The 49,184-nt window shown below is 68.4% G+C and carries 46 protein-coding genes and 2 pseudogenes; 15 read left to right on the top strand and 33 right to left on the bottom strand.

Annotation, left to right across the window (positions count from 1 at the left end):
• Positions 1 to 407: 407 nt before the first annotated feature.
• Both JWP83_RS15405 and JWP83_RS15400 read left to right on the top strand, forming a co-directional pair.
• A pseudogene (locus JWP83_RS15405) lies at positions 408 to 641 on the top strand (steroid 3-ketoacyl-CoA thiolase); the annotation flags it as partial.
• Between the two features lie 10 nt (positions 642 to 651).
• Positions 652 to 1,137, top strand: a complete 486-nt coding sequence (locus JWP83_RS15400; protein ID WP_297731384.1) for a DUF302 domain-containing protein — start codon at positions 652 to 654, stop codon at positions 1,135 to 1,137.
• Between the two features lie 16 nt (positions 1,138 to 1,153).
• Here the strand turns inward: JWP83_RS15400 and JWP83_RS15395 are convergent, their stop codons facing one another.
• Both JWP83_RS15395 and JWP83_RS15390 read right to left on the bottom strand, forming a co-directional pair.
• Positions 1,154 to 1,690 (bottom strand): hypothetical protein, encoded by a 537-nt coding sequence (locus JWP83_RS15395; protein WP_297731382.1) that lies wholly within the window; start codon positions 1,688 to 1,690, stop codon positions 1,154 to 1,156.
• A 319-nt stretch (positions 1,691 to 2,009) separates the two neighbouring features.
• Positions 2,010 to 2,486 (bottom strand): hypothetical protein, encoded by a 477-nt coding sequence (locus JWP83_RS15390; protein ID WP_297731380.1) that lies wholly within the window; start codon positions 2,484 to 2,486, stop codon positions 2,010 to 2,012.
• Positions 2,487 to 2,621: 135 nt separating this feature from the next.
• Between JWP83_RS15390 and JWP83_RS15385 the strand changes: the two genes are divergently transcribed.
• Positions 2,622 to 3,425, top strand: a complete 804-nt coding sequence (locus JWP83_RS15385; RefSeq protein ID WP_297731377.1) for a helix-turn-helix transcriptional regulator — start codon at positions 2,622 to 2,624, stop codon at positions 3,423 to 3,425.
• Positions 3,426 to 3,571: 146 nt separating this feature from the next.
• Here the strand turns inward: JWP83_RS15385 and JWP83_RS15380 are convergent, their stop codons facing one another.
• The 6 genes from JWP83_RS15380 to JWP83_RS15355 all read right to left on the bottom strand — a co-directional run bounded on the left by JWP83_RS15380 (position 3,572) and on the right by JWP83_RS15355 (position 10,507).
• A complete protein-coding gene (locus tag JWP83_RS15380) occupies positions 3,572 to 4,582 on the bottom strand; it encodes a zinc-dependent alcohol dehydrogenase family protein (protein ID WP_297731375.1) in 1,011 nt (336 codons plus the stop codon).
• Positions 4,583 to 4,995: 413 nt separating this feature from the next.
• On the bottom strand, positions 4,996 to 6,285 hold the full coding sequence (locus JWP83_RS15375; protein WP_297731373.1) for a fatty acid desaturase: 1,290 nt from the start codon (positions 6,283 to 6,285) through the stop codon (positions 4,996 to 4,998).
• 87 nt (positions 6,286 to 6,372) lie between these two features.
• Positions 6,373 to 7,524, bottom strand: coding sequence for a ferredoxin reductase (locus JWP83_RS15370; protein WP_297731371.1), 1,152 nt, complete (start codon positions 7,522 to 7,524; stop codon positions 6,373 to 6,375).
• Positions 7,525 to 7,668: 144 nt separating this feature from the next.
• Positions 7,669 to 8,178 carry a hypothetical protein gene (locus tag JWP83_RS15365; protein ID WP_297731369.1) on the bottom strand — a complete coding sequence of 170 codons (510 nt, stop codon included), beginning with the start codon at positions 8,176 to 8,178 and terminating at the stop codon, positions 7,669 to 7,671.
• On the bottom strand, positions 8,178 to 9,044 hold the full coding sequence (gene ppk2 / locus JWP83_RS15360) for a polyphosphate kinase 2 (RefSeq protein ID WP_297731367.1): 867 nt from the start codon (positions 9,042 to 9,044) through the stop codon (positions 8,178 to 8,180). Before ppk2 ends, JWP83_RS15365 begins: the two co-directional genes overlap by 1 nt.
• A gap of 44 nt (positions 9,045 to 9,088) precedes the next feature.
• The gene (locus JWP83_RS15355) at positions 9,089 to 10,507 is read right to left on the bottom strand and encodes a wax ester/triacylglycerol synthase family O-acyltransferase (RefSeq protein ID WP_297731365.1); all 1,419 of its coding nucleotides are present in this window, start codon (positions 10,505 to 10,507) and stop codon (positions 9,089 to 9,091) included.
• Positions 10,508 to 10,716: 209 nt separating this feature from the next.
• Here JWP83_RS15355 and JWP83_RS15350 point away from each other — a divergent pair, with 209 nt between their 5' ends.
• A complete protein-coding gene (locus JWP83_RS15350; protein WP_367185644.1) occupies positions 10,717 to 11,226 on the top strand; it encodes an Rv3235 family protein in 510 nt (169 codons plus the stop codon).
• 3 nt (positions 11,227 to 11,229) lie between these two features.
• On the opposite strand, the gene JWP83_RS15345 is transcribed toward JWP83_RS15350, so the two are convergent.
• The 16 genes from JWP83_RS15345 to JWP83_RS15270 form a co-directional block, all read right to left on the bottom strand.
• Positions 11,230 to 12,366 carry a cation:proton antiporter gene (locus JWP83_RS15345; protein ID WP_297731361.1) on the bottom strand — a complete coding sequence of 379 codons (1,137 nt, stop codon included), beginning with the start codon at positions 12,364 to 12,366 and terminating at the stop codon, positions 11,230 to 11,232.
• Between the two features lie 4 nt (positions 12,367 to 12,370).
• Positions 12,371 to 12,853: a cation:proton antiporter regulatory subunit gene (locus JWP83_RS15340; RefSeq protein WP_297731359.1), complete on the bottom strand. Its 483-nt coding sequence runs from the start codon at positions 12,851 to 12,853 to the stop codon at positions 12,371 to 12,373.
• 124 nt (positions 12,854 to 12,977) lie between these two features.
• Positions 12,978 to 13,733: a methanethiol S-methyltransferase gene (mddA, locus tag JWP83_RS15335; RefSeq protein ID WP_297731357.1), complete on the bottom strand. Its 756-nt coding sequence runs from the start codon at positions 13,731 to 13,733 to the stop codon at positions 12,978 to 12,980.
• 100 nt (positions 13,734 to 13,833) lie between these two features.
• Positions 13,834 to 16,674: a preprotein translocase subunit SecA gene (gene secA, locus JWP83_RS15330; protein WP_297731353.1), complete on the bottom strand. Its 2,841-nt coding sequence runs from the start codon at positions 16,672 to 16,674 to the stop codon at positions 13,834 to 13,836.
• Positions 16,675 to 16,779: 105 nt separating this feature from the next.
• Positions 16,780 to 17,478, bottom strand: coding sequence for a ribosome-associated translation inhibitor RaiA (raiA, locus tag JWP83_RS15325; protein WP_297731351.1), 699 nt, complete (start codon positions 17,476 to 17,478; stop codon positions 16,780 to 16,782).
• 306 nt (positions 17,479 to 17,784) lie between these two features.
• Positions 17,785 to 18,426 (bottom strand): ComF family protein, encoded by a 642-nt coding sequence (locus JWP83_RS15320; protein WP_297731349.1) that lies wholly within the window; start codon positions 18,424 to 18,426, stop codon positions 17,785 to 17,787.
• Positions 18,427 to 18,465: 39 nt separating this feature from the next.
• Positions 18,466 to 20,232 (bottom strand): MtrAB system accessory lipoprotein LpqB, encoded by a 1,767-nt coding sequence (gene lpqB, locus JWP83_RS15315; RefSeq protein ID WP_297731347.1) that lies wholly within the window; start codon positions 20,230 to 20,232, stop codon positions 18,466 to 18,468.
• A complete protein-coding gene (gene mtrB, locus JWP83_RS15310) occupies positions 20,232 to 21,899 on the bottom strand; it encodes an MtrAB system histidine kinase MtrB (RefSeq protein ID WP_297731345.1) in 1,668 nt (555 codons plus the stop codon). Before mtrB ends, lpqB begins: the two co-directional genes overlap by 1 nt.
• 19 nt (positions 21,900 to 21,918) lie before the next feature.
• Positions 21,919 to 22,605 (bottom strand): two-component system response regulator MtrA, encoded by a 687-nt coding sequence (gene mtrA, locus JWP83_RS15305; RefSeq protein ID WP_297731342.1) that lies wholly within the window; start codon positions 22,603 to 22,605, stop codon positions 21,919 to 21,921.
• Between the two features lie 69 nt (positions 22,606 to 22,674).
• Positions 22,675 to 23,319: a dTMP kinase gene (locus tag JWP83_RS15300; RefSeq protein WP_297731340.1), complete on the bottom strand. Its 645-nt coding sequence runs from the start codon at positions 23,317 to 23,319 to the stop codon at positions 22,675 to 22,677.
• A 35-nt stretch (positions 23,320 to 23,354) separates the two neighbouring features.
• Positions 23,355 to 24,827: an adenosylhomocysteinase gene (gene ahcY / locus JWP83_RS15295; protein ID WP_297731338.1), complete on the bottom strand. Its 1,473-nt coding sequence runs from the start codon at positions 24,825 to 24,827 to the stop codon at positions 23,355 to 23,357.
• 121 nt (positions 24,828 to 24,948) lie between these two features.
• Entirely contained in the window at positions 24,949 to 25,545 is a 597-nt protein-coding gene (locus JWP83_RS15290) for a TetR family transcriptional regulator (protein WP_297731395.1), read from the bottom strand.
• Positions 25,546 to 25,571: 26 nt separating this feature from the next.
• A complete protein-coding gene (locus JWP83_RS15285) occupies positions 25,572 to 25,766 on the bottom strand; it encodes a rubredoxin (RefSeq protein WP_297731335.1) in 195 nt (64 codons plus the stop codon).
• Positions 25,763 to 25,945, bottom strand: a complete 183-nt coding sequence (locus JWP83_RS15280; RefSeq protein WP_297731333.1) for a rubredoxin — start codon at positions 25,943 to 25,945, stop codon at positions 25,763 to 25,765. The genes JWP83_RS15285 and JWP83_RS15280 overlap by 4 nt, the downstream gene beginning before the upstream one ends.
• Positions 25,942 to 27,192 (bottom strand): alkane 1-monooxygenase, encoded by a 1,251-nt coding sequence (locus JWP83_RS15275; RefSeq protein ID WP_297731331.1) that lies wholly within the window; start codon positions 27,190 to 27,192, stop codon positions 25,942 to 25,944. Before JWP83_RS15275 ends, JWP83_RS15280 begins: the two co-directional genes overlap by 4 nt.
• 101 nt (positions 27,193 to 27,293) lie before the next feature.
• Positions 27,294 to 28,802: an amino acid permease gene (locus JWP83_RS15270; protein WP_297731329.1), complete on the bottom strand. Its 1,509-nt coding sequence runs from the start codon at positions 28,800 to 28,802 to the stop codon at positions 27,294 to 27,296.
• A gap of 111 nt (positions 28,803 to 28,913) precedes the next feature.
• Here JWP83_RS15270 and JWP83_RS15265 point away from each other — a divergent pair, with 111 nt between their 5' ends.
• Positions 28,914 to 30,284, top strand: coding sequence for an oxidoreductase (locus JWP83_RS15265; protein WP_297731392.1), 1,371 nt, complete (start codon positions 28,914 to 28,916; stop codon positions 30,282 to 30,284).
• Here JWP83_RS15265 and manA read toward each other — a convergent pair.
• The 4 genes from manA to JWP83_RS15245 all read right to left on the bottom strand — a co-directional run bounded on the left by manA (position 30,262) and on the right by JWP83_RS15245 (position 34,547).
• A complete protein-coding gene (gene manA, locus JWP83_RS15260; protein WP_297731327.1) occupies positions 30,262 to 31,488 on the bottom strand; it encodes a mannose-6-phosphate isomerase, class I in 1,227 nt (408 codons plus the stop codon). The genes JWP83_RS15265 and manA overlap by 23 nt on opposite strands.
• Positions 31,489 to 31,496: 8 nt before the next feature.
• Positions 31,497 to 32,609: a TobH protein gene (locus JWP83_RS15255; RefSeq protein ID WP_297731326.1), complete on the bottom strand. Its 1,113-nt coding sequence runs from the start codon at positions 32,607 to 32,609 to the stop codon at positions 31,497 to 31,499.
• Complete coding sequence (locus JWP83_RS15250) at positions 32,606 to 34,012, bottom strand: phosphomannomutase/phosphoglucomutase (RefSeq protein ID WP_297731323.1); 1,407 nt, start codon at positions 34,010 to 34,012, stop codon at positions 32,606 to 32,608. The genes JWP83_RS15255 and JWP83_RS15250 overlap by 4 nt, the downstream gene beginning before the upstream one ends.
• A gap of 94 nt (positions 34,013 to 34,106) precedes the next feature.
• Complete coding sequence (locus tag JWP83_RS15245) at positions 34,107 to 34,547, bottom strand: DUF3499 domain-containing protein (RefSeq protein ID WP_297731321.1); 441 nt, start codon at positions 34,545 to 34,547, stop codon at positions 34,107 to 34,109.
• 173 nt (positions 34,548 to 34,720) lie between these two features.
• Here JWP83_RS15245 and JWP83_RS15240 point away from each other — a divergent pair, with 173 nt between their 5' ends.
• Positions 34,721 to 35,143, top strand: a complete 423-nt coding sequence (locus JWP83_RS15240) for a metallopeptidase family protein (protein ID WP_297731390.1) — start codon at positions 34,721 to 34,723, stop codon at positions 35,141 to 35,143.
• Between the two features lie 30 nt (positions 35,144 to 35,173).
• Here the strand turns inward: JWP83_RS15240 and JWP83_RS15235 are convergent, their stop codons facing one another.
• Positions 35,174 to 35,512 carry a WhiB family transcriptional regulator gene (locus JWP83_RS15235; protein ID WP_367185643.1) on the bottom strand — a complete coding sequence of 113 codons (339 nt, stop codon included), beginning with the start codon at positions 35,510 to 35,512 and terminating at the stop codon, positions 35,174 to 35,176.
• Positions 35,513 to 35,866: 354 nt separating this feature from the next.
• Here JWP83_RS15235 and cofD point away from each other — a divergent pair, with 354 nt between their 5' ends.
• The 4 genes from cofD to JWP83_RS15215 are packed head-to-tail and all read left to right on the top strand — an operon-like array spanning position 35,867 to position 40,329.
• Positions 35,867 to 36,859: a 2-phospho-L-lactate transferase gene (gene cofD / locus JWP83_RS15230; RefSeq protein ID WP_297731319.1), complete on the top strand. Its 993-nt coding sequence runs from the start codon at positions 35,867 to 35,869 to the stop codon at positions 36,857 to 36,859.
• Positions 36,856 to 38,196 carry a coenzyme F420-0:L-glutamate ligase gene (locus tag JWP83_RS15225; protein WP_297731317.1) on the top strand — a complete coding sequence of 447 codons (1,341 nt, stop codon included), beginning with the start codon at positions 36,856 to 36,858 and terminating at the stop codon, positions 38,194 to 38,196. Before cofD ends, JWP83_RS15225 begins: the two co-directional genes overlap by 4 nt.
• A 10-nt stretch (positions 38,197 to 38,206) precedes the next feature.
• Entirely contained in the window at positions 38,207 to 39,796 is a 1,590-nt protein-coding gene (locus tag JWP83_RS15220) for a class I SAM-dependent methyltransferase (RefSeq protein ID WP_297731314.1), read from the top strand.
• On the top strand, positions 39,793 to 40,329 hold the full coding sequence (locus JWP83_RS15215) for an NUDIX domain-containing protein (protein WP_297731312.1): 537 nt from the start codon (positions 39,793 to 39,795) through the stop codon (positions 40,327 to 40,329). The genes JWP83_RS15220 and JWP83_RS15215 overlap by 4 nt, the downstream gene beginning before the upstream one ends.
• A 46-nt stretch (positions 40,330 to 40,375) precedes the next feature.
• Here the strand turns inward: JWP83_RS15215 and JWP83_RS15210 are convergent, their stop codons facing one another.
• The 4 genes from JWP83_RS15210 to rfbD form a co-directional block, all read right to left on the bottom strand.
• Positions 40,376 to 41,278 carry a hypothetical protein gene (locus JWP83_RS15210; RefSeq protein WP_297731386.1) on the bottom strand — a complete coding sequence of 301 codons (903 nt, stop codon included), beginning with the start codon at positions 41,276 to 41,278 and terminating at the stop codon, positions 40,376 to 40,378.
• Positions 41,279 to 41,355: 77 nt separating this feature from the next.
• Positions 41,356 to 42,435, bottom strand: a complete 1,080-nt coding sequence (locus JWP83_RS15205; protein ID WP_297731309.1) for an NDP-sugar synthase — start codon at positions 42,433 to 42,435, stop codon at positions 41,356 to 41,358.
• The gene (locus tag JWP83_RS15200) at positions 42,436 to 43,323 is read right to left on the bottom strand and encodes a glycosyltransferase family 2 protein (RefSeq protein ID WP_297731305.1); all 888 of its coding nucleotides are present in this window, start codon (positions 43,321 to 43,323) and stop codon (positions 42,436 to 42,438) included.
• Complete coding sequence (rfbD, locus tag JWP83_RS15195; protein ID WP_297731303.1) at positions 43,316 to 44,233, bottom strand: dTDP-4-dehydrorhamnose reductase; 918 nt, start codon at positions 44,231 to 44,233, stop codon at positions 43,316 to 43,318. The genes JWP83_RS15200 and rfbD overlap by 8 nt, the downstream gene beginning before the upstream one ends.
• A 77-nt stretch (positions 44,234 to 44,310) precedes the next feature.
• Here rfbD and JWP83_RS15190 point away from each other — a divergent pair, with 77 nt between their 5' ends.
• The 5 genes and pseudogenes from JWP83_RS15190 to JWP83_RS15170 form a co-directional block, all read left to right on the top strand.
• Positions 44,311 to 45,786, top strand: coding sequence for an LCP family protein (locus JWP83_RS15190; RefSeq protein ID WP_297731300.1), 1,476 nt, complete (start codon positions 44,311 to 44,313; stop codon positions 45,784 to 45,786).
• On the top strand, positions 45,774 to 46,499 hold the full coding sequence (locus tag JWP83_RS15185; protein WP_297731298.1) for a TIGR03089 family protein: 726 nt from the start codon (positions 45,774 to 45,776) through the stop codon (positions 46,497 to 46,499). The genes JWP83_RS15190 and JWP83_RS15185 overlap by 13 nt, the downstream gene beginning before the upstream one ends.
• Before the next feature lie 292 nt (positions 46,500 to 46,791).
• Positions 46,792 to 48,441 carry a PPE family protein gene (locus tag JWP83_RS15180; RefSeq protein WP_297731296.1) on the top strand — a complete coding sequence of 550 codons (1,650 nt, stop codon included), beginning with the start codon at positions 46,792 to 46,794 and terminating at the stop codon, positions 48,439 to 48,441.
• 126 nt (positions 48,442 to 48,567) lie between these two features.
• The gene (locus JWP83_RS15175) at positions 48,568 to 48,849 is read left to right on the top strand and encodes a DUF1490 family protein (RefSeq protein ID WP_297731294.1); all 282 of its coding nucleotides are present in this window, start codon (positions 48,568 to 48,570) and stop codon (positions 48,847 to 48,849) included.
• A gap of 9 nt (positions 48,850 to 48,858) precedes the next feature.
• Positions 48,859 to 49,184: pseudogene (locus JWP83_RS15170) on the top strand (copper-transporting ATPase); the annotation flags it as partial.

The raw sequence follows: 49,184 nt of genomic DNA, 5'->3' as shown, positions 1-49,184 counted from the left end.
TGACAACCAGTAGGTCGTGTTTGTTCAACGGCGAGACCTCAACGCTCACCAGAACCTCATGCGGACCCGGTGGCGGCGGCTCCTCGATGTCGACGACGCGGATCACCTGTGCGGGGTCGCCGAACTGTTCAATCTGGATGGCGCGCATATCAATTCCTCTCCATCGAAGGTGAGGCCGCTGTGTGAGCCTGCCTAACGGATACGCTCTATTACCCCGCGAAGTGCGGCCCCGCTACTGCGGCTCCTTACCGAGTCTGCAGGTTGGCATCATTTGATGATTCATATTTGACAATTATTTTGGCGAAGACGCGGCCCGGCCCAGTGAACGCCTGATGTGCGTCAACAGGTAAACGAGGGCAGCGCGTCGGCGCGGCCCACGGGCCGCAAAGAGATAGCCGTCCACCCACGATCAGGTGTTCGCGTCAATTGTGCTGGCCTGGGCGCACGACACCGGGGCAGATCTGGCCAAGACCAACGCCAGCGGTGGCGCCATCGCGATTGGTCATCCGCTGGGCGCCGGCGGCGCGCGCATCATGACCACGTTGGTCAACGCTCTTGAACAGCGGGGTGGACGCTATGGCCTGCAGACCATGTGTGAATGCGGCGGCATGGCCAACGCCACCATCATCGAACGGCTTTAGGAGCCCGGCCATGCCGCGCGAGACCCAGTTCGACGGCGTGCGAGTGCGCTACGACAGCGCGAAGAGCTACGACGAGCTGCTGGCCGATATCGGCGACAAGCCGGTGCGCATCAACGAATTCGCGGTGGCCGCCGACAGCTGGCAGGCCTACCAGGAGAAGGTCGAGCCCCACGCCGGGCCAAGCGGTTTCATGTTGTTCGCCCTGCTCGACCACGGCGCGTGGATCGCCAAGGCCGGCATCGACGGCAAGGTGATGCGCGTGATCCTCGGCAACCCGCTCATCGCGATCACGATGCTGCGTCACGACGTGAGCGCGGGGTTGTTCGCCCCGGTCGAGCTGCTCCTGATGGACGAGCGCGAGAACCGCAGCAGCCTGAGCTACGTCAAGCCGTCGTCGCTGATGGTCGTCGAGCACAATCCAGAACTGCTCAGCGCCGCAGAGGAACGCGACGCCAAGCTGGCGGAGCTGGCAACCAAGGTGACGAGCGGCTCATGACCCGCGCTGGGCCGAATCAGAGCCAGCCGGTGCGGGCCGCGGCAACCGGCTGGGCCGGGGCCGGGGCCAATTCCCCGTCTCGCACCCCGTCGAGCATCCGTTTCACCGCGGCGACGATCTCCGGGGACGCCGCGGCGAGGCCCGCCTTGTCGGCTTCGCCGACCTCATCGGCATCGACTCCTGCCCGGGCCAGCACGGTGGCCGGGTCCGCCAGCTGATCGGCCAGCCACGACAGCGGGTCGGCTGAGAGCTCGGGGACGAAGTGTCGGCGTCCCGGTTCCCAACCGTCGAAACTGGGGTGGTGATGGGCCCGGTCCAGCGTCCCGGGTGGGCTCTCTGCGGATCCGAAAAGGTCTACCCGCCACACGGGGCGGGTGAAGGCGATCGGGATGCCCGCGTAGATCGATCCCTGGGGCTCGGCCCGGTCGATAAGGCGGAGTTCCAGTCTGATTCCCCGCTCCGGGGTCTCCTGACCGGTGAGCGGGCGCGGGTCGACGAAATACATGTCGCCGACGACCACACCCAGGGCTTCGAATCCGAACGCTACGAGCATCGCGTGCCTTTCCTCGTACCTCCTCGAGCGTAGACCTAGGCGCTGGGGGCCGCGTCGTCCGCGAAAATGCAATGCGCTCGGCGCGCTCTCCGGGACGGCAGGGTTGATCGGAGCACGGGTGGGACGCAGCCCAGCCAAGCCCTAAGAGCTGATTCTGCGGCGAATGATTTCTGGATTGTACTGATCCAGTTAAAACGCCTGTGCCACTGGCTATTCGGCGAAAGCGCTCGGTGCAAACCCCTAGGCCGCCAGGACATGCGGCCAGAGGCGCCTTCGGCGGCATTTCACCCGCTCAATCCCGTCTTCGCGATGGCCTTCGCTAGCGGACGCTTGCGTCAATTTGCGCTGGTCCGGCGTCGCTGCGCGTCTCGATGGCCTTGACGCTGTGGCTGAACGCCTTCCTCAATACGCCCTTGCCGATGGTTCCGAGTACGGCCGACAGGACGCGTCCCTTGAAGTTCTTGCCCTCGCGGACAATGACAACGTCCACATTCGTGGTGCCGTCGGGACGGGGGCTGAGGGTGTAGACATAGCCTGACGCACCTCCCCAGGTGTTCGAGTCGGTGGTCGTCAGCGTGATGTGGTTGGGATCGGACCAGTCGTAGTGCAGGCGTTCCCAGATGCCGCCTGAACCTTCGGTGACATCGGCGTCGCGCGCTCCCTTGTGGTGCACTTTGAGGTCGCCATCGGCGCTGTTCGGAAAGAGCTCGGAACGGCCCGGTCCGAAGTCAGTGAGCCCGGCGATGAATTGCTCGGGGGTTGAGGCTGTCGACCGGTGGAAGTGAATCGTGGACATCGTGTCCTCCTTGCTTGATGGATTTGATCTTTCGTCCATGGGAAGCGCATCGCCGCCATTGCGAATTCCTGCTTGGACCTCGGGGGGAAGCCTTGTTGATCCTGGTATTGCGAGGGACAGCCTTAAGATTGGGCAATGTCGCCATCGGCCAGCGCGCTGGGTGACTTCCTGCGCGCACGCCGCGAACAAATCCGCCCCGAGGATGTCGGGTTGGGTTCCGGACCTCGCAGGCGCGTCCCGGGATTGCGCCGCGAGGAATTGGCGATGCTCGCCGGGATTAGCGTCGACTACTACCTGCGACTCGAGCAAGGCCGTGACCAGCACCCGTCCGCACAGGTGCTCGATGCGCTCGCCGGGGCACTGCGACTGGATGTCAAAGCCACAGAACATCTTCACGGGCTTGCGGGCTTGCGCGCGGCGCATCGCCCTCGACCTGTTGCAGAGACGGCGGCTGACGGTCTGGATCAGCTGATCGAGCACATCTCGCTTCCGGCGATCGTCGCCAATCGATACCAGGATGTGTTGGCCGCCAATGCGATTGCCCGCGCATTGTCACCCGGGTTCGCCCCCGGCGAAAACTTCCTGCGGTGGCGTCTGTTGGCACCGGCTGCTCGCGATTTCTTCGTCGATTGGGACGAGGCAACTGAGGTCGCGGTGAGTGGGTTACGGGAATCCGCGGCCGGCGACTTGGGCGATCCCCGCTTACGCGCCTTGATCGACGAACTCTCGGCAGCCAGCAACCGGTTCGGCGAACTCTGGGCGCGCGCAGATGTCGGATACCGCACCGGCATCCTCCACGTGCGACATCCCGTAGCGGGTGATCTCTACCTTCGCCGCACGAGGCTCAGCGTCCCCGACTCCGACACTCAGGTGTTCATTTACCACCCCGAGCCGGGCAGTGATTCGGCAAAAGCGCTCGAGACACTCGCAGCTTCATAACCCGAAGTGGATGAGCGCGGCCCAACAGGGGCCACGACTCTGGACAGGAACTCGCTGCCGCGGCGTTCAGCATGGGCATTCGCAGGCAGGGCATCGGCCGTCTTCTCTTCGGCCGTCGGCTCGAATGTGTCGAACAGATCTACCTACTATGATTCGAACACCAGCAGCGGTTTGCCCCCGTGTGCGGGAGCTTCGGCCAAATAGACGGCTTCGCTGAACTTTTCGACCGGGATCGGCTGGCCCTCCGGCACGCGCAACGCGCCGCTGTCGGCGAGCCGAACGGTGCGTCCGATCGCTGCGGCCATCCGATCCTTCGGGGTATCGGTGAACCAGCGGAACAGCCAGAACCCCCGAACGGTCTTGGTTTCGTAGATCAGCGAGCGCGCGAAGATGGGGATGGTGAGTTTGTCGGAATCGGTTTGGCGGTGCGTGGACAGCGCACCGTAGACGACCAGCTCACCGTGCGGTGCCAGCGCACGCGACACGTCCGCACCCACCTGACCGCTGACGCAGTCGATCGCCTTGGACACGCCTTGGGGGCCTGCGATGTCGGCCACCCGTTCGCACAGGTCCTCATCCTCGGTGCAGGTCACCGCGGTGCCCCCCAGCGCGAGGATGTCCTCGACAGCGGATCGACGGCGGACCACGTTGAGGGTCTTGAAGCCGATGTGCGCCCCGAGTTGGATCACCGACTGGCCCACTGTTGAACCGGCCGCGGTCTGCAGCAGCCATTCGCCCGGTCGGACATCGAGTTCATCACCGGTCAAGATGACGGCGGTGAGCGGATTGGCGAGAACCTGAGCGGCCGTGGAATTGCTCATGCCGGCGGGAACAGGCAAGACCCGCCCGGCATCGGCAACCACATACTCCTGCCACGTGCCGGTGACTCCGATCGTGATGACACGTTGCCCGACGGTCAGACCCTCTGTGCCGCTGCCAAGTTCGTCGATCACACCGACGGATTCGATTCCGGGCACTGTCGGGAACTCCGGGATAAACCCGTATCTGCCGCGGATGGTATGCAGATCGCTGGCATGGACAGGTACAGCGCTTACCCGGATCCGGACCTGGCCGGGACCGGGTTCCGGTATCGGGCGGGTCTGCAGGTGCAGGACCTCGGACGGTTCGCCCAACGTATCGGCGACGACAGACCGCATCGTTCGCATTTCCCTGACGCCCCTTCGGTCGGATCCCGATCCCACATTGGTTCGGCCGCATAGCGTCGGCCCCGCCCCTGGCGGCGAAGATCCGGATCAGCGCGCCGATTACAGCCGTACCAGCTCTAATGCTGCCACCACGGCGGGGTTTTTAGGGTCTCAGAAATGGGACGACCTTCCGAACCGAATCGGATCGGTATGGTATGGCAGCCCCAAGGTGACGTCGTCGGCGAGGGTATCCAGCCACAGTGGGGTAGTACGGTTCGCCCATATCGGTCACGCCCGCGCCTCCCTCGGACCCCGGCACGGGGCCTCCCCCAGCCTGGTCCGCGAAAGAGACAAGCGCCGAACGTGCACCCACGGCGAAAAAGAAGCGGAAATCTCGCGCGGTGTACACGCTCGGCGAGCGACGGCTAGGCGGCCAGGCCGTCCCTGCGGCCCTGTGCCCGTTGGCTCTTGGCGCGCTTGGCGCGCCGCCAGCTACGCACGGTGGCAATGGCGGTATTGAGGCCACGCCGGCGGCCGGTCGCCGGATCGGTGCCCGCGAATCCGGACTCCAACTCCGCGAACATCCGCTCGCTGCGGGTCTCCGGCGCGTTGTCGGCGTCGTCGCGCAGGTACTTGTTCGGCAACGACAGTTTGGCAATCGTGCGCCAGGTCTTTCCGTATTGCACCAGGAAAGAGCCTGTGGTGTAAGGCAAGTCGTACTTGTCGCACAGCGCGCGCACCCGCACCGAGATCTCGTGCAGCCGGTTGCTCGGCAGATCGGGGTACAGGTGGTGCTCGATCTGGTGGCACAGGTTGCCGCTCATGAACCGCAGCAGCCATCCGCCTTCGAAGTTGGCGCTGCCGAGCATCTGGCGCAGGTACCACTGGCCCTTGGTTTCGCCGATCATGTCGGTCTTGGTGAACTTCTCTGCGCCGTCAGGGAAGTGGCCGCAGAAGATCACGGCGTTGGCCCAGACGTTGCGGATGACGTTGGCGATCGCGTTGGCCGTCAGCGTGGAGCGGTACGTCGCGCCGGGCGACAGCGAGGTCAGCGCCGGGAACGCAACATAGTCCTTGACGGCCTGGCGGCCCGCCTTGGCCACGAACTCCAGGGTCCGCTGCCGCAGCTCGTCCTGGTCCATCCGCTTCTTGACGATCTTGCCCAGCTCGACGTGCTGCAGTCCGACGCCCCACTCGAAGCCGAGCGCCAGAATGGTGTTGTACACCAAGTTCAAGAGATTGAATCGCTTCCAGCGCTGGTCGCGGGTGACGCGCAGCAAGCCGTAGCCGACGTCGTCGTCCATCCCGAGGATGTTCGTGTACTTGTGGTGCACGAAGTTGTGGGTGTAGCGCCAGTGCTTGGACGACCCGCTCATGTCCCACTCCCACGTCGAGGAGTGGATCTCCGGATCGTTCATCCAGTCCCACTGGCCGTGCATGACGTTGTGGCCGATCTCCATGTTCTCGATGATCTTGGCCACGCCCAGCGTGACGGTGCCCGCCCACCATGCCGAGCGCCGCGAACTGGCGGCCAGCACCAGCCGGCCGGCCACCTCCAGCGCACGCTGCGCGGCGATGGTGCGGCGGATGTAGCTGGCGTCGCGCGCCCCGCGAGAGTCTTCAATATCCTGGCGGATGGCGTCCAGCTCAACGGCCAGGCTTTCGATGTCAGCGTCCGTCAGATGGGCGAATACGTCGACGTCTGTGATCGCCACTCGTCGTCATCTCCCTACTGTCCTGTTGTCTGGTCAATGCCTACGCTATCGTAACCTACGAATCCGTAGGTTACCTGTGAGTAATCTTTAGATGTCGAGCACGCAATCACCGGAGGCGGCCGACACGCACGTCTGAATCCGCGTCCCGGGCTCGTGTTCGGTGCCGGTTCGCAGATCGCGAACGTGGCCGTCCACCAGGCTTACCACGCAGGACTGGCAGATGCCCATCCGGCAGCCGAAGGGCATCTGCACACCGGCGCCTTCGCCGGCATCCATCAACGACGTCGCGGCGTCGGCCGCGGCTTCGCGCCCGCTGCGTGCGAACGTGACCGTTCCGCCGGCCCCGGCGGGCGCGGCCCTGGACACGGCGAACCGCTCCAGGTGCAGCCGGTCGCCGATGCCCGCCGACGACCACACCTTCTGGGCCTGGGTGAGCATGCCCTCCGGCCCGCATGCCCACGTCTGACGCCCGCGCCAATCCGCAACCTCGCGGTCCAGCGAGGCCAGGTCGAGTCTGCCTTGCGTGCGCGTCTCCCGCACCTGCAGGCGGTAGCCCGGCTGATCGGCGGCCAGCGCGGCCAGCTCCCCGCGGAACATCACGTCGGACTCGGTGGGCGCCGAATGCAGGTGCGTAACGTCACCAATCTGGTTGCGGCGCACCAACGTCCGCAGCATCGACATCACCGGCGTTATCCCGGAACCGGCCGTGAGAAACAGGATCGACGGCGGCGCCGGGTCGGGCAGGACGAAGTTGCCCTGCGGCGCGGCCAGCCGCACGATGGTCCCGGGCTCGACACCGGCCACCAGGTGGGTGGACAGGAATCCCTCGGGCATCGCCTTGACGGTGATGGTCACCGTGCGCGGGGCACCCGACCCGGAGGTCATAGCCGGGCTCGAGGTCAGCGAATACGACCGCCACCGCCAGCGCCCGTCGACCAGCAGCCCGATCCCGATGTACTGGCCGGGCTGGTAGTCGAAGCTGAAGCCCCAGCCCGGTTTGATCACCAGGGTCGCGGAATCTTCGGTCTCCCGGCGGACATCGAGGATGCGTCCCCGCAATTCCCGCGCGGACCACAGCGGGTTGGCCAGGTGCAGGTAGTCGTCCGGCAACAGCGGCGTGGTGATGCGCGCGGCTAGCTTGCGCAGCGCGTGCCAGCCGGGATGTCTGTCGGCCCCGGCGACAACGGGGCGCTTGGTCTCGACCACGTTCGCGGTGATCGATTCGTATCGCTTACTCATTGGAAGCTCCTGCTCACGATGCGGCGCTTGGCTTCCGCTCACGGTGGAGGCGGTTCCAGGCCCGCCCCTGATAAAGGCTACGGTACCGTAACTTACGGTGTCGTATCCAGGCGCGCAGGTCGCGAATCCGTCACATTCGGCTCGTCAGAGCAAGTCAAGCAGGAAAGGCAATTCCTGGTTCGCGTACCAGGCCAGCTCGTGGTCCAGCGCGTCGCCGACGATCAGCTCGGCGTCCTCGTCGCCCAGGTCGGCGGCGTCGATGACCTCGATGGCCCCGGTGACGGCCGGCTCGGCGGCGGCGTTGTCGACGTAGGCGGCAACCACCTGGTCGATCGTGACGGACGCGCCCAGCCTGACCACGGCGTCGTCGAGATCGGGACGGTACTTGGCGTCGTCGACCTCAGCGGCCAGCACCGCGCGCCGGGGCGGCAGGGCGGCCTGGTCTCCCGGAACATCGGCCGCCAGCAGCCGCAGCGACGCCAGCGACGCCTCGCGCAGCGCCACGTCGGCGAGCTCGTCGTCGTCGCCCTCCGCGTAGGCCTCGCGCAACGTCGGCGTCACCGCGAACGCGGTGCCGTTGACCGGCCACAGGGAGCCGTCCGCGACGAGCCGCTGCAACATCGCCAGCGTGGCCGGGATGTAGACCTGGATCATCAGCCCCCGACTAACGTGGCCGCGTAGTCGTCGACGTAGTTCGACAGCTCACGCGGCGGGCGCTGGTAGTTCGCGCTCACCACCGGCTCCTTGGGCAGCTTGACCTTGGGCCGGCCCACGTCGTAGTACTCGATCGTTGACAGCAGATGGGCCATCATGTTCAGCCGGGCGTGCTTCTTGATGTCGGATTCGACTATGTACCAAGGGCTTACCGGGGTGTCGGTGTGCACCATCATCTCGTCTTTGGCGCGCGAATAATCCTGCCACCGATACAGCGAGTCCATATCCATGGGGCTGAGTTTCCATTGGCGGACAGGGTCATTCAGTCGTGCCCTGAACCGGCGCAGCTGCTCGGCCTCGGAGACGGAAAACCAATACTTGCGCAACACGATCCCGTCGTCGATCAGCATCTGCTCGAAGATGGGCGTCTGCCGCAAAAAGAGCACATACTCCTGTGGCGTGCAGAATCCCATGACCCTTTCCACTCCGGCGCGGTTGTACCACGATCGGTCGAAGAGCACGATTTCGCCTCTGGCGGGTAGGTTGGCGATGTAGCGCTGGTAGTACCACTGGCCCCGTTCGCGATCGGTCGGCGCGGGCAATGCCGTGATACGGGCGACGCGCGGGTTCAGGTATTCGGTGATCCGTTTGATCGTTCCGCCCTTGCCGGCCCCGTCGCGGCCCTCGAAGAGGATCACGACACGCGCACCAACATGCCGCACCCACTCCTGCAACTTCACGAATTCCGTTTGTAACCGGAATATTTCGGTTTGGTAGACATCGTCGGATGTCTTGCGCGCGGGCGGCGTGGCCGATTTCTTTCCGCTCGCCTTGGCCGACGCCCCGTCATTTGTCGCAGTGCTCACAAGAACGAATCATAGATCCAGGCACCGATTTTCACCCCGACTAATCAGCGGGAAGCTTCGAGAAGTTCCTCGAGGGATTGGGTCAACAGGCCCGGCAGCACGTCGACGTCGCTCATCGCCTCGCGATCGGCGTTGATTCCGAAATACAGCATGCCGTTATAAGAGGTCACGCTGATCGCCAGCGCCTGATTGTGCAGCAGCGGTGGGACGGCGTAGGTCTCCAGCAACTTGGTGCCGGCGATGTACATCTGCGACTGGGCGCCCGGGGCGTTGGTGATCAACAGGTTGAACGTCCGCTTGGAAAAGCTCGGGAAGCCGGTGGCGACGCGGATGCCCATAGCGTGCAGGGTCGGTGGCGCAAAACCCGACAAAGTGACGATGGTCCGGGCGTCGACCAGGCTGGCGGCGGTCGGGTTGGATTCGGTGGCGTGGGCGATCTGCGACAGCCGCACCACCGGGTTGGCCTCCCCCACCGGCAGATCAACGAGGAAGGGCATCACCTGACTGATCGTTTGGCCGGGGCGGGTCGAGTCGAGTCCGTCGTCGGCGTAGATCGAGAGCGGCGCCATCGCGCGGACCGTCGCGGTCGGTGACACCGCTACCCCGCGCGACAGCAGCCAGCTGCCCAGTGCGCCGGCCACCACGGCGAGTACCACGTCGTTGATGTCGCAGTCGTAGCGCGCGCGCACGGCGCGGTAGTCCTCGAGGTTGCCGCGAGCGACCGTGAACCTGCGGTGGCGCGAAACGGTCGCGTTGAGCGGGCTACTGGGCGCCGTGCCGCGCGCCACCGCGCGCGCGATGTCGACGGCGCGGCGGCCCGCTTCGACGAGCTCGCCGTAGTTGGTCACCAATCCGGCCACCGCGGACCCGACGGCCTGCAGCTGCGTGCCCGGCCCGGCCATCCAGTCGCCGATCGCACCCAGAGCCAACCGCGTGTTACCGGGGTCGCGTTCCGGTATCCAGATGTCTTCGGGGAACGGCGGCGGACGGCGCGTCCGGTCGGCGATGACATGGCCGATTTCCAGCGCCGTCATGCCGTTGATCAGCGCCTGGTGGGACTTCGTATACAGCGCGACCCGGTTCTTGGCCAGGCCTTCGACCAGGTACATCTCCCACAGCGGCCGCGACTTGTCCAGCGGCCGCGCGGCCAGCCGCGCGATCAGCTCGTGCAGCTGCTCGTCGCTGCCCGGCGACGGCAGCGCCGACCGCCGCACGTGATAGGTGATGTCGAAGTCGTTGTCGTCGAGCCACACCGGCCTGGCCGTGCCGATGCGCACTTCCCGAACCTTCTGCCGGTAACGCGGTATCTGGGGCAGTCGCTGTTCGATGGTGGCCAACAGCGACTCGTAACTCAATCCGGCGCGCGGGCGCCGCAGGATGGACAGCGACCCCACGTACATCGGGGTGGTCGAGTTCTCCAGCCGATAGAAGGACGCATCCGCCGGGGACAACCGGGTCACCATTACGGCGCGGTCCTCCTCGTCAATTCGTCCTCAGTCCTCGGGTGAACGGCTGTACCCGCCTACGGTAATCGTCGGGCCGGACCAAAGTTCGGGGCGGGTACGCGTGCGCTCGAGTTGTGCCATGATGACCACTTACCAACCACCGTCTGCCACTCTCCAGCAGGCTCCCGTTGATCGATGGAGAGTGCGCGTTGACCGTTTTTGCCGTGATTCCCGTCGTCGACTACGAGCCGCCGCGGCGCGACGTCCCCCAGTGCCGCCGGTCCTCCCAACCGACGCTGCGCCGCCGCGCGCGTGCGCCCCGCCGGCCCTACGCCGCGCAACCGAACGGGCAACAACAGGAACCGGCGGCGGAGACCACCGTCGGCACGTCCGCGCCGATGCGCCAAGCGGCGATCTTCGCCGACGCCGCGCTGCGCCGGGTGCTCGAAGTCATCGACCGCCGCCGTCCCGCCGCCCAGCTGCGACCCATGCTGGCGCCCGGATTGGTGGATTCCGTGCTCTCGATCGGCGGTTCGGTGGCGGTTCGCCCGCGCGGACATGACGGGGCCGCGGTGCTGCGCCGGATGCGGCTCCAACCTTCCGGGCGCCGCGACCCGGAAACCGCGGCCGAGGTTTTCGGGTCCTACAGCCGCGGGGACCGGATCCACGCCATCGCGTGCCGCGTGGAACGGGTGGCAACCGGCCGATGGCTGGTGGTGGCCCTGCACATCGGTTGACGGTCAGTTGGGTGCGCCACCCGCGTACCGAGCCAGCACCGGACCCGCGATCGCCATGACGAAGACATACGACGTCGCCAGCGCGGCAACCGCGGGGATGGAGGTGCCGACCAGGCCGATGATGATCAGCGAGAACTCGCCCCTGGCGATGAGCGCGGCGCCCGCGCGCAGCTGCCCGCGCCGCCCCACGCCATCGCGCCGCGCGGCGAGCATCCCGGTGGCTACCTTGGTCGCCGCGGTGACGGCGGCCAGGGCCAGCGCCACCGGCAGCATCGGAAGAAGCTCGTGCGGGTCAACCGAGAGGCCGATCGCCAGAAAGAAGAGGGCCGCGAACAGGTCACGCAGCGGGCCCAGCACCCTGCGGGCCCGGTCGGCCGTCGCCCCGGTCAGGGTCAGGCCCACCAGGAACGCGCCGACGGCGGCCGACGCGTGCAGGACCTCCGCCACCGCCGCCACCATCAGGGTGACGCCGAGGACCCTCAGCAACAGCTGCTCGGAGTCGGGGTGCTCGACCAGCCGGCCGACGTGGTGGCCCCAGCGGTAGGACGCCGCGAACGCGGCCAGCAGCGCGCCGACCGCGCCGGTCATGCCGGCGACCGCATGCACCCAGCCCCCGCCCGACGCCACCACCGCGAACAGCGGCAGGTAGGCGGCCATCGCGAAATCCTCGAGAACCAGCACCGAGAGCACCGCCGGCGTTTCCCGGTTGCCGAGCCGGCCCAGGTCGACCAGCACGCGCGCGATGACGCCCGACGACGAGATGTAGGTGACCCCGGCCAGGGCCAGGATGGCGACGCCGTCCAACCCCAGCAGCCAGCCGGCCACCGCACCGGGGGTGGCGTTGAGGACGATGTCGACGCCGGCGGACGGCAGGTGGTGCCGCAGGCTGCTGGCGAATTCGGTCGCCGAGAATTCCAGGCCCAGGGTCAGCAGCAACAGCACGATGCCGATGGGCGCGGCCGTCTCGATGAACTCGCCGGCCGCGGCCACCGGCAGCAGGCCGCCCTTGCCCAGCGAGAGGCCCGCCAACAGGTAGACCGGTATCGGGGACAACGCGAAACGCCGTGCGACCGCGCCCAATACGGCGAGCGTGGTCAGGAGGGCGCCGAGTTGGAACAGCAGCGCCCCCGAAACCTGCATCCGCTCAACCCTTATCGATGATCCGCTCGACACCGGCGATGCCGTCTTCGGTGCCGATCACGATCAGAACGTCTCGCGCTAGCAGCATTTCGGCCGGACCGGGCGAGGCGAGTACCTCTTCGTTGCGCACGATCGCGACGATCGACGCTCCGGTGCGGGTGCGGGCGCGGGTGTCACCCAGCGGGTGGCCCACGAACGGGCTGCCCGCCACGATGTGGACCTGCCCCGTCTCGAGGCCCGGCACCTCTCGGGAGAGTTCGGTGAACCGCTCAGCGATGCGCGGCGCGCCCAGGATCTGGGCCACGGCCTCGGCCTCGGCGTCGGTCAAATGCAGGACCGGTCGGGCCCGGTCGGGATCGTCGGTGCCGTACAGGACGACGTCGAAATCGCCGCCGCGGCGTGCGATGATCCCGATCCGGTCACCCTGGTGGCTAGTGAACTCGTACCGTAGACCGACGCCGGGCAGCAACACCTCCTTGACATCCATGCCGTCCATCCTCGCAGCTGGGCGGGACCGATGTAAGCGGCCGCGGGCGTAACGCCACGGCGAAATATCGCACGGAAATTCGCAGTGGCGTTACGCCCGCGGGCTTCGGCAAGCTTCTCAAGAGTTAGTGCTGGCCAACCGTTTCGGCCGGTTGCCGGGTCCGCCCGGGTAGCAGCATGGGCACCTCGCGGCGGTAATCGCGGTATTCGTCGCCCAGCTCCGCTACCAGATTGCGCTCTTCGAGCTGCACAGCGATCAGGATGTAACCCGTCATGGCGATCGAGAAGAGCAGGTGTCCGGCGGTCATGGTGGGCGCCGCCCAGAAGGCGATGAGGAAACCGAGCATGAGCGGGTGGCGCACCAACCGGTAGAGCAGCCGGGCGTTAAAACCTATGTGGGTATAGGGTTTTCCGCGCCACGCCAGATACACCTGCCGAAGGCCGAACAGGTCGAAGTGGCTGACCATGAAGGTCGAGGCCAGCGCGATCGCCCAGCCCAGCCAGAACAGCGCCCACACTGCCAGACGTCCCGCCGGCTGCCGCACATCCCAGATGACGGCCGGCATGTCTCGCCATTGCCAGTAGAGCAGCACCAGCACGGCGCTTGACAGCACCACATAGGTGCTGCGCTCCATTGACGGCGGCACGAACCGGGTCCACCACGCCTTGAACGCCGGCCGCGCCATGACGCTGTGCTGGACGCCGAACGCGCCCACCAGTAACGCGTTGACCACCACAGCCTGACCGATCGGCGCGGGGAGCCCGTGATCGACGGTTCGAGGCACCAGGATGTTGGCCACGAAACCAATGAGATACAAGAAGGCCGCGAGGAACAGCAGGTAAGCCGCCGCGCCGTAACCGATGATCAAGTAACGCTTCATGGCCTCAGTGTCCGGCGCGCAAACACTTTGGCATATAGCTCATTTGCCTCAACTTCGCGCGACGGGCCCTAGTCAATTCTGACTACGGCCGCCGGCGAGGTTAACGCCTCTTCACCGATTTCGGCGGTTTGGCGCCGCGACCCTGCCGCCGCGCGGCCTCACGACGCTCGCGGCGGCTGGCGCCGCCGGGCACACCGGCCGGCGTCTTCTGCGCGCCACCGCCGTTGCGTTGCACCTGCGCCGAACCGTCCTCGGACGGGCCGGAGTACGTGAGGGCGGGCACCTCGTCATCAATGCCCTTGGCGCGCAGCGTGCTTGGAGCCTCTTCGCGCTCCACGGCGGGCGCTTCGCCTTCGCCATCCGGCTGTCCGGCAGCGGTGGTCCCCAATTCCGCCAGCCCCTCGGGCATCTGCACCGGGGCGACCTGGGGAGCGGGCGCCGCCTCCACGGTGACATTGAACAAGAAGCCGACCGACTCCTCTTTCATGCCGTCGAGCATGGCCATGAACATGTCGTAGCCCTCGCGCTGGTACTCCACCAACGGGTCGCGCTGCGCCATCGCCCGCAGCCCGATGCCCTCCTTGAGGTAGTCCATCTCGTAGAGGTGCTCGCGCCACTTGCGGTCGATGACGTTGAGCAACACGTTGCGCTCCAACTGACGCATCGCACCCTCGCCGGCGATTTCCTCGAGCTCGGCTTCCCTTGTGGCGTAAGCGCGTTCGGCGTCCTTCAGCAGCGCGTCGAGCAGCTCCTCGCGGGTGAGGTCGTCGCGGTCGGAGTCCGCGTCCGGGTGCGTCAGGCTCTCGTGCGCGATCCCGAGCGGGTACAGCGTCTTCAGCGCCGACCACAGCGCGTCCAGGTCCCAATCCTCGGCGTAGCCTTCGACGGTCGCACCGTCGACGTAGGCGGTGACCACGTCGTGGACCATGTCCAGCGCCTGATCCTTGAGGTTCTCGCCCTCCAGGATGCGGCGGCGCTCGGCGTAGATCACCTTGCGCTGCTGGTTCAACACCTCGTCGTACTTGAGGACGTTCTTTCTGACCTCGAAGTTCTGCTGCTCGACCTGCGTCTGGGCGCTCTTGATCGCGCGGGTGACCATCTTGTTTTCGATCGGCACGTCGTCGGGCAGGTTCAGCCGGTTGAGCATCGCCTCCAGGGCGGCACCGTTGAAGCGGCGCATCAGCTCGTCGCTCAGCGACAAATAGAAGCGCGACTCCCCCGGGTCGCCCTGGCGGCCGGAACGGCCACGCAGCTGGTTGTCGATGCGTCGCGACTCGTGGCGTTCGGTGCCCAGCACGTACAGGCCGCCGGCCTCGATCACCTCGGCGGCCTCCGCGCCGGCCTCCTCCTTGACGATGGGCAGCTCCTCGTGCCAGGCCACCTCGTACTCGTCGGGCGTCTCCACCGGATCGAGGCCCCGAGCACGCAGCCGCTGGTCGGTGAGGAAGTCGACGTTGCCGCCGAGCACGATGTCGGTGCCGCGGCCGGCCATGTTGGTGGCGACGGTGATGCCACCGCGGCGGCCCGCCACCGCGATGATGGTCGCCTCCTGCTCGTGATACTTGGCGTTGAGCACGTTGTGGGGGATGCGGCGCTTCTGGAACTGCCGCGACAGGTACTCCGAACGCTCGACGCTGGTGGTGCCGATCAGGACCGGCTGCCCCTTGTCGTAGCGCTCCTCGACGTCGTCGACCACCGCGATGTACTTGGCTTCCTCGGTCTTGTAGATGAGGTCGGAGCAGTCGGTGCGGATCATCGCCTTGTTGGTGGGGATGGAGACCACGCCCAGCTTGTAGATCTCGTGCAGCTCGGCCGCCTCGGTCTGGGCGGTGCCGGTCATGCCGGCGAGCTTTTCGTAGAGGCGGAAGTAGTTCTGCAGCGTGATGGTGGCCAGCGTCTGGTTCTCGGCCTTGATCTCGACGTGCTCCTTGGCCTCGATGGCCTGGTGCATGCCCTCGTTGTAGCGGCGGCCGATGAGCACGCGCCCGGTGAACTCGTCGACGATGAGCACCTCGCCGTCGCGGACGATGTAGTCCTTGTCGCGGTTGAACAGCTCCTTGGCCTTCAACGCGTTGTTCAGGTAGCTGACCAGCGGCGAGTTGGCCGCCTCGTAGAGGTTGTCGATGCCGAGCTGGTCCTCGACGAACTCCACGCCCTTTTCGTGCACGCCGACGGTGCGTTTGCGCAGGTCGACCTCGTAGTGGATGTCCTTTTGCATCAGCGGCGCCAGCCGGGCGAACTCGCTGTACCAGTTGGAGGCGCCGTCGGCCGGACCGGAGATGATCAGCGGAGTGCGGGCCTCGTCGATCAGGATGGAGTCGACCTCGTCGACGATGCCGTAGCTGTGACCGCGCTGGACCAGGTCGTCGAGCGAGTGCGCCATGTTGTCGCGCAGGTAGTCGAAGCCGAACTCGTTGTTGGTGCCGTAGGTGATGTCGGCGTTGTAGGCGACGCGCCGTTCGTCGGGCGTCATCTGCGCCAGGATCACCCCGACCTGCAGGCCCAGGAAGCGGTGCACCCGGCCCATCCACTCGCTGTCGCGCTTGGCCAGGTAATCGTTGACCGTGACGATGTGCACGCCCTTGCCGGCCAGCGCGTTGAGGTAGGCGGGCAACACGCAGGTCAGGGTCTTGCCTTCACCGGTCTTCATCTCGGCGACGTTGCCCAGGTGCAGCGCGGCCGCGCCCATCACCTGCACGTCGAACGGGCGCTGGTCCAGGACCCGCCACGCGGCCTCGCGGGCCACGGCGAACGCCTCGGGCAGCAGGTCGTCGAGGGACTCGCCCTCGTCCACGCGCTTCCTGAACTCGTCGGTTTTGGCCCTCAGCTCGGCGTCCGTGAGCTTCTCGATGTCGTCGGACAACGTGTTGACATAGTCGGCCACCCGCTTGAGGCGCTTGACCATGCGACCTTCACCAAGGCGCAGCAACTTCGATAGCACAGCTATGTCCCCTGTTGGATGTCGATCGTCGGGATGAGGCGCCATCCATCGTAGGTGACACGCTCGTAAAGCCGGCGACGTCGGCGCTCGGCGGTCGGGCCCAGGTCAGGAAAGCCTGATCAACCCGTAGTCGTAGGCGTGCCGGCGGTAGACGACGGATGGCCGTTCGGTCTCCTTGTCGTAGAACAAGAAGAAGTTGTGCCCGACCAGCTCCATCTCGTAGAGCGCCTCGTTGACCGACATCGGCGTGCCCTGGTGCTCCTTGGTGCGCACCACCCGCCCCGGCTCGTGGTCGTCGTGCTCCACTCCGGCGCCGTCGTGTTGGTGCGGCTCCACCGGTTCGTCGTTGAAGGCCTTGCCCGGCGACGGCGCCACCGCGGTGGCGGCGGCCAGGGACACCGGCGTCTTGTCGCCGTAGTGAACCTTGCGGCGGTCCTTGACGCGGCGCAGCCGGTTCTCCAGCTTGTCGACCGCGGACTCGAAGGCGGCGTAGAAGCTGTCGGCGCAGGCCTCCGCGCGGGTGACCGGCCCGCGCCCGCGGGCGGTGATTTCGACGCGCTGACAGGACTTGCGCTGACGCCGGTTGGGCGCGTGTTTGAGCTCGACGTCGAAAAGGTAGATGGAGCGATCGAATCGTTCGAGGCGGGCGAGTTTTTGCGAGACGTAGATGCGGTAGTGATCGGGGATTTCGACGTTGCGACCCTTGAACACGACTTCGGCGTTGATGGTCAGTTCGGCCGGCTCGGTGTTTTCTGCCGGCGGTTGCTCGAGAATCTGACCGGAATCCGCGGTAAGCCTTGACATACGTGTCAACTCGTTTCCTTTTCCACGTCGCACGCGCTGCGTGCCGGCTGTTCAGAGGACGCGCCGACGGGGTTGGAACGGTTTCCAGAGGTCACCGCGCAGGCTGCCCGCCGATGCAAGGTGTCGAATACTCACCCCCTCCGCGAGTGGCGTATCGACCCGGGAAATCGCGACGAATGCGTTGTGACCCGGGCCCAGGATGTTCCTGAAGGTTGTCCTCGACGTTAGCTCGTGTTCGCCTTGGGATGCCACTGATTTCGCACAGCTGTTGCGAGTTCTTCACAACCTCTTGCCCGCCGCACAGTTTCACGCGGCCGCAATCGCCAGCACCGCGGCCACGCGAACCCCGGCGGCGCGCAGTGTCCGCACCGATTCGCGGGCCGTCGCCCCGGTGGTGACGACGTCGTCGACGACGAGGACCTCACAGACTTGCGCGCCCGGCCGCCGGCCGCGCAGCACCACCCGGCCGGCGATGTTGCGCTCGCGCGCGGACGTGCCGAGCCCCACCGAGTCGCGGGCCAGCGCCTTCATCCGCAACGCCGGCGCGACGTCGATGTCGGGATGCCCGGCCACCGCGGCCCGGGCCAGCCGGGTGACGGGGTCGCCGCCGCGCCGGCGCGCCGCCGAACGCCTCGTCGGTGCCGGCACGATCGTCAGCGGGGTCTCGATCATTCCCCACGTCAGCAACCGGTGGACCCCGACTGCCAGTGCCCGGGCCATCGGCGCCGCGAGGTCGCCGCGCCCCTTCTCCTTCATCGCGAGGATCGCCCGGCGGCGGGCGCCGGCGTAGCGGCCGAGCGCGAAGACCGGCACCTCCGGGTCGATGCGGGGGTTGACCACGTGCGGCTCGTCGGGCTTGACGTCGAGCTCTAGCGCGCATGCCTCGCACCAGCGGGTCGACGGCGCCCCGCAGCCGCCGCATTCCAGCGGCAGGATCAGGTCGAGCACATGGTCAGTGTGGCGGGCACGGCCGACATCGAGGCGCGGCTAGCCCGGCAGCACGGGCGCCGCCCCGGGCACCGACAACCCGGACACCTCCGACCAGCTCTGCTGGCTTTCGGGGGCCGAGGCCGAATACTGCAGCACGCCTTGCGGAGCCGCGACGTACACGGTCGACGGGTTGGCCGCGACCGTCGTCAGCGGTGTCCGCAGGCCGCGGGCCGGGGCGTCGGAGTTCACCCCGTCGAGGTTGACGTAGGACACCGGATGGCTGGTGTCGGTGCGGGTCACCACGATGTCATCGCCGGTCCGCCACGACAGCGAGACCACCGAATTGCCCAGGCCGAAACCCAGCCGCCGCGGGTAGGTCAGGGCGTACTGCCCGGCCTGGGTCTGCTCGACACCGGCGAGGATCACCTGGCCGTTGATCACCATCGCGGCGCGGGTGGCATCGCGGGACAGCTGCAGGTCGGTGATCGGCCCCGGGAAGCTGGCAGCCACCACCGCCGAGTCGACCGGGATCCGCGCGGGTTGCCCCGACGCCGGCTCCTGAATCGCCCGCAGCACGTTGTTGTTGTCGACCACCACCCACACGGCGTCGTCCAGCGACCAGCTGGGCCGCGTCAGGCTGTGCCCGTCGGCGGACTGCACCGCCTCGCCACCGAGGTCACCAATCCACAGCGACGCCGCCTGGTCCGGGGCGCCGCGTCGCAGCGTCACCACCGACGCCACCTGCCGCCCGCTGCGGGACAGCGCGGCGCCGGTCTGATCCCCCATCCGCCCGAACGCCCCTGGCACGGTGGTGGCGTGCTGCCCGTCCAACCCGACCAGCGACCCGTTGACCAGGGCATGCACCCCCGCCCCCGCGCCGTCGGCCACACCCGGGTCGGTGGCGGCGACGTCGGAGGTGGTCCACCCGTCGGCGAACCTGTCGTCCAGCGGTGCGCCGTCGGCGTTGATCACGTACGGGCCCCTGATGTCGGCCCGGGCCAGCGTCCAAATGATCTGTGCGGCAAGCAATTGCCTGCTGTGCGGATCGGTGGTGGACAGTTTCTCCAGATCGATGCGGGCGCCGCCGTAACCGCGCCCGATGCCATTCTTGCCACCGTCGGCCCGCATCACCGGCCCGCGCAGCCGCAGCGGCGGGGCGAGCAGGTTGCGCACCGTGTGGGCCATCTCGGGGCGCGGCCCGGCCAGCAGCTTGGACACGAGCTCGGTGGCCAGCTGGTCGTGATCGGACACCGCGACGTAGCGGGGATCGGGCACCACCGTCTTGCCGGTCGGGTCGGCGAAGTACAGCGTGTTGCGTTTGTAGGTCGCCTGGAACTGCTGCCAGTCCAGGAAGACCCCGTTGGGCAGGCGGTCGATTCGCCAGCCCCCCGACGTCTTGACCAACTCGATCGGGCCCGGGTCCGGCAGCACGCCCTCGGCTGTTTCGAACACACCCACATCGGACAGCGAGCCCAGGATGTCGGCCCGCATGGTCACCGAAACCCGTTCGGCGCCACGGGTTTCCACGAACACCACGTGGTCGATCAGCAGGGCGCTACCGGCGTCGTCCCACGCGTTGGACGCCGACTGGGTGAGAAATTGCCGCGCCGCCAGGTGCCGGTTCGCCGGATCGGCTGTGGCCTTGAGGAATTCGCGCAGCAACACGTCGGGATCCATGCCCGGGGTCGGCTTGGGCAGGTTCGACGGCGCCGGCCGTTCGACGGTGCCGATGGCTTGCGGGGCCGAGAAGCTGGGCACCCCCGCACAGCCGGCGAGCAACAGCGCCAGTGAAAGCAGCGGCAATATCGTCAGCAGCCGCCGCATCAGATGCCCCTCTCGGCGTGCTCGCGTGGGCGCTGGCGGTCCTGGCGTGGCGGCGCGGGCGGCTCCGAGATCGGCTTCAACGGCAGCGGGCTGGTGGTGACCTTGTGGCCGCGAACCAGCGGCAGCGTCAGCCTGAAGCACGCCCCCTGGCCGGGCTCGCCCCACGCCTCCAGCCGGCCCTGGTGCAGCCGCGCGTCCTCGATGCTGATCGCCAGGCCCAGCCCGGTGCCGCCGGACCGGCGCACCCGCGACGGGTCCGAGCGCCAGAACCGGCTGAACACCAGCTTTTCCTCGCCGGGCCGCAGCCCCACCCCGTGGTCGCGAACGGTGACGGCGACGGTGTCCTCGTCGGCGCCCATCACGATGCGCACCGGATTGTGCTCGGCGTGGTCGATGGCGTTGGCGATCAGGTTGCGCAGGATCCGCTCCACCCGGCGTGCGTCGACCTCGGCGATCACCTCCTCGCTGGGCATGTCGACGAGCAGCTCGATCCCGGCCTCCTCGGCCAGGTGGCCGACGCTGCCCAGCGCGCTTTGCACGGTGGTGCGCAGGTCCACCGCCTCGACGGACAGCTCGGCCACACCGGCGTCGTGCCGGGAGATCTCGAGCAGGTCGTTGAGCAGGGTTTCGAACCGGTCCAGCTCGCTGACCATCAGCTCGGTGGACCGGGCCAGCGTGGGGTCGAGGTCGGCGCTGTGGTCGTAGATCAGGTCGGCGGCCATGCGCACGGTGGTCAGCGGGGTCCGCAGTTCGTGGCTGACGTCGGAGGTGAAGCGGCGCTGCAGGTTGCCGAACTCCTCGAGCTGGGTGATCTGGCGGGACAGGCTCTCGGCCATGTCGTTGAACGACACGGCCAGCCGCGCCATGTCGTCTTCACCGCGCACCGGCATTCGTTCGGACAGATGCCCCTCGGCGAACCGCTCGGCGATCCGCGACGCCGACCGGACCGGCACCACCACCTGGCGGGAGACCAGCAGCGCGATCCCGGCGAGCAGCACCAGCAGCACCGCGCCGCCGGTGATCATCGTGCCGCGCACCAGCTGGATGGTGGCCTGCTCGTTCTTCAGCGGAAAGATCAGGTACAGCTCGAGGTTGGCCACCTGCGACGACGTCGGTGTGCCGATGACCAGCGCCGGTCCGGAGAAGCCGTCCGTGTGCACCGTGGCGTACTGATAGGCCGCCTGTCCGGCCTTGACGAAGCCGCGCAACGCGTTGGGCACCTGGTCGACAGGTCCGGCCGTGGTGGCGGCGCGCGGTCCGTCGCCCGGCACCATCAGGACCGCGTCGAACGCGCCGGCCAGCCCGGCGCCCGAGGCGGGGTCGGTCTTGGACGTCAGCGTGTTGCGGGCCAGCTGAAGGCTGCTGTCCAGGGAGCGCGTCTCCTCGCCGTTGACGATCCCGGCGACGGTCGTGCGCGCCCGCTCGATCTGCTCGATGGCGGCCCTGACCTTCACGTCCAGTACGCGGTTGGTGACCTGGCTGGTCAGCACGAAGCCGAGCGCGAGGATCACCGCCAGCGAGAGTCCGAGGGTCAGCGCCACGACTCTCAGTTGCAGCGATCGGCGCCAGGCAACGCCGACGGCTCGACTCAAGGCGCCCATACCGCGGGTCATGGGGCCAGAGCGCCCCCAGCGACTCCTAGTGCGTTGCCGCGAGCCCCACCACATCAATGGCGCCGCTCCCGGATCACGGAGGTCCGGCCTTGTATCCCACTCCTCGAACGGTCAACACCACGGTCGGGTTCTCAGGGTCTTTCTCGACCTTGGCCCGCAGACGCTGGACGTGCACGTTCACCAGGCGGGTGTCCGCCGGGTGCCGATATCCCCACACCTGTTCGAGCAGCACATCACGAGTAAACACCTGGCGCGGTTTGCGTGCCAGCGCGACCAACAGGTCGAACTCCAGCGGTGTGAGGGAGATCTGCTCGCCGTTGCGGGTGACCTTGTGCGCGGGTACGTCGATGTCGACGTCGGCGATGGAAAGCATCTCGGCGGGCTCGTCGTCGTTGCGCCGCAGCCGCGCGCGCACCCGGGCGACCAGCTCCTTGGGCTTGAACGGCTTCATGATGTAGTCGTCGGCGCCCGACTCCAGGCCGAGCACCACGTCCACGGTGTCGGTCTTGGCGGTCAGCATCACGATGGGGACGCCGGAGTCGCCGCGCAAGACCCGGCACACGTCGATGCCATTCATGCCCGGCAGCATCAGGTCCAGCAGCACCAAATCGGGGCGCAACTCGCGCACCGCGGTCAGGGCCTGAGTACCGTCACCGATGACCGCGGTGTCGAAGCCCTCCCCACGCAGCACGATGGTGAGCATCTCAGCCAGCGAAGCGTCGTCATCGACGACCAAAATCCTTTGCCTCATGGAGTCCATGGTGTCACCAGATCGGGATAAAACTCGGGCACCACACGGGCGTTTCTTGGGTGATGGGGTCAAATACCGTCAAAATCGCCCATCTGGAGCCGTCAGAGACGCCGCCAGCGCCCCCGGATCGACGTCCGCGTCGACGACCAGCCATCGCCCGCCCCAGCCGGCGGCGGCCAACTCGGCGTAGACGGCGCCGGTGCGCTGCTGCAGTCCGTCGTCACGTTCGTAGCTGTCGCGCGCGCGGCCCGGCTCGTCCTCGGCCCGATGCCGGGCCCGCTGCGCGGCGAGCTCGGCGGGCACCGCGAGCAGCACCTGCCAGTCGGGCGGGGGCAACCGCAACCGCGCGTATTCGAGCCGATGCACCCAGGCCGCCGCCTCCCCCGCCGCGTCCTGGTGCAGGCGCGCGGCGCTGTAGGCCGCGTTGGAGGCGACGTAGCGATCCAGGATCACCACGTCGTGCGCACGGCCCAGCGCCTCGATTTTGCCGACCGCTCCGGCGCGGTCGAGCGCGAAGAGCATCGCCATCGCGTACGCCGACGACGCGAGGTCGCCGTGCTCGCCGCGCAGCGCCTCGGCCGCGACGTCGGCGGTCACCGATTGCCCGTAGCGCGGGAAGGCCAGCGTCGCCACCGACAGCCCGGCGGCCTTGAAGGCTTGTTGCAGGCCCTCGGACAGGGTCCGCTTGCCGGCGCCGTCGACGCCTTCGATCGCGATCAGCACGGCGCGAGCCTATCGCCGCCGGCCGAGCGCCGGACTCAGTAGCGGTAGTGGTCGGCCTTGTAGGGGCCCTCGACGTCGACGCCGATGTACTCGGCCTGCTCCTTGGTCAGCCTGGTCAGCTTGCCGCTGAGGGCCTCGACGTGGATGCGGGCCACCTTCTCGTCGAGGTGCTTGGGCAGCCGGTACACCTCGTTGTCGTACTCGTCGTTCTTGGTCCACAGCTCGATTTGCGCGATCACCTGGTTGGAGAAGCTGTTGCTCATCACGAACGACGGGTGTCCGGTGGCGTTGCCGAGGTTCAGCAGCCGGCCCTCTGACAGCAGGATGATCGACTTGCCGCTGTCGGGGAAGGTCCACACGTCGACCTGCGGGCGGATGTTTACCTTGGTGGCGCCTGAGCGCTCCAGTGCGGAGACCTGGATCTCGTTGTCGAAGTGCCCGATGTTGCCCAGGACCGCGTGGTCTTTCATCGCCTTCATGTGCGCCAGCGTGATGATGTCCTTGTTACCGGTGGCGGTGATGACGATGTCCGCCTCGCCGATCGCGTCCTCGACCGTCTTGACGTCGAAGCCCTCCATCAGGGCCTGCAGCGCGTTGATCGGGTCGACCTCGGTGACGACGACCCGCGCCCCCTGGCCCTTGACCGACTCCGCGCAGCCCTTGCCCACGTCGCCGTAGCCGCAGATCAGCACCTTCTTGCCGCCGATCAACACGTCGGTGCCCCGGTTGATGCCGTCGATCAGCGAGTGGCGGCAGCCGTACTTGTTGTCGAACTTGGACTTGGTGACCGAGTCGTTGACGTTGATCGCCGGAAAGGCCAAATCGCCGGCCGCCGCGAACTGGTAGAGCCGCAGCACGCCGGTGGTGGTCTCCTCGGTGACGCCCTTGACCGACTCGGAGATCTTCGTCCACTTGTCCTTGTCGGTCTCGAACCGGCGGCGCAGCAGCTCCAGGAAGACCTTCCACTCGGTGGAGTCGTCGTCCTCGGCTTGCGGCACCACACCGGCCTTCTCGTACTGCGCGCCGCGCAGCACCAGCATGGTGGCGTCGCCGCCGTCGTCGAGGATCATGTTCGCGGGCTGGTCGGGCCAGGTCAGCATCTGCTCGGCGGCCCACCAGTACTCCTCCAGCGTCTCGCCCTTCCAGGCAAACACCGGTACGCCCTTCGGCTCCTCGGGCGTGCCGTGCGGGCCGACGACGACGGCCGCGGCGGCGTGGTCCTGGGTGGAGAAGATGTTGCACGACGCCCAGCGGACCTCGGCGCCGAGCGAGACGAGGGTCTCGATGAGCACGGCGGTCTGCACCGTCATGTGCAGCGAGCCCGAAACCCGCACCCCCTTGAGCGGTTGCACTTCGGCGTACTCGCGGCGCAACGACATCAGACCCGGCATCTCCTGCTCGGAGAGCTCGATGTCCCGGCGGCCGTAATCCGCCAACGACAGGTCGGCGACCTTGAAGTCGATGCCGTTGCGAACGTCGGGAGTTAACGCGTTTTCGGTCGTCGTCATAACGTGACTCTTCCTTCTTCAGCCTTCTTTGGTGGCCACTCGGATCCAAGCGGTACTTAGCTTAGGTATGTTCTTCCGCCACTGTAGTCGCGGGTGCCCGCGTCCCAAGGGTCAGGCAAGCTCAGGGAAGTTTGACGACACCGTGGCGCTCCGCGAACGGCGTCATCAGCCGGGCCAGGTCCGCCGCCACGTCGTGATTGGCCTCCGGGGGCATGGACACATAGCTCAGCGCCAGCCGCACGATGGCGCGCGCCAGCACCCCGGCGTCCTCGTCACTGGTCGCCACCCAGCTGTGGGTCAACGCCGAGGTCAGCCGCGCCGACGCCCGCGCGATGATGGGCCCGCTGTCGGTGGTGATGATCTGCAGCAGGTCGGGCTTGGCGACGCCGGTCAGCAGCGAGATCACCAGCGGGTCTGCCGCCGAGTCCGCGAAGAAGGAACGAAAGCCCTGCAGGAACGCCTCGTGGATGTCGCCGACATTGGCGTCGATGGCCGCATGGACCGCGTCGACCAGGCGATCGGCCAGGCGCAGGGCGTAACCCTGCGCCAGGCCCTGCCGCGAGCCGAACTCGTTGTAGATGGTCTGCCGGCTGATGCCCGCGGCGCGGGCCACGTCCGACAGCGTGATCGCCGACCAGTCCCGGGCCAGCAGCAGGTCCCGCATCGCGTCCAGCACCGAGTCGCGCAGCAGGACGCGCGACGCCTCGGCGTAGGGCATCCGCTTCACAGGCGCGAGACTAGCGCTCACGGTCGGGCCACCTCCACCATCTCGAAGTCGGATTTCGCGGCGCCGCAGTCCGGGCAGCTCCAGTCCTCGGGGATGTCGTCCCAGCGGGTGCCGGGCGCAATCCCATCCTCCGGCCAGCCCAGCGCCTCGTCGTACTCGAACCCGCACTGGATGCAGCGGAACAGTATGTAGTCGGTCTTGTCGTACGTCACTGGCTTACCCCTTCGCGAATCGCGCTGAAGTCCGGCTTCTCGCGCACCGAGCAGTCCGGACAGCACCAGTCGTCGGGAACGTCATCCCACCGGGTGCCCGGCGGGAAGCCTTCCCGCGCATCGCCGTTGGCCTCGTCGTAAACGTAGTCACAGACCGGGCACTGGTAGGCGGCCGTCATGCCGGGACCTCCTGGGCTGCGCCGTAACGCGCCAGCAGCTTTTCGCGCAACCGCGGCTGCAGGTTGACCCTGGTGATGTCGCCGTCGTAGTGGGACAGCACGCGATGGTCCATCACCCTGCGCCACAGCGGCGGGAAGTAGGTGAGCGAGATCATCGACGCGTACCCGCTCGGCAGGTTGGGCGAGCCATCGAGGCTGCGCAACGTCTGGTAGCGACGGGTCGGGTTGGCGTGGTGATCGCTGTGCCGCTGCAGGTGGTAGAGGAACAGGTTCGTCACGATGTGGTCGGAGTTCCAGCTGTGGACCACCGCGCACCGCTCGTAGCGGCCGCTGGCGTTGCGCTGCCGGAGCAGCCCATAGTGCTCGAGGTAGTTGACCGCCTCGAGCAGGCTGAACCCGAAGACCGCCTGGATGATCACGAACGGGATCAGCGCCGGGCCGAAGATCGCGATCAGCGCGCCCCACAACGCCACCGAGATCAGCCAGGCGTTGAGCACGTCGTTGGACAGGTAGGTCCTGGGATCCCAGGGGCTCTTGCCCAGCCGGCGCACCCGCTGGGCCTCCAGCCCCAACGCGGAGCGCAGGCTGCCGAAAACGCTGCGCGGCAAGAACTCCCAGAAGGTCTCGCCGAAGCGCGCCGACGCCGGATCTTCCGGCGTCGAGACGCGCACGTGGTGACCGCGGTTGTGCTCGATGTAGAAGTGGCCGTAGCAGGACTGGGCCAGGGTGATCTTGGACAGCCACCGCTCGAGCGAGTCCTTCTTGTGCCCCATCTCGTGGGCCGTGTTGATCCCCACCCCGCCGAGGACCCCGACCGACAGCGCCACGCCCAGCTTGCCCGCCCAGCCCAGCGCGCCGTCAAAGCCGAGCCAGCTCAGGTTCGAGGCGGTGAACAGGTAGGCGCCCAGGATCACGCTGAGGTACTGGAACGGGATGTAGACGTAGGTGCAGTAGCGGTAGTACTTGTCGTTCTCCAGCTGTTCGGCCACCTCGTCGGGCGGGTTCTGCCCGTCGGGCCCGAAACGCAGGTCGAGGATCGGCAGCAGGACATACAGCAGGATCGGCCCGATCCACAGCGGCACCTGCGCGGCGGCGTGCCAGCCGAACCGGTTCGTCGCCCAGACGATCGGCAGCATCACGAACAGCGCCGTCGGGGCGATCAGCCCCATGAGCCACAGATGGCGCTTCTTGTCCCGCCAGACCGGCGCCTCGGCTTGCCGGCTTGATTCGGGCCGCAGTGTGGTCATATGCCAAACCTCCTTGTGAGTCATGCCACGTCGAGGTTGGACAATACCGGGCTTTGCGTCTTGTGTCTAGACACAGAATGCGATTTTGTAAACCATGGGCATTAGCTCGCCGGGCCGGCTTCCACCCGGGCCACCGCGGGGAGCTGCCCGGCTTGCCGGCGTCCCTGAACGGAGTGCGAGTACCCGTAGCCGGCGTAGATCGCGGTTCCCACGACCAGCCAGACGCCGAACCGGACCCAGGTCAGCGCACTGAGGTTCAGCATCAGCCAGGCGCACGCAGCGATCGAGGCGATGGGCAGCCACGGCACAAACGGGGCCCGGAACCCCCGCTCCAGGTCGGGCCTGGCCCGGCGCAGGACCATGACGCCGGCCGACACCAGCATGAACGCGAACAGCGTGCCGACGTTGACCATCTCCTCGAGCTTGGTTATCGGGAACACCGAGGCCGTCGCCGCTATCACGACGGCGACTAGCACGGTGATCCGCACGGGAGTCCCGCGTGCACCGGTCTTGGCCAGCGACCGCGGCAGCAGCCCGTCGCGCGCCATCGCGAACAGGACGCGGCACTGCCCCAGCACCAGCACCATCACCACCGTCGTCAGCCCCGCCAGCGCACCGATGGCGATGATCTTGCTGGCCCAGTCGATCCCGTTGGCCGAGAAGGCCGTGGCGAGGTTGGCCGGCTTGTGGCCGGGCACGGTCTTGAGTTGGGTGTAGGGAACCATGCCGGACAGCACGACCGACACCGCGACGTAGAGGACGGTCACGATCGCCAGGGACGCCAGGATGCCCCGCGGCACGTCGCGCTGCGGCTGCTTGGTTTCCTCCGCCATGGTGGCGACGATGTCGAACCCGATGAACGCGAAGAACACGATCGATGCTCCCGCCAGCACGCCGTACCAGCCGTAGTGACTGCTGTGCGCCCCGGTCAGCAACGACAGCACGGACTGGTTGAGGCCCGACGCCTCGTGCCCGGCCTCCGGCTTGGGAATGAACGGCGAGTAGTTGGAGCCCTTGATGTAGAAGACGCCGACCACCACGACGAACACCACCACCGACACCTTGATGCCGGTGATCACCGCGGAAAATCGTGACGACAGTTTGGTGCCCAGGCCGACCAGGGTCGCAACCACCGCGACGATCAGCAGCGCTCCCCAGTCGAGGTTGACCGATCCGAGTTGGACTGTGCCACCGGCGAATCCGAACACGTTACCCAGGTAGCTCGACCAGCCCTTGGACACGACGGCGGCGCCGATCGCCAGCTCCAGCACCAGGTTCCAGCCGATGATCCAGGCCAGGAACTCACCGAAGGTGGCATAGGAGAAGGTGTACGCGCTGCCCGCCACCGGCAGTGTCGAGGCGAATTCGGCGTAGCACAGGGCCGCCAGCGCGCAGGTGACCGCCGCGATCACGAACGAGATGCAGATGGCCGGCCCGGTGATGTCGCCGGTGGTCGACGCGGTGACCGTGAAGATGCCGGCCCCGATCACCACCGCGACGCCGAACACGACCAGATCCCACCAGGTCAACTCCTTGCGCAGCCGGGTCTCCGCCTCGTCGGTGTCGGCGATCGATTGCTCGACCGATTTCGTGCGCCATCGATTTGCCATTCGCCCGCCGTTTCCCGATGTGCTCCCAATCCGCTCACGTCCGTAGGACCGCACAGTACTGGGTAGTCTGCGGGCATGGCGGGTAGCGGGGGAAACATGAGGGACCACGCGGTGGTCATCGGGGGCAGCATCGCCGGTTTGTGCGCAGCGCGGGTGCTGTCGGATTGCTATTCGCGGGTCAGCGTCTATGAGCGCGACGAGTTGCCGAGCGCGCCGGCGAACCGCGCGACGGTCCCCCAGGACCGGCACCTGCACATGCTGATGGCCCGGGGAGCGGCGGAGTTCGAGAGCCTGTTTCCGGGCCTGCTGGACGACATGGTGGACGCGGGCGTGCCCATGCTGGAGAACCGGCCGGACTGCATTCACCTTGGCGCCGCGGGCCATGTCCTGGGGACGGGGCACACGCTGCGCGACGAATTCACCGCCTACGTGCCCAGCCGCCCGCACCTGGAGTGGCAGCTGCGCCGGCGGGTCCAGGACATCGCCAATGTCGAGATCATCCGCCGGTCGGTGGCCGAGCCGCGGTTCGACCACGCGCGCGAGCGCGTGACCGGTGTGGTGCTGGACCCGCAAGGCCGTGGCGAGCCGGAGTTCGTAGCGAGCGATTTGGTGGTCGACGCCGCGGGCCGGGGCACCCGGTTGCCGGTGTGGTTGGAGCAGTGGGGATATCCCCGCCCGGTCGAAGCACTGATCGACATCGGCATCCACTACGCCTCCCACCAGTTCCGCATGCCGGAGGGCGTGATCGCGGAGAAGGTGGTGGTCGCCGGCGCCTCGCACGACGAGTCGCTCGGGCTGGGCATGCTGCATTACGAGGACCGCGTCTGGGTGCTGACGACGTTCGGGGTCGCCAACGCCAAACCGCCGGGGACGTTCCCCGAGATGCTCGCGCTGGCCGGCAAGCTACTGCCCGCGCATTTCAATGCCGCGCTGGCGCAGGCCGAACCCCTCGGCGAGCCGGCCTACCACGCGTTCCCGGCCAGCAGGTGGCGCCGCTACCACAAGCTGGACCGCTTCCCGGCCGGCATCGTTCCCTTCGGTGACGCCGTGGCCAGCTTCAATCCCACCTTCGGGCAGGGCATGACGATGACGTCACTGCAGGCCGGTCACCTGCGGCGGGCTCTGCAATCCGATGACCTTGCCCGCGAACTGAATAGGGCCACCGCCAAGACGACCTACCCGGTTTGGATCATGAACGCCATCGGCGACATCACCTTCCACCACGCCGAGACCAAGGGAACCGTCCCGTGGTGGTGGCGACCGTCCGGTGCGCTGTTCGACCAATTCCTCGGGGCCGCCGAAACCGAACCCGTTCTGGCCGAATGGTTTTTGCGCCGGTTCTCCCTCCTGGACAGCCTGTACATGGTTCCGCCGCCGCGGATCGTCGGCCGCACCATGGCGCACAACATGCGGCTGTGGCTGCGCGAGCGCCGGAAAATCGCCAAGGACCGGCGGGCCGTCACAGCCCTACGGTCGCCCTGAACAGTTGGGATGACTCCCGCGCGACCAGGCGGATCGGGCCGTCGTCGGCCGCCACCCAGGCCGCCATTCCGCGTTCGAGCGTGAGCGATCCGGACTTGGCGTGCACCGTCGTGCAGCCCTGGGTGCTCAGCAGGATCTGCGGGCCCTCGTGGCCGCACCCCGCGTCCACCTCGTGGCCGAGGTACTCGCCGTCGAGCACCAGCAGCGCGACCGCGAACTCGTCGGTCGGCGTCTGGTAAACCCGGCCGAATCCCTCGCGGCGGATGGGCGGCCGCAGCTGCGCCTCGGGGGTGGGCGTGAAGTCCAGCACCCGCAGCAGCTCGGGCACGTCGACGTGCTTGGAAGTGAGACCGCCGCGTAACACGTTGTCGGAGTTGGCCATAACCTCCACCGCGAAACCGCGCAGATAGGTGTGCAGGTTGCCGGCCGACACGAAGATGGCCTCGCCCGGGGCCAGGGTGATGCGGTTGAGCAACAGCGCCGCCAGCACACCGGCGTCACCGGGGTAGCGTTCGCCGAGTTCCAGCACCGTCTTGGCTTCGGCCGCGAATTCCGTTGCCCCGGCGCTGACGTACTGGATCGCGCCGTCCAGCACGGCGGGCACCAGCACGTCGATGTCGGGCTGGGGCGCGGTGATCCAGGTGGTGAACAGCGCACGCAGGCCGTCGGCGTCGGACTGGTCGTTCAGCAGGTCGATGTAGGGGTCGAGGTCGGAGACGGCCAGCGCCCGCAGCAGCTCGATGGTGCGGGACGCCTGACGAAACCCGGCCAGCGCCTCGAACGGCTGCAAGGCCACCAACAACTCGGGCTTGTGAGAGGTGTCGCGGTAGTTGCGGACCGGCGAGGACACCGGAATGCCCAGTCGCTCCTCACGCAGGTAACCCTCGACCGCCTGCTCGGCGCTCGGATGGGCTTGCAGCGACAGCGGCTCGTCGGCGGCCAGCACCTTGACCAGGAACGGCAGCACGTCCCCGAACCGGGCGCGCGACGCCGGGCCGAGCTGCCCCTCCGGGTCGGCGACCAGCGCCCCCAGCAACGAGACCTCACCCTTGTCCGTCTCCAGCCAGGCCGGGTCAGCGGGGTGCGCGCCGAACCACAGCTCGGCCTCCGGGTGAGCCGCCGGAACCGCCCGCCCGGTGAATTCCGCCAGGGCGGTGCGCGATCCCCAGGCGTACGTCCGTAGGGCCCCGCGAAGCAATTCCACTTGTGTATCTATCCCCGCACCAGTCGCATGTAAACCGCGGCCATCTCCAGCCGAACGGCCAATACTGCCAGTTGCTGCTCGGCGCTGATGGGGCCACCCAGCGCCGGCAATACCTCGGAGCCCGCCGAGCCGCCGGGGCCGTCGGGCACATCCTCGGACGCGAGCAGGTACACGTCCTCGAGACCGGCCGTCCTGGCGGCCACGACCGCCTGCTCGTCGGCCAGCGTGAGGGCCAGCACTCGCAGCCGCGTGGGCAGCGGCCCGTCGATTTCCTCGTCGTGGAACAGGGCGTCCACCGACGACGCGGCGGAGCCCCCCGGGCCCGACGCCGCCGCCGCCCGCAGCGCCAGCACCGCATCCGCCAGCCCGGTCGCGGCCACCACCTCGTGGGCGACCCGCAGCAGCACCGAACTGCCGTGCCGGGCCAGTGCCAGCATTGCGGCGCAGTCGCCGGCCAGCGCCACCCGGCGGCCGGCCAACCGCTCGGCGATGGTCTTGGCCGGGTTGGTGAACAGCTCGCGCCCGGCGCTGTTGCGCAGCGCCTCGGCGTCCAGCTCGTCGGCGAGCAACCCCAGGTCGATGCTGGGTCGCGGGTCGACGGTTTGCAGCACGGCCAGGCCGGCGGCCAGGTACCTGCACAACCCGAACTCGTCGGGACCCCAGAGCCGCGGCTCGAGCACCGCGGCGCGCCCGGCGGTGGAGTCGCGCAGCGGACCCTCGTACGGTGCCACCACCACGACCCGCGCGCCCCGGCGGACCCCGGTGGCGGCGGCGCTGACCAGCGCGGGATCGCCGGGGTCGTCGCCGGCGACGATCAGCACGTCGAGCGGGCCGACCCACGGCGGCGCCTCGCCGGCGACCGCGATCGGCTCGGAGGCCACCCCACCCACCGTCGCCGCCAGCACGGGCCCGGCGGTCTCGGCGGTCCCCCGGCCGGCCACCCAGATCACGCTGCGGGCGAGGCCGTCGGCCCGCAGCGACTCCAGTGCGCCTTCGCCGGCCGCGGCGCCAATCGCGCGCACCTGCGCGCCCGCCGACGACGCCGCCCGCAACAGGCCCTGCCGGTCGGCGGCGAGCAGGCCGTCGGTGTCTTCCAGGTCGATCGCCCCGATGGCGCTCACGGAGTCGCCTCTTGGGCGGCAGCGATTTCGGTGCTTATCGCAGTGACCACCGCGTCGACGTCCTCGGCGGTGCGGCCCTCCACATTGAGCCGCAGCAGCGGCTCGGTGTTGGAGCTGCGCAGGTTGAACCAGCTGCCGTCGCCCAAATCGACCGTCACCCCGTCCAGATGATCGATGGACTGAATCCGGGTGCCGAACGACTTCAACACCGCGTCCACACAATACGACGCGTCCGCCACCTTGAAGTTGATCTCGCCGGACGATTCGTAGCGCTGGTAGTCGGCGGTCAACTCCGACAATGGTCTTGGGGGCCCTGTGGGCCGATGCTGCTCGCCGAGGGCGGCCAGCACATACAGCGCGGCCAGCATCCCGGAGTCGGCGCCCCAGAAGTCACGGAAGTAGTAGTGCGCGGAATGCTCACCGCCGAAGATCGCGCCGGTGTCGGCCATCAGCGCCTTGATATAGGAGTGGCCGACCCGCGAGCGCAGCGGCGTGCCACCGCGTTCGGTGACCAGTTCGGGCACCGCGCGGGAGGTGATCACGTTGTGGATGATCGTGGCGCCGATCTCCCGGCCCAGCTCGCGGGCCGCCACCAGGCTGGTCACCGTGGACGGCGAAACCAGCCGCCCGCGTTCGTCGACCACGAAGCAGCGGTCGGCGTCCCCGTCGAAGGCCAGCCCGATATCGGCGCCGCTGTCGCGCACGAACCTCTGCAGGTCCACCAGATTTGCCGGGTCGAGCGGGTTGGCCTCGTGATTGGGAAACGAGCCGTCGAGTTCGAAGTACAACGGCAACAAGGCGATCGAGTCGATCGCGCCGAGCACCGCCGGGGCGGTGTGGCCGGCCATGCCGTTGCCGGCGTCCACGGCGACCAGCAGCGGGCGCAGCCGAGAGGTGTCCACCAGCGAACGCAGGAACGTCCCGTAGTCGGCCAGCACGTCCTGATCGCTGATGGTTCCCGGTGGTCCCTCATGCGTCTCGACCCCGGCGATCACGTCGTCGCTGATGACGCACAGCCCGGATTCGGCGCCGACCGGTTTGGCGGCGGCCCGGCACAGCTTGATGCCGTTATAGGCCGCCGGGTTGTGGCTGGCGGTGAACATGGCGCCGGGGCAGTCCAGCAACCCCGAGGCGAAATAGAGCTGATCGGTGGACGCCAGACCGATCCGCACCACGTCGAGGCCCTGGCTCATCACCCCTCCCGCGAACGCGGCGGCCAGCGCCGGCGAACTGTCCCGCATGTCGTGGCCGATCGCTACCCGCCGGGCGCCCTCGCCGCGCATCAACCTGGCGAACGCGGCCCCCAGATCGGTGACCAGCGGCTCGTCGAGCTCCTCGCCGACCAGCCCGCGCACGTCGTACGCCTTGACGACGCGGCGGACGGTCGCGGCGGACCGAGACATGCGGACCTCCTGACGCGATGGCTTGCCTTGCCTGTTGGCGTCAGCCTATCGGCCCGCGGGAAACACGCGGCGCGCCAGTCGGTGCTATTCAGGGCTAGTCACTGGGGTCGGGCAACACCCGCAAATGCCCGCGGCGGCGTCCGGAACGATGCTCCGGAGGCGCGAGCAGCCCGCTGCTCGGCGCGGTGGCGTGGGCTCCGGCGTGCTGAATGTGGGGATCCGAAAAGCCGTTCACCGGCGTGGCCGCGTAGGGCAGGCCCGCGTCGCCCGGGCGACCCTCGCGCACCGCGTCGGCCAGGGCGACCAGGTCATCCTCGTCGGGATGGGTGGGCAGCGGGCCGGCGTGGCGCACGAGGTCCCAGCCGCGGGGCGCGGTGATACTGCCGGCATGGCCGACGCACAGGTCCCACGAGTGCGGTTCGCGCGCGGTGGCGAGCGGACCAACCACTGCCGTCGAGTCCAAGTAGACGAACGTCAAGGTCGCCACGGCATAGTGCGGACACCCGGGCCGGCAGCAGCGACGGGGAACGTTCACGATCGAAAGGCTATCGTGGACAAACGCCACGCAAGCGCCGGACACGCGCATCCGCTCGACCCGCGATGTGCAACCGTTACCATCGGCGCGTGGGCGATTCCGGCGGCTCCCCGCAAAGCGATCGGTCGGTGCGCCGTTCGGCTTCCTACCGTGCGTCGCGCCGAGGCCGCGATATGCGCGGTCCGCTGCTGCCGCCGACGGTGCCGGGATGGCGCAGCCGGGCCGAGCGGTTCGACATGGCGGTGCTGGAGGCCTACGAACCCATCGAGCGGCGCTGGCAGGAGCGGGTGTCGGAGCTCGACGTGGCGGTCGACGAAATCCCCCGCATCGCGGCCAAGGATCCCGAAAGCGTGCAGTGGCCGCCCGAGGTCATCGCCGACGGGCCGATCGCGCTCGCACGCTTGATCCCAGCCGGCGTCGATGTCCGCGGCAACGCCACGCGGGCACGAATTGTCTTGTTCCGCAAGCCGATTGAGAGACGGGCCAAGGACACCGTCGAACTTGGCGAGTTGCTGCACGAGATCCTGGTGGCCCAGGTGGCCATCTACCTGGACGTCGAGCCGTCGGTCATCGATCCCACGATCGACGACGAATGACTCGAATACTGCGCGCGGCCGCGCGCAAGGTCAGATGATGCCTCGCTTGAGGCGGCGGCGCTCGCGCTCGGAGAGGCCGCCCCAGATGCCGAAGCGCTCGTCATGGGCCAGGGCGTACTCGAGGCACTCGTGGCGTACCTCGCAACCGAGGCAGATCTTCTTGGCCTCGCGGGTGGAGCCGCCCTTTTCCGGGAAGAAGGCCTCGGGATCGGTTTGCGCGCACAGCGCGCGGTCCTGCCACTGATCCGGGGTCGGCGGCGGCAGGGGCTCCGGCTCGAAAGTGACTGGGGCGTCGGGAACCACAGTCAGGTGGGGACGGACCGTCGCCGCCGGAGCCGCGCCGATGATGGTCTGCGGTGTGCCTGTCATAACGCCCCAAAGGTGCTCATAAGACATGCTTCGTCCGCCTCCTCAGCTTGATTTTGAGAGAGTGAGTGTGTTCCCACTGTTCTGATGTACAGACAATTCGAACATGTGATCGAATCTCGGTCTGCGACACCGGAATCGGCCGGCCAACCGGGAAATGACACTGTTGTGATTAGACACTTGTTGACCTGCTTGGTCAAGCGTTATGACCCATTTCCATATCATCTTGTGACGAAATTTCCGCGCTTCTGTTGTTTTTGAGCATTCGGCGTGTCCATCACATCGCCCACCGGTGCCCTTTCGGGCACCCTCGACGGCCCGCGGACCGCGCGTCGCCGGGCAGTACTGTCAAGCCCTGTGAAGGTCACGGTCCTGGTCGGTGGGGTTGGCGGCGCCCGGTTCCTGCTTGGGGTTCAACAGCTGCTCGGGCTGGGTCAGTTTTCGCAACAGCGCCCAGATTCCGACCGACACGAGCTGACCGCGGTCGTCAACGTCGGCGACGACGCGTGGATCCACGGGCTGCGCGTCTGTCCGGATTTGGACACCTGCATGTACACCTTAGGTGGAGGTGTCGACCCGGAGCGAGGGTGGGGTCATCGCGACGAAACCTGGCACGCCAGGGAGGAATTGGCGCGCTACGGCGTGCAGCCGGACTGGTTCCAGCTGGGCGACCGCGACCTGGGCACCCACCTGGTGCGCACCCAGATGCTCCAGGCCGGCTATCCGCTGTCCCAGATCACCACCGCCCTGTGCGATCGTTGGCAACCGGGCGCGCGCCTGCTGCCGGCGACCGACGACCGCTGCGAGACGCACGTGGTGATCACCGATCCCGCCGACGACAGCCGTCGGGCGATCCACTTCCAGGAGTGGTGGGTGCGCTACCGGGCCCAGGTGCCAACGCACAGCTTCGCGTTCGTCGGCACCGAAAAGGCCAGCGCCGCAGCCGAAGCGGTGGCGGCCATCGGCGAGGCCGACGTCATTTTGCTGGCGCCGTCCAACCCGGTGGTGAGCGTCGGCGCCATCCTGGCGGTCCCCGGCATTCGCGGGGCACTGCGCGCGGCCAAGGCCCCGGTCGTCGGCTACTCGCCGATCATCGGCGGAAAGCCGTTGCGCGGCATGGCCGATGCGTGCCTTTCGGTGATCGGGGTCGAGTCCACCGCGGAGGCGGTCGGCCGCCATTACGGGGCGCGGCGGGCCACCGGGATACTGGATTGCTGGCTGATCCACGAGGGTGACTTGGCCGACATCGAGGGCGTCGCGGTGCGCGCGGTGCCGCTGCTGATGCGCGACCCCAAGGCGACGGCCGAGATGGTCGCCGCCGGGCTGGAGCTCGCGGGCGTGGCCACGTGACCGAGCACGGCACCGCCTCGACGATCGAGATCCTCCCCGTCGCCGGGCTGCCCGAGTTCCGGCCCGGTGACGACCTGAGCGCGGCCGTCGCCGCGGCCGCGTCCTGGCTGCGCGACGGGGACGTCGTGGTGGTGACCAGCAAGGTGGTGTCCAAGTGCGAGGGCCGCCTGGTGCCGGCCCCGCAGGATGCCGAGGAGCGGGACCGGCTGCGCCGCAAGCTGGTCGACTCCGAAGCGGTGCGCGTGTTGGCGCGCAAGGGCCAAACGCTGATCACCGAGAACCGGCTCGGCCTGGTCCAGGCCGCCGCCGGCGTGGACGGATCCAACGTCGGCCGCGACGAGCTGGCGCTGCTTCCGGTCGACCCCGACGCCAGCGCCGCGGGGCTGCGCGCCGGGCTGCGCGAGCGCCTCGGCGTCGACGTCGCCGTGGTCATCACCGACACCATGGGCCGCGCCTGGCGCAACGGCCAGACCGATGCCGCCGTCGGTGCGGCCGGTCTTCGTGTGCTGCACAGCTATTCGGGAGCCGTCGACCGGCACGGCAACGAGCTGCTCGTCACCGAGATCGCGATCGCCGACGAGGTCGCCGCCGCCGCCGATCTGGTCAAGGGCAAACTGACCGCCATGCCGGTGGCCGTGGTGCGCGGGCTGCCCGTAACTGACGACGGCTCGACGGCGCGACAGCTGCTGCGGCCCGGCGAAGAAGACCTGTTCTGGCTCGGCACCGCCGAAGCCCTCGACCTGGGCCGCCGGCAGGCCCAGCTGTTGCGCCGGTCGGTGCGCCGGTTCCGCGCCGAGCCGGTGCCGCCGGGGCTGGTCGAGGCCGCCGTCGGCGAGGCCCTCACCGCGCCGGCCCCCCACCACACCCGGCCGGTCCGGTTCGTGTGGCTGCGGACCCCGGCCACCCGGACCCGGCTGCTGGACCGGATGAAAGACAAGTGGCGCTCCGACCTCGCCGGCGACGGCCGGCCCGCCGCCTCGATCGAGCGGCGGGTGGAGCGCGGGCAGATCCTCTACGACGCGCCCGAGGTCGTCATCCCGTTCCTCGTGCCCGAGGGCGCCCACGACTATTCCGACGCCGCCCGCACCGCCGCCGAGCGCACCATGTTCACGGTCGCCGTCGGGGCGGCCGTGCAGGCGCTGCTGGTCGCGCTGGCGGTGCGGGGGCTGGGCAGCTGCTGGATCGGCTCGACGATCTTCGCCGCCGACCTGGTCCGCGCCGAACTCGAGCTGCCCGACGACTGGGAGCCCTTGGGCGCCATCGCGATCGGCTACGCCGAGGAGCCGCCCGCGCCGCGCGACGCGGCAGACCCCGGGGATTTGTTGATCCGCAAGTGATACTGGGCCGGTGAAGACGTTCGCGGGCAAGGCGGCGGTGTCGGCCGACAAGGTCCGCGGCGGCTACTACACGCCCGGGCCGGTGGCGCGATTTTTGGCCCGCTGGGTCCGCGAGGCCGGCCCGCGGATCGTCGAGCCGTCCTGCGGCGACGGAGCGATCCTGCGCGAGCTGGCCGCGCTGAGCGACCGGGCGCACGGCGTCGAACTCCTCGCCCGCGAGGCGGCCAAGTCCCGGGAGTTCGCGCCCGTCGACGCCGAGAGCCTCTTCACGTGGCTGGCCCGCGCCGAGGCCGGCGGCTGGGACGGCGTCGCGGGCAACCCGCCCTACATCCGCTTCGGCAACTGGGCATCCGATCAGCGCGACCCGGCCCTGGAATTGATGCGCCGCGAGGGCCTGCGCCCCAGCAGGCTGACCAACGCCTGGGTCCCCTTCGTCGTCGCGAGCGCGGTCCTGGTGCGCGACGGCGGACGGGTGGGCCTGGTGCTTCCGGCCGAGTTGCTCCAGGTCGGCTATGCCGCCCAGCTGCGCGACTTTCTGCTGAGCCGGTTCTGTCAGATCACGCTGGTGACGTTCGAGCGGTTGGTGTTCGACGGCATCCTGCAGGAGGTCGTGTTGTTCTGCGGTGTCCGAGCCAGTCGCGGGGAGCGAGCTCCCGCGAGAATGCGCACCGTGCATCTCACCGATGCCGGCGCGCTGGCGGACGCCGATCTTGACGCCGGCTGGGCGCCCGCGCTGCTGCACGAAAAGGAGAAGTGGACCAAGTACTTCCTGGACCCCGCCGCGATCCGGCTGCTGCGCACGCTCAAGGAGTCGCGGGCCATGACGCGGCTCGGGTCGCTCGCCGACGTGGACGTGGGCATCGTGACGGGCCGCAACAGCTTTTTCACCTTCACCGACGAGCAGGCCCGGGAGCTGGCGCTGGGGCCACACTGCGTCCCGCTCGTCTCGCGCAGCGCCCAGCTGTCCGGCCTCGTCTACGACGGTGATTGCCGCGCAAGCGATCTCGCCGCGGGGCACCGGACCTGGCTACTCGACGCGCCACGCGACCCGGCCGATCCCGCGCTGCTCGCGCACATCAGCGCCGGCGAGGCCGCCGGCGTTCACACTGGCTACAAGTGCTCGATCCGCAGGCCGTGGTGGACGACCCCGTCGCTGTGGATTCCCGACCTGTTCCTGCTGCGCCAGATCCACCTCGCGCCGCGGCTTACCGTCAACGCCGCCGCCGCGACGAGCACCGACACGGTGCACCGCGTCCGGCTGCACGCAGGTGTCGACGCGAGGGCGCTCGCCGCGGTGTTTCACAACAGCGTGACGTTCGCCTTCGCCGAGATCATGGGCCGCAGTTACGGTGGGGGCATCTTGGAGCTGGAACCCGCCGAAGCCGAGCAGCTACCCATTCCCCCGCCGGCGCACGCCGGCGCCGACCTCGCCTGCGACGTCGACCTTTTGTTGAAGGCCAATGAGGTCGAGAAGGCCCTCGACCTCGTCGACCGGCATGTACTGATCGACGGGCTCGGCCTGCCCGCCCAGACAGTGGCCGACTGCCGCACAGCCTGGGCCTCGCTGCGCGATCGCAGGACACGGCGGGGATCCCGGTGAACGTTCGGGTGTCGGCGATCTCGATCCTCACCGACTTCCAGGCCCCGGATCCCGCCCAGGATGCACTGCGCCACGCGGTCCTGGCCTTCGTGCACGGCCGCCCCGATGCCTGTCGGCGAGAGTGCGTGCCCGGCCACGTCACTGCCTCGGCGCTGGTGTTGGACGACAGCGGCACCCGGGTGCTGCTCACCTTGCATCCGCGGTTGGGCCGCTGGGTGCAACTCGGCGGACATTGCGACGACGACGACGCCGACGTCGTCGCCGCTGCATTGCGCGAGGCGACCGAGGAATCCGGTGTCGCCGGCCTGCGCATCGAGCCCGAACTGGCCGCCGTGCACGTGCACGCGGTCACCTGCTCGTTGGGCGTGCCGACCCGCCACCTGGATCTGCAATTCGTCGCCCACGCGCCGGCCGGCGCGCAGATCGCGATCAGCGACGAGTCGGAGGACCTGCGCTGGTGGCCCGCCGACGCGTTGCCGCCCGGGACCGACCATGCGCTGGCGTACCTGGTCGCCCGCGCGACGGATCGTTAGTCGCCGAGATCGACGGCAGCGCGGGAAAGTTCGAGTGAGCCGCGCGCTAACGTCGATCTCGGCGATAGCCGCGGCGAACCAGAGCTTGAAACACGCGGTTGAGGATGTAGTCGGGTCGATGTTCGGCGACGACTCGGATCACGACCCACCCCAGGTCGGCGAACTTGTCCAGTCGGCCGATGTCTTTGACGTATTGCCTTCGGTCGGTGCGGTGTTGGTCGCCGTCATATTCGAGGGCGACCATGTGGTCCTCCCAACCCATGTCCAGCACACCGACTGCTCGCCAGCCGTCGTTGACCGGAATCTGCGTCGTCGGCTTCGGCAGTCCGGCGTCGATGAGAAGCAGCCGTAACCAGCTTTCCTTGGGCGACGCCGCGCCACCGTCCACCAGAGGCAACACCTCCGCCAGCCGCCGCAGACCACGGGCGCCGCGGTACCGCTTCGCCAACACCGAGACGTCTTCGCAAGAGAACGGCGCGGCGTGCATCAGGGCGTCGAGCCGAGCCAGCGCCTGCCCGCGCGGCAGGTGGCGGCCGAGGTCAAAGGCGGTGCGGGCGACCGATGTCACCGGTAGCCGCTTGACAGCGGTCACTTCGTCGGCGCCAAGCGTTTCATTGCGGACGATCAGCCCGCGCTGCGGCCGGGCGCTCTTCGCGACGAGTTCGATGGCCGCATCCGCGCCGACCCACCGCGCGCCGTGCAGCGCCGACGCCGCCGCGCCCGCGATGATGCCCCGCCGGCCCGACCACAGCCAGGCACCACGGATGCGGTCATCCAGTGACGGATCGTCCGGCTTGGGGAGGTAGACGTCGCGAAAGATCCGCCGATACCACCGGCGCAGCTGGTAATCGGTCAACGCGGCTTCCGCGACCGCTTCGCTGCCTCTGAATACTCCGGATACTCCGGACACTTCCCCCATGAGGGAGATGGTGGACACGACCACCGACATGCTCACCGAGATCGACGCCGGCGCGGGAAAGTTCAAGCAAAGGTGACGCTAACGTCGATCTCGACGCAAACCGGCGCTCACACGTCGGAGGAGTAGCGGATCCCGCCGTCGGGAATCGAGACGCCCGGCCACACCCGCGCGCCGCGCAGGAGCTCGCAGCGCGCACCGATGTCGGCGCCGTCGCCGATCACGCCGTCGCGGATCAGCGCCCGCGGGCCGATGCGCACTCCGAAGCCGATGATCGAGCGCTCGATCACGCTGCCGGCCTCCACCCGGACCCCGTCGAAGATCACGGCGCCGTCCAGCCGGACACCCGGACCGATCTCGGCGCCCCGCCCGACGACCGTGCCGCCGATCAGCACCGCCCCCGGAGACACCGCCGCGCCGTCGTGCACCAGCTGCTCGCCGCGGTGACCGTGCAGCGCCGGTGAGGCGGCGATCCCGCGCACCAGGTCCGACGAGCCGCGCACGAAGTCCTCCGGTGTGCCCATGTCCCGCCAATAGGTGGCGTCGACGTAGCCGCACACCTTGACCTCCGGGTCGGACAGCAGGGCCGGGAACACCTCGCGTTCGACCGAGACCTCGCGGCCCCGCGGAATCCGGTCGATGACGGCGCGCGCGAAGACATAACAGCCGGCGTTGATCTGGTCGGTCGGCGGATCCTGGGTCTTCTCGAGGAACGCTGTGACCCTGGCCTCCTCGTCGGTGGGCACGCAGCCGAACGCCCGCGGGTCGCCCACCCGCACCAGGTGCAGGGTGACGTCGGCCCGATTGGTTTGGTGGAATTCGCGGATCTGGCCCAGGTCGGCGGCGGACAGCACGTCGCCGTTGAATACCATCACGGTGTCGTGCCGGAGCCTGTCTGCGACGTTGGCGATGCCGCCGCCGGTTCCCAGCGGCCGCTCCTCGGTGGCGTATTCGAGCTGCAGGCCCAGCTTGGAGCCGTCGCCGAACTCGGCCTGGAACACCCGAGCCTCATACGACGTGCTCAGGATGACGTGCTCGATGCCCGCGGCGGCGATGCGCGACAGCAGGTGGGTCAGGAACGGCAGCCCGGCGGTGGGCAGCATGGGCTTGGGCGCCGAGAGCGTCAGCGGCCGCAGCCGGGTCCCCTTGCCCCCGACCAGGATCACCGCATCGACCTGGGAGATTGCCATTCAGCGCCGCCCTTCTGCCAAGTTCCGCCTGCGGCTGCGCAGCGCACTGCGCACCATCAGCCGCGAACGCACCGCCAGCGACGCCCACAGCGTCCAGCGCAGCGGGGCCCGCCACCACCCGGGATTCCGGTCGGCCAAAAAGAGATAGGTGCTTTTGTGATGCGCCGCCAGGTGGCTCGCCGGGTCGTGTCCGGTGGAGTGGCCCTTGTGGTGCAGCACTTCGGCCGTGGGCACGTAGACGTTCAGCCAGCCGGCCTTGCCCAGGCGGTCCCCGAGGTCGACGTCCTCCATGTACATGAAGTAGCGCTCATCAAATCCACCGACCCGCTCAAATGCCGACCTGCGCATGAGCAGGCACGACCCCGACAGCCAGCCCACCGCCCGCTCGCTGGGCTCCAGCCGCTCCTGGCGGTATGCCGCCGTCCACGGGTTGCGCTTCCAGAACGGGCCGATCACCGCGTGCATGCCGCCGCGGATCAGGCTGGGCAGGTGGCGCGCCGACGGATACACCGACCCGTCGGGGTCGCGGACGAGCGGTCCCAGGGCGCCCGCGTGCGGCCAGCGGGTGGCGGCGTCCAGCAGGGCGTCGATGCTGCCCGGGCCCCACTGCACGTCGGGGTTGGCCACGATCACCCAGTCGTCGTTTTCGTCCAGCTGCGCGACCGCGCGGTTCACCGCGGTCCCGTACCCGAGGTTGGCGCCGGTGTCGAACAGCCGGACGTTCGGATAGCGCTCGACGGCCGCCTGCGGGGTTCCGTCGGTGGAGCCGTTGTCGGCCAGCAGCACGCTGACCGGGTGCTCGGTGGCCATCGACAGGGAGGCCAGGAACCTCTCGAGGTGCGGACCCGGTGAGTAGGTCACCGTCACGACCGGCAGGACGTCAGTCACGCGTCGAGGGTAACGGTCGATCGCTGGGAGACGCGGACAGCGCCGCGACAAGCGCGGGGCGCCACGGCCTTAGCGGTGTCAGGCCCGCCGCGGCGGACTCGCGGCTGCCCAGCGCGGAATAAGTCGGGCGCGGCGCGGGCCGCGGGTATTGATCGGTGCTGACCGGCCGCACCCGGTCCGGGTCGGCGCCGCATTCCTCGAACACCGCGCGGGCCTGCCCGAAGCGCGACACCTCACCCTCGTTGGCGGCGTGCAGGATCGGCCCGGGCACCCCGTCGTCGGCGACCTGCAGCAGCGCGACGGCCAGGTCGGCGACGTAGGTCGGCGATCCGGTCTGGTCGTCGACCACCTCCACCGGGCCGTCCCCGGCGGCCAGGCGGCGCATGACGGCGACGAAGTCCTTCCCGGTCCCGCCGGTGTAGAGCCAGGCGGTTCGGACCACTATCCCTTGCGAGGCGTCCGGCAGCGCCGCCAGCACGGCCCGCTCGCCGGCCAGTTTGCTGAGTGCGTACACGCCCCGCGCGTCGGTTTCATCGCTGGGCTCGTAGGGGCGCGGCCCGGCCTCGGGTGGCTCGCCGGTGACCGGCTCGGCGGTAAATACGTAGTCGGTGGAGACGTGGATCAGCCGGGCGCCGGCGCGACCGCAGGCGCGCGCCATGTGCTCCGGGCCGGTCGCGTTGACCGCGTAGGCCGCGGCCGCGTCGCTCTCGGCGCCGTCGACGTTGGTGTAAGCGGCGCAGTTGATGACCACGTCGCCGCCGCGGATGTTCCGTTCGGCCGCGGCGGGGTCGGTGATGTCCCACTGCGACGACGTCAGCGCCAGCACGTCGCGCCCCCGATCGGCGGCCAGCACCGCCAACGACGTCCCCAATTGCCCGCCCGCGCCGCTGATCAGGATCCTTTCCGACATGTGTCGAGTCTGGCACGGCCCAGGCACGCCGCCTTCAGCTACCCGAGAAGCGGCTGTGTCACAAGTAATCTGTTGTGATGCCTGTGCAACGTGTGGTTCGTGTGGTCGCCGCTGTGCTGACCGTCGCGGTCGTTTTCGGCACCGGGATCGCCTGGAGCAACGTCCGGTCCTTCGAGGACGGCATCTTCCACATGTCCGCACCCTCGCTGGGCAAGGGCGGCGACGATGGCGCGATCGACATCCTGCTGGTCGGCCTGGACAGCCGCACGGATGCGCACGGCAACCCGTTGTCGCCCGAGGAGCTGGCGACCCTGCGGGCCGGTGACGAGGAAGCGACCAACACCGACACGATCATCCTCGTCCGGATACCGAACAACGGGAGGTCGGCGACCGCGATCTCGATCCCGCGGGACTCCTACGTCGCGGCCCCCGGCCTGGGCAAGACGAAGATCAACGGCGTCTACGGCCAGACCAGGGAGGCGAAACGGGCCACCCTCGTCAAGGCCGGCGCTTCGGCCGCCGAGGCCGAGGCGCGGGGCACCGAGGCCGGCCGCGATGCCCTCATCAAGACCGTCGCCGACCTGACCGGGGTCACCGTCGACCACTACGCCGAGATCGGGCTGCTGGGCTTCGCGTTGATCACCGACGCGCTGGGCGGCGTCGAGGTCTGCCTGAAACAGCCCGTGTTCGAACCGCTTTCGGGTGCCGACTTTCCGGCCGGCCGGCAGAAACTCGACGGCCCGCAGGCGCTGAGTTTCGTCCGTCAGCGCCATGACCTGCCGCGCGGCGACCTCGACCGGGTGGTGCGCCAGCAGGTGGTGATGGCCTCGCTCGCACACCGGATCACCTCCGGCCATACGCTGTCCAGCCCCACCACGCTGGATCGCCTGGAGGCGGCCGTTCAGCGCTCGGTGGTGATCTCCTCGGGTTGGGATGTCATGGATTTCGTGCAGCAGCTGCAAAAGCTGGCCGGCGGTAAGGTCGCCTTCGCCACGATCCCGGTGCTCGACGGGGCCGGCTGGAGCGACGACGGCATGCAAAGCGTGGTGCGGGTGGACGCGCACCAGGTCGCCGACTGGGTCGCGAGCCTGCTCGAAGACCAGGCCCAGGGCAAGACCGAGGAACTGGCCTACACGCCGGCCAAGACCACCGTCAACGTGGTCAACGACACCGACATCAACGGGCTGGCCTCGGCGGTGTCGGATGTGTTGAACTCCAAGGGATTTACCGCCGGAACCGTCGGCAACAACGACGGCGGCCACGTGCAGGGCAGCCAGGTGCGCGCCACCAAGACCGACGACCTGGGTGCCCAGCAGGTCGGCAAGGAACTGGGCGGGTTGCCGGTCGTCGCCGACGCATCGATGCCGGCCGGATCCGTCCGGGTGGTGCTGGCCAACGACTACACCGGTCCGGGCTCGGGCCTCTCCGGTGGCCCGACCACCCAGGTGCTGCCCGCCCGGGCTTCCAACGCGGGAGCCGCGGCCGACCCCACCGCGCCGCCGCCGTCGCCGATCCTGACCGCCGGTTCCGACAAGCCCGAGTGCATCAACTGAGCACGCTCACTACCGTTTCCGAAGCGGTCCTTACTCCGCTGCTGCGGGCCGACCCGGGCCCGCGCATCACCTACTACGACGACGCCAACGGCGAGCGCATCGAATTGTCCGGGGTGACGCTGGCCAACTGGGCGGCCAAGACCGGCAACCTGTTGCGCGACGAGCTGGGCGCCGGGCCGGCCAGCCGGATTGCGCTCCTGCTGCCGGCGCACTGGCAGACGGCGGCGGTCCTGTTCGGCGTGTGGTGGCTCGGGGCCGAGGCGGTGCTGGACTCGGCGGGGCCCGCCGACGTAGCGCTGTGCACCGCCGAGCGGCTGGACGAGGCGGACGGAACCGGCGCCGGGGAGGTCGCGGTGCTGTCGCTGGACCCGTTCGGCCGCCCCGCGCCCGACCTGCCGATCGGCGTCACCGACTACGCCACCGCCGTGCGGGTGCACGGCGACCAGATCGTCCCCGAACGCCACCCGGGTCCGGCGCTGGCCGGACGATCAGTCGACGAGGTCCTGGCCGATTGCGAAAGATCAGCCGCCGCAAGGGAATTGACTTCCCGCGACCGCGTGCTCTGCACCGCGTCCTGGACCCGGCCCGGCGACCTGGTGGACGGACTGCTGTCGATCCTGGCGGTCGGCGCGTCGCTGGTGCAGGTCGCCAATCCCGACCCGGCGGCGCTGCAACGCAGGATCGAGACGGAGAAGGTCACCCGGGTTCTGTAGGGCTGGCGGCTTCCCCATGAGCCGACGCAAGATGCCCCTTTTGCAGCCGGGGCCGGACGGTCGTCGCTACCCCGCTGATCGACTAATTCCGCACGTCAGCAGCGCGGTCCACAATGGAACCTCGACAAGTTAGCTTATGCAATGCTAACTTCGTTGCTCGGCGTCGGATAAGGGGCAGTGGCGTGGACAGCTGCGACGCTGGCGCACTTGTGGCTCGGCCAGGCTTGGCCGAGTCGGGCGCCAGTTATGCGATCGGTGATGCGGCGGCGGCGTATCTGGGTGGCCGCGGCCTATGACCTCGCCCATCTGGATTGCCGCACCACCGGAGGTGCATTCGGCATTGCTGAGCAGTGGCCCCGGTCCGGCGTCGTTGCTGGCGGCGGCGGGGGCATGGAACACCTTGAGCGCCGAATATGCGTCCGTGGCCCAGGAACTCACCGCGGTCTTGGCCAACGTGCACGCCGGGGTGTGGGAGGGGCCGAGCGCGGAGTCGTTTGTGGCCGCACATGTGCCGTATCTGGCATGGCTGATGCAGGCCAGCGCCAATAGTGCTGCAGCTTCGGCCCAGCATGAGACGGTGGCTGCGGCCCACACCGCCGCGCTGGCGGCCATGCCGACGCTGGCCGAGCTTGCCACCAACCACATCGTCCACGGTGTGTTGGTGGCGACCAATTTCTTCGGGCTCAACACCATCCCGATTGCGCTCAACGAGGCCGACTACGTGCGGATGTGGATCCAGGCCGCCACCACGATGAGCATCTACCAAGCGATCTCCAGCGCGGCGGTGGCTGCAATATCCGGGTCGCCACAAACCACCCCGGCGCCCGTGGTGGTAAACCCGGTGTCCACGTGGGTCACCTCTTTGGCCAGCGCCATCAATACCGTCGAGCAGCTCGGCCAAGACGCGTCCACGCTGAATCTGTTCAACCTGGAGTCGTCGTTGATGAACTTGATCCAAAACTTCAGCATCGCGGCCTTCCTGCAGGATCCGGTGGGGTACACCCAGCAGGTCGTCGAGTCGTTCGTGGGGCAGTTTCCCCTGCTGTCGGACCTTTATTTTGGGTTCGGCGGCGACCACGTCTTTGAATTCCTGGCGAATCCGGTGGGGTACGTGGAGAACATAATCAACAAATTCTTGGCGGATCCGTTGCTGTATCTGAGTAATCCGTTCTTGCTGGTCCTGAGCCCTGACGATTTTGCATCCATCGGCTACAGCGTGATTTCCCCATTTATCGCGCCCGCCGCCCTGGCGGTTGCCCCCGTCGGCGCTGTGGGCGGCTTCGCGGGGCTGGCTCAGGCGACCGAGCTGACCGTCCTGCCTGAACCCGCCATGGCGCCCGCCCTGACGCCGGTTGCGCATGCGCCCGCCTTGTTGCCGGTTGTCGGGACGGCTCCGACTGCGGTTGCATCGGCCGTCGCCCCCGGCACGGCCCCTGCCCCTGCGCCCACGGCGAGCGCAGTCGCCAATTCCGCGCCGCCGCCGGCGCCGCCGGCCGCAGGAGGGGCGGGTTTCGCACCCCCCTACGCGGTGGCGCCTCCCGCCATCGATGCCGGTTCGGGGCTACCCACCGGCGCGAGCTCCAGCGCCAAAAGGAAGGCGCCGCAGCCGGATAGCGCCGCGGCGGTAACCGCGGCCGCCGCGCGGGAGCAGGCGCGGGCGCGGCGGCGCGAGCGCGCGAAGCAGCGCGGGCACTACGACGAGTTCATGGATATGGATGTCGAGGTCGATCCGGACTGGGCTGCGGACGCGGTCGCGTCGACGGCGGCCTCGGATCGTGGTGCGGGAACCCTGGGGTTCGCCGGGACGGTGTCGAAAGACGGTGCCCAACCCACGGGGTTGACCGCGCTTTCCGGCGATGAGTTCGGCGGGGGACCGAGGATGCCGATGCTGCCCAATACTTGGGATCCCGAAGCGCCCGAGGGGGCGCGGGAAGACAGCTGAGTATGCGCCGGTTCGCGGCCAACGACTCCGGAATGACACCGCACGATCCATATTGATATCGCAATATTTCGATGTTAACGTCGTCAAAGCATTGGCTGACGCTGTGACGACAGGAAGGTTGAGGCAATGGCGGTGTACGGGCTTCTGACAAAGGCGGCGGGGACGGTGGTCACCGGCCTGGTCGGCGTGACGGCCTACGAGGTGGTGCGCAAGGCCATGGCCAAGGCGCCGCTGCACGAGACCGCGGTGTCGGCGGCGGAGCTGGGGTTGCGCGGCACCCGCAAGGCCGAGGAGGCCGCCGAGTCGGCGCGGCTCAAGCTCGCCGACGTCATGGCCGAGGCCCGCGAACGCATCGGCGAGGAAGCGCCCACGCCGTCGATCGCCGACGCCCATGATCACGAACACTGATCGCCTGAGATGAGCCTCGCACTCGTTGTCAACGAGGCGCAGGCAGGAGACCCTGCCCTGGAAGTCATTTCGGATGCGGCCGGACGCATGCGGGTTTCGGTCGGGTGGGTGCGCGCCGACTCGCGGCGCGCCGTGGCGGTCGAGGAGGCTGTCGCCAAGGAGCAGGGCGTGCGCGCCGTGCATGCCTACCCGCGCACCGGCTCGGTGGTCGTCTGGTATTCGCCCCGGCGCGCCGAGCGCTCCGCGGTGCTGGAGGCGATCGCCGGCGCCGCCCACGGCGCCGCGGAGCTGATCCCGGCGCGCGCGCCGCATTCGTCGGAGATCCGCAACACCGA

The sequence above is a fragment of the Mycobacterium sp. genome, from assembly GCF_025965855.1.
GTDB lineage: Bacteria > Actinomycetota > Actinomycetes > Mycobacteriales > Mycobacteriaceae > Mycobacterium.
The sequence above is the reverse complement of the archived record's forward strand: the minus strand, read 5'-3'. Positions and strand labels throughout refer to the sequence as shown.

Coding starts and splice junctions, on each gene's coding strand:
- JWP83_RS15400 (WP_297731384.1), top strand. CDS start 652: ATGCCGCGCGAGACCCAGTTCGACGGCGTGCGAGTGCGCTACGACAGC.
- JWP83_RS15395 (WP_297731382.1), bottom strand. CDS start 1,690: ATGCTCGTAGCGTTCGGATTCGAAGCCCTGGGTGTGGTCGTCGGCGAC.
- JWP83_RS15390 (WP_297731380.1), bottom strand. CDS start 2,486: ATGTCCACGATTCACTTCCACCGGTCGACAGCCTCAACCCCCGAGCAA.
- JWP83_RS15385 (WP_297731377.1), top strand. CDS start 2,622: ATGTCGCCATCGGCCAGCGCGCTGGGTGACTTCCTGCGCGCACGCCGC.
- JWP83_RS15380 (WP_297731375.1), bottom strand. CDS start 4,582: ATGCGGTCTGTCGTCGCCGATACGTTGGGCGAACCGTCCGAGGTCCTG.
- JWP83_RS15370 (WP_297731371.1), bottom strand. CDS start 7,524: ATGAGTAAGCGATACGAATCGATCACCGCGAACGTGGTCGAGACCAAG.
- JWP83_RS15365 (WP_297731369.1), bottom strand. CDS start 8,178: ATGATCCAGGTCTACATCCCGGCCACGCTGGCGATGTTGCAGCGGCTC.
- JWP83_RS15355 (WP_297731365.1), bottom strand. CDS start 10,507: ATGGTGACCCGGTTGTCCCCGGCGGATGCGTCCTTCTATCGGCTGGAG.
- JWP83_RS15345 (WP_297731361.1), bottom strand. CDS start 12,366: ATGCAGGTTTCGGGGGCGCTGCTGTTCCAACTCGGCGCCCTCCTGACC.
- JWP83_RS15340 (WP_297731359.1), bottom strand. CDS start 12,853: ATGGATGTCAAGGAGGTGTTGCTGCCCGGCGTCGGTCTACGGTACGAG.
- mddA (WP_297731357.1), bottom strand. CDS start 13,733: ATGAAGCGTTACTTGATCATCGGTTACGGCGCGGCGGCTTACCTGCTG.
- raiA (WP_297731351.1), bottom strand. CDS start 17,478: ATGTCAAGGCTTACCGCGGATTCCGGTCAGATTCTCGAGCAACCGCCG.
- lpqB (WP_297731347.1), bottom strand. CDS start 20,232: ATGCGGCGGCTGCTGACGATATTGCCGCTGCTTTCACTGGCGCTGTTG.
- mtrB (WP_297731345.1), bottom strand. CDS start 21,899: ATGTGGTGGGGCTCGCGGCAACGCACTAGGAGTCGCTGGGGGCGCTCT.
- mtrA (WP_297731342.1), bottom strand. CDS start 22,605: ATGGACTCCATGAGGCAAAGGATTTTGGTCGTCGATGACGACGCTTCG.
- ahcY (WP_297731338.1), bottom strand. CDS start 24,827: ATGACGACGACCGAAAACGCGTTAACTCCCGACGTTCGCAACGGCATC.
- JWP83_RS15290 (WP_297731395.1), bottom strand. CDS start 25,545: ATGCCCTACGCCGAGGCGTCGCGCGTCCTGCTGCGCGACTCGGTGCTG.
- JWP83_RS15280 (WP_297731333.1), bottom strand. CDS start 25,945: ATGACGGCCGCCTACCAGTGCCCGGTCTGTGACTACGTTTACGACGAG.
- JWP83_RS15275 (WP_297731331.1), bottom strand. CDS start 27,192: ATGACCACACTGCGGCCCGAATCAAGCCGGCAAGCCGAGGCGCCGGTC.
- JWP83_RS15270 (WP_297731329.1), bottom strand. CDS start 28,802: ATGGCAAATCGATGGCGCACGAAATCGGTCGAGCAATCGATCGCCGAC.
- JWP83_RS15250 (WP_297731323.1), bottom strand. CDS start 34,012: ATGTCTCGGTCCGCCGCGACCGTCCGCCGCGTCGTCAAGGCGTACGAC.
- JWP83_RS15240 (WP_297731390.1), top strand. CDS start 34,721: ATGCGCGGTCCGCTGCTGCCGCCGACGGTGCCGGGATGGCGCAGCCGG.
- JWP83_RS15235 (WP_367185643.1), bottom strand. CDS start 35,512: ATGACAGGCACACCGCAGACCATCATCGGCGCGGCTCCGGCGGCGACG.
- JWP83_RS15210 (WP_297731386.1), bottom strand. CDS start 41,278: ATGTCGGTGGTCGTGTCCACCATCTCCCTCATGGGGGAAGTGTCCGGA.
- JWP83_RS15205 (WP_297731309.1), bottom strand. CDS start 42,435: ATGGCAATCTCCCAGGTCGATGCGGTGATCCTGGTCGGGGGCAAGGGG.
- rfbD (WP_297731303.1), bottom strand. CDS start 44,233: ATGTCGGAAAGGATCCTGATCAGCGGCGCGGGCGGGCAATTGGGGACG.
- JWP83_RS15190 (WP_297731300.1), top strand. CDS start 44,311: ATGCCTGTGCAACGTGTGGTTCGTGTGGTCGCCGCTGTGCTGACCGTC.
- JWP83_RS15180 (WP_297731296.1), top strand. CDS start 46,792: ATGACCTCGCCCATCTGGATTGCCGCACCACCGGAGGTGCATTCGGCA.
- JWP83_RS15175 (WP_297731294.1), top strand. CDS start 48,568: ATGGCGGTGTACGGGCTTCTGACAAAGGCGGCGGGGACGGTGGTCACC.